The 54,794-nt window shown below is 69.2% G+C and carries 58 protein-coding genes (2 of these 58 cut by a window edge); 22 read left to right on the top strand and 36 right to left on the bottom strand.

Features of this window, described 5'->3' with window-relative positions; translation table 11 throughout:
- The 6 genes in view from RIN43_RS03940 to RIN43_RS03915 are tightly spaced (at most 42 nt apart) and all read right to left on the bottom strand, a layout consistent with a single transcriptional unit that may run on beyond the window.
- Window positions 1-562: the 5' portion of a class I SAM-dependent methyltransferase gene (locus tag RIN43_RS03940; RefSeq protein ID WP_309127578.1), read on the bottom strand. It extends 230 nt beyond the left edge of the window; only the first 562 of its 792 coding nucleotides appear in the window; it begins with the start codon at window positions 560-562; the stop codon falls past the left edge of the window.
- A gap of 36 nt (window positions 563-598) precedes the next feature.
- Window positions 599-1,729 (bottom strand): AMP-binding protein, encoded by a 1,131-nt coding sequence (locus RIN43_RS03935; protein WP_309127577.1) that lies wholly within the window; start codon window positions 1,727-1,729, stop codon window positions 599-601.
- 23 nt (window positions 1,730-1,752) lie between these two features.
- The gene (locus RIN43_RS03930; RefSeq protein ID WP_309127576.1) at window positions 1,753-2,664 is read right to left on the bottom strand and encodes a 1,4-dihydroxy-2-naphthoyl-CoA synthase; all 912 of its coding nucleotides are present in this window, start codon (window positions 2,662-2,664) and stop codon (window positions 1,753-1,755) included.
- A gap of 10 nt (window positions 2,665-2,674) precedes the next feature.
- Window positions 2,675-3,337, bottom strand: a complete 663-nt coding sequence (locus RIN43_RS03925; RefSeq protein ID WP_309127575.1) for a DNA alkylation repair protein — start codon at window positions 3,335-3,337, stop codon at window positions 2,675-2,677.
- Between the two features lie 42 nt (window positions 3,338-3,379).
- Complete coding sequence (locus RIN43_RS03920) at window positions 3,380-4,336, bottom strand: permease prefix domain 1-containing protein (RefSeq protein ID WP_309127574.1); 957 nt, start codon at window positions 4,334-4,336, stop codon at window positions 3,380-3,382.
- A 1-nt stretch (window position 4,337) separates the two neighbouring features.
- Window positions 4,338-4,673 (bottom strand): helix-turn-helix transcriptional regulator, encoded by a 336-nt coding sequence (locus RIN43_RS03915; protein ID WP_309127573.1) that lies wholly within the window; start codon window positions 4,671-4,673, stop codon window positions 4,338-4,340.
- Window positions 4,674-4,761: 88 nt separating this feature from the next.
- On the opposite strand from RIN43_RS03915, the gene RIN43_RS03910 reads away from it, so the two are divergent.
- Together RIN43_RS03910 and RIN43_RS03905 are read left to right on the top strand one after the other, a co-directional pair.
- Window positions 4,762-5,778 (top strand): GNAT family N-acetyltransferase, encoded by a 1,017-nt coding sequence (locus tag RIN43_RS03910; protein ID WP_309127572.1) that lies wholly within the window; start codon window positions 4,762-4,764, stop codon window positions 5,776-5,778.
- 119 nt (window positions 5,779-5,897) lie between these two features.
- The gene (locus tag RIN43_RS03905; RefSeq protein WP_309127571.1) at window positions 5,898-6,881 is read left to right on the top strand and encodes an o-succinylbenzoate synthase; all 984 of its coding nucleotides are present in this window, start codon (window positions 5,898-5,900) and stop codon (window positions 6,879-6,881) included.
- A gap of 92 nt (window positions 6,882-6,973) precedes the next feature.
- Here RIN43_RS03905 and RIN43_RS03900 read toward each other — a convergent pair whose 3' ends face one another.
- On the bottom strand, window positions 6,974-7,606 hold the full coding sequence (locus RIN43_RS03900) for a TetR/AcrR family transcriptional regulator (RefSeq protein WP_309127570.1): 633 nt from the start codon (window positions 7,604-7,606) through the stop codon (window positions 6,974-6,976).
- A 112-nt stretch (window positions 7,607-7,718) separates the two neighbouring features.
- On the opposite strand from RIN43_RS03900, the gene RIN43_RS03895 reads away from it, so the two are divergent.
- The 3 genes from RIN43_RS03895 (at window position 7,719) to RIN43_RS03885 (ending at window position 13,409) form a co-directional block, all read left to right on the top strand.
- Window positions 7,719-10,541: an MMPL family transporter gene (locus tag RIN43_RS03895; protein WP_309127569.1), complete on the top strand. Its 2,823-nt coding sequence runs from the start codon at window positions 7,719-7,721 to the stop codon at window positions 10,539-10,541.
- Complete coding sequence (locus RIN43_RS03890) at window positions 10,538-12,583, top strand: YhgE/Pip family protein (RefSeq protein WP_309127568.1); 2,046 nt, start codon at window positions 10,538-10,540, stop codon at window positions 12,581-12,583. The genes RIN43_RS03895 and RIN43_RS03890 overlap by 4 nt, the downstream gene beginning before the upstream one ends.
- A 223-nt stretch (window positions 12,584-12,806) precedes the next feature.
- Window positions 12,807-13,409 carry a 2'-5' RNA ligase family protein gene (locus RIN43_RS03885; RefSeq protein WP_309127567.1) on the top strand — a complete coding sequence of 201 codons (603 nt, stop codon included), beginning with the start codon at window positions 12,807-12,809 and terminating at the stop codon, window positions 13,407-13,409.
- Window positions 13,410-13,573: 164 nt separating this feature from the next.
- Here RIN43_RS03885 and ccsB read toward each other — a convergent pair whose 3' ends face one another.
- The 5 genes from ccsB to RIN43_RS03860 all read right to left on the bottom strand — a co-directional run bounded on the left by ccsB (window position 13,574) and on the right by RIN43_RS03860 (window position 18,255).
- Window positions 13,574-14,551 carry a c-type cytochrome biogenesis protein CcsB gene (gene ccsB / locus RIN43_RS03880; protein ID WP_309127566.1) on the bottom strand — a complete coding sequence of 326 codons (978 nt, stop codon included), beginning with the start codon at window positions 14,549-14,551 and terminating at the stop codon, window positions 13,574-13,576.
- Between the two features lies 1 nt (window position 14,552).
- Window positions 14,553-16,295 carry a cytochrome c biogenesis protein ResB gene (locus RIN43_RS03875; protein ID WP_309127565.1) on the bottom strand — a complete coding sequence of 581 codons (1,743 nt, stop codon included), beginning with the start codon at window positions 16,293-16,295 and terminating at the stop codon, window positions 14,553-14,555.
- A complete protein-coding gene (locus RIN43_RS03870; RefSeq protein ID WP_309127564.1) occupies window positions 16,276-17,058 on the bottom strand; it encodes a cytochrome c biogenesis CcdA family protein in 783 nt (260 codons plus the stop codon). Before RIN43_RS03870 ends, RIN43_RS03875 begins: the two co-directional genes overlap by 20 nt.
- Entirely contained in the window at window positions 17,055-17,705 is a 651-nt protein-coding gene (locus RIN43_RS03865; RefSeq protein ID WP_309127563.1) for a TlpA disulfide reductase family protein, read from the bottom strand. Before RIN43_RS03865 ends, RIN43_RS03870 begins: the two co-directional genes overlap by 4 nt.
- 85 nt (window positions 17,706-17,790) lie before the next feature.
- Window positions 17,791-18,255, bottom strand: coding sequence for a MerR family transcriptional regulator (locus RIN43_RS03860; RefSeq protein WP_309127562.1), 465 nt, complete (start codon window positions 18,253-18,255; stop codon window positions 17,791-17,793).
- A gap of 59 nt (window positions 18,256-18,314) precedes the next feature.
- On the opposite strand from RIN43_RS03860, the gene RIN43_RS03855 reads away from it, so the two are divergent.
- Window positions 18,315-19,205, top strand: coding sequence for an NAD(P)/FAD-dependent oxidoreductase (locus RIN43_RS03855; protein WP_309127561.1), 891 nt, complete (start codon window positions 18,315-18,317; stop codon window positions 19,203-19,205).
- A gap of 6 nt (window positions 19,206-19,211) precedes the next feature.
- On the opposite strand, the gene RIN43_RS03850 is transcribed toward RIN43_RS03855, so the two are convergent.
- Complete coding sequence (locus RIN43_RS03850; protein ID WP_309127560.1) at window positions 19,212-19,835, bottom strand: histidine phosphatase family protein; 624 nt, start codon at window positions 19,833-19,835, stop codon at window positions 19,212-19,214.
- Between the two features lie 84 nt (window positions 19,836-19,919).
- On the opposite strand from RIN43_RS03850, the gene aspS reads away from it, so the two are divergent.
- The gene (gene aspS, locus RIN43_RS03845) at window positions 19,920-21,701 is read left to right on the top strand and encodes an aspartate--tRNA ligase (protein WP_309127559.1); all 1,782 of its coding nucleotides are present in this window, start codon (window positions 19,920-19,922) and stop codon (window positions 21,699-21,701) included.
- A gap of 114 nt (window positions 21,702-21,815) precedes the next feature.
- Here aspS and RIN43_RS03840 read toward each other — a convergent pair whose 3' ends face one another.
- Window positions 21,816-22,634, bottom strand: a complete 819-nt coding sequence (locus RIN43_RS03840; RefSeq protein WP_309127558.1) for a TSUP family transporter — start codon at window positions 22,632-22,634, stop codon at window positions 21,816-21,818.
- A gap of 26 nt (window positions 22,635-22,660) precedes the next feature.
- On the opposite strand from RIN43_RS03840, the gene RIN43_RS03835 reads away from it, so the two are divergent.
- Window positions 22,661-23,176: a GNAT family N-acetyltransferase gene (locus tag RIN43_RS03835; protein WP_309127557.1), complete on the top strand. Its 516-nt coding sequence runs from the start codon at window positions 22,661-22,663 to the stop codon at window positions 23,174-23,176.
- A gap of 18 nt (window positions 23,177-23,194) precedes the next feature.
- Here RIN43_RS03835 and RIN43_RS03830 read toward each other — a convergent pair whose 3' ends face one another.
- From RIN43_RS03830 to RIN43_RS03790, 9 genes are all read right to left on the bottom strand, one after another.
- Window positions 23,195-23,950, bottom strand: a complete 756-nt coding sequence (locus RIN43_RS03830; RefSeq protein ID WP_309127556.1) for an amino acid ABC transporter ATP-binding protein — start codon at window positions 23,948-23,950, stop codon at window positions 23,195-23,197.
- Window positions 23,947-24,738, bottom strand: coding sequence for an amino acid ABC transporter permease (locus RIN43_RS03825; RefSeq protein ID WP_309127555.1), 792 nt, complete (start codon window positions 24,736-24,738; stop codon window positions 23,947-23,949). The genes RIN43_RS03830 and RIN43_RS03825 overlap by 4 nt, the downstream gene beginning before the upstream one ends.
- A gap of 21 nt (window positions 24,739-24,759) precedes the next feature.
- On the bottom strand, window positions 24,760-25,596 hold the full coding sequence (locus RIN43_RS03820) for a transporter substrate-binding domain-containing protein (RefSeq protein WP_309127554.1): 837 nt from the start codon (window positions 25,594-25,596) through the stop codon (window positions 24,760-24,762).
- Between the two features lie 123 nt (window positions 25,597-25,719).
- On the bottom strand, window positions 25,720-26,022 hold the full coding sequence (locus RIN43_RS03815) for a Dabb family protein (RefSeq protein WP_309127553.1): 303 nt from the start codon (window positions 26,020-26,022) through the stop codon (window positions 25,720-25,722).
- Window positions 26,019-26,282 (bottom strand): glutaredoxin family protein, encoded by a 264-nt coding sequence (locus RIN43_RS03810; protein ID WP_309127552.1) that lies wholly within the window; start codon window positions 26,280-26,282, stop codon window positions 26,019-26,021. The genes RIN43_RS03815 and RIN43_RS03810 overlap by 4 nt, the downstream gene beginning before the upstream one ends.
- The gene (locus RIN43_RS03805) at window positions 26,279-26,572 is read right to left on the bottom strand and encodes a rhodanese-like domain-containing protein (RefSeq protein ID WP_309127551.1); all 294 of its coding nucleotides are present in this window, start codon (window positions 26,570-26,572) and stop codon (window positions 26,279-26,281) included. Before RIN43_RS03805 ends, RIN43_RS03810 begins: the two co-directional genes overlap by 4 nt.
- 75 nt (window positions 26,573-26,647) lie before the next feature.
- Window positions 26,648-26,746 carry a 30S ribosomal protein bS22 gene (locus RIN43_RS03800; protein WP_003792170.1) on the bottom strand — a complete coding sequence of 33 codons (99 nt, stop codon included), beginning with the start codon at window positions 26,744-26,746 and terminating at the stop codon, window positions 26,648-26,650.
- Window positions 26,747-26,873: 127 nt separating this feature from the next.
- Window positions 26,874-27,065 carry a helix-turn-helix domain-containing protein gene (locus tag RIN43_RS03795; protein WP_309127550.1) on the bottom strand — a complete coding sequence of 64 codons (192 nt, stop codon included), beginning with the start codon at window positions 27,063-27,065 and terminating at the stop codon, window positions 26,874-26,876.
- Between the two features lie 123 nt (window positions 27,066-27,188).
- The gene (locus RIN43_RS03790) at window positions 27,189-28,118 is read right to left on the bottom strand and encodes a TetR/AcrR family transcriptional regulator (RefSeq protein WP_309127549.1); all 930 of its coding nucleotides are present in this window, start codon (window positions 28,116-28,118) and stop codon (window positions 27,189-27,191) included.
- Between the two features lie 103 nt (window positions 28,119-28,221).
- On the opposite strand from RIN43_RS03790, the gene RIN43_RS03785 reads away from it, so the two are divergent.
- Entirely contained in the window at window positions 28,222-29,139 is a 918-nt protein-coding gene (locus RIN43_RS03785; RefSeq protein WP_309127548.1) for an ATP-binding cassette domain-containing protein, read from the top strand.
- Entirely contained in the window at window positions 29,136-29,951 is an 816-nt protein-coding gene (locus RIN43_RS03780; protein WP_309127547.1) for an ABC transporter permease, read from the top strand. The genes RIN43_RS03785 and RIN43_RS03780 overlap by 4 nt, the downstream gene beginning before the upstream one ends.
- A gap of 3 nt (window positions 29,952-29,954) precedes the next feature.
- Here RIN43_RS03780 and RIN43_RS03775 read toward each other — a convergent pair whose 3' ends face one another.
- Window positions 29,955-30,365: a metalloregulator ArsR/SmtB family transcription factor gene (locus RIN43_RS03775; RefSeq protein ID WP_309127546.1), complete on the bottom strand. Its 411-nt coding sequence runs from the start codon at window positions 30,363-30,365 to the stop codon at window positions 29,955-29,957.
- 95 nt (window positions 30,366-30,460) lie between these two features.
- On the opposite strand from RIN43_RS03775, the gene RIN43_RS03770 reads away from it, so the two are divergent.
- Together RIN43_RS03770 and RIN43_RS03765 are read left to right on the top strand one after the other, a co-directional pair.
- Window positions 30,461-31,879: a TrkH family potassium uptake protein gene (locus RIN43_RS03770; RefSeq protein WP_375163704.1), complete on the top strand. Its 1,419-nt coding sequence runs from the start codon at window positions 30,461-30,463 to the stop codon at window positions 31,877-31,879.
- A gap of 1 nt (window position 31,880) precedes the next feature.
- Window positions 31,881-32,543, top strand: a complete 663-nt coding sequence (locus tag RIN43_RS03765; RefSeq protein ID WP_375163703.1) for a potassium channel family protein — start codon at window positions 31,881-31,883, stop codon at window positions 32,541-32,543.
- 2 nt (window positions 32,544-32,545) lie between these two features.
- Here RIN43_RS03765 and proC read toward each other — a convergent pair whose 3' ends face one another.
- Window positions 32,546-33,415: a pyrroline-5-carboxylate reductase gene (proC, locus tag RIN43_RS03760; RefSeq protein ID WP_309127543.1), complete on the bottom strand. Its 870-nt coding sequence runs from the start codon at window positions 33,413-33,415 to the stop codon at window positions 32,546-32,548.
- 98 nt (window positions 33,416-33,513) lie between these two features.
- Between proC and RIN43_RS03755 the strand changes: the two genes are divergently transcribed.
- A complete protein-coding gene (locus tag RIN43_RS03755; RefSeq protein WP_309127542.1) occupies window positions 33,514-33,849 on the top strand; it encodes a hypothetical protein in 336 nt (111 codons plus the stop codon).
- A 41-nt stretch (window positions 33,850-33,890) separates the two neighbouring features.
- On the opposite strand, the gene tadA is transcribed toward RIN43_RS03755, so the two are convergent.
- A complete protein-coding gene (gene tadA / locus RIN43_RS03750) occupies window positions 33,891-34,346 on the bottom strand; it encodes a tRNA adenosine(34) deaminase TadA (protein WP_309127541.1) in 456 nt (151 codons plus the stop codon).
- Window positions 34,347-34,413: 67 nt separating this feature from the next.
- Here tadA and upp point away from each other — a divergent pair, with 67 nt between their 5' ends.
- Window positions 34,414-35,046: a uracil phosphoribosyltransferase gene (upp, locus tag RIN43_RS03745; RefSeq protein ID WP_309127540.1), complete on the top strand. Its 633-nt coding sequence runs from the start codon at window positions 34,414-34,416 to the stop codon at window positions 35,044-35,046.
- Between the two features lie 55 nt (window positions 35,047-35,101).
- Here the strand turns inward: upp and RIN43_RS03740 are convergent, their stop codons facing one another.
- The 3 genes from RIN43_RS03740 to nadE all read right to left on the bottom strand — a co-directional run bounded on the left by RIN43_RS03740 (window position 35,102) and on the right by nadE (window position 40,368).
- Window positions 35,102-35,869 carry a hypothetical protein gene (locus RIN43_RS03740; protein WP_309127539.1) on the bottom strand — a complete coding sequence of 256 codons (768 nt, stop codon included), beginning with the start codon at window positions 35,867-35,869 and terminating at the stop codon, window positions 35,102-35,104.
- 33 nt (window positions 35,870-35,902) lie between these two features.
- Entirely contained in the window at window positions 35,903-39,418 is a 3,516-nt protein-coding gene (locus tag RIN43_RS03735; RefSeq protein WP_309127538.1) for a TM0106 family RecB-like putative nuclease, read from the bottom strand.
- Window positions 39,419-39,549: 131 nt separating this feature from the next.
- Complete coding sequence (nadE, locus tag RIN43_RS03730; protein WP_309127537.1) at window positions 39,550-40,368, bottom strand: ammonia-dependent NAD(+) synthetase; 819 nt, start codon at window positions 40,366-40,368, stop codon at window positions 39,550-39,552.
- Between the two features lie 64 nt (window positions 40,369-40,432).
- Between nadE and RIN43_RS03725 the strand changes: the two genes are divergently transcribed.
- The gene (locus RIN43_RS03725) at window positions 40,433-40,990 is read left to right on the top strand and encodes a nucleoside phosphorylase (protein ID WP_309127536.1); all 558 of its coding nucleotides are present in this window, start codon (window positions 40,433-40,435) and stop codon (window positions 40,988-40,990) included.
- On the opposite strand, the gene RIN43_RS03720 is transcribed toward RIN43_RS03725, so the two are convergent.
- From RIN43_RS03720 to RIN43_RS03710, 3 genes are all read right to left on the bottom strand, one after another.
- A complete protein-coding gene (locus RIN43_RS03720) occupies window positions 40,991-44,020 on the bottom strand; it encodes an SMC family ATPase (protein WP_309127535.1) in 3,030 nt (1,009 codons plus the stop codon).
- Complete coding sequence (locus RIN43_RS03715; protein ID WP_309127534.1) at window positions 44,020-45,189, bottom strand: exonuclease SbcCD subunit D; 1,170 nt, start codon at window positions 45,187-45,189, stop codon at window positions 44,020-44,022. Before RIN43_RS03715 ends, RIN43_RS03720 begins: the two co-directional genes overlap by 1 nt.
- Before the next feature lie 68 nt (window positions 45,190-45,257).
- Window positions 45,258-45,569, bottom strand: coding sequence for an N-acetyltransferase (locus tag RIN43_RS03710; RefSeq protein WP_309127533.1), 312 nt, complete (start codon window positions 45,567-45,569; stop codon window positions 45,258-45,260).
- A 338-nt stretch (window positions 45,570-45,907) separates the two neighbouring features.
- Here RIN43_RS03710 and RIN43_RS03705 point away from each other — a divergent pair, with 338 nt between their 5' ends.
- The 3 genes from RIN43_RS03705 (at window position 45,908) to RIN43_RS03695 (ending at window position 48,244) form a co-directional block, all read left to right on the top strand.
- Entirely contained in the window at window positions 45,908-46,594 is a 687-nt protein-coding gene (locus tag RIN43_RS03705; protein WP_309127532.1) for a winged helix-turn-helix domain-containing protein, read from the top strand.
- Between the two features lie 215 nt (window positions 46,595-46,809).
- A complete protein-coding gene (locus tag RIN43_RS03700) occupies window positions 46,810-47,760 on the top strand; it encodes a DNA-3-methyladenine glycosylase 2 family protein (RefSeq protein ID WP_309127531.1) in 951 nt (316 codons plus the stop codon).
- Window positions 47,761-47,863: 103 nt separating this feature from the next.
- Complete coding sequence (locus tag RIN43_RS03695) at window positions 47,864-48,244, top strand: YciI family protein (protein ID WP_309127530.1); 381 nt, start codon at window positions 47,864-47,866, stop codon at window positions 48,242-48,244.
- 28 nt (window positions 48,245-48,272) lie between these two features.
- On the opposite strand, the gene RIN43_RS03690 is transcribed toward RIN43_RS03695, so the two are convergent.
- From RIN43_RS03690 to RIN43_RS03675, 4 genes are all read right to left on the bottom strand, one after another.
- Window positions 48,273-49,028 (bottom strand): ATP-binding cassette domain-containing protein, encoded by a 756-nt coding sequence (locus RIN43_RS03690; protein ID WP_309127529.1) that lies wholly within the window; start codon window positions 49,026-49,028, stop codon window positions 48,273-48,275.
- Window positions 49,025-50,056 (bottom strand): iron chelate uptake ABC transporter family permease subunit, encoded by a 1,032-nt coding sequence (locus tag RIN43_RS03685; protein ID WP_309127528.1) that lies wholly within the window; start codon window positions 50,054-50,056, stop codon window positions 49,025-49,027. The genes RIN43_RS03690 and RIN43_RS03685 overlap by 4 nt, the downstream gene beginning before the upstream one ends.
- Window positions 50,057-50,066: 10 nt before the next feature.
- Complete coding sequence (locus RIN43_RS03680; RefSeq protein WP_309127527.1) at window positions 50,067-51,056, bottom strand: iron chelate uptake ABC transporter family permease subunit; 990 nt, start codon at window positions 51,054-51,056, stop codon at window positions 50,067-50,069.
- A 64-nt stretch (window positions 51,057-51,120) separates the two neighbouring features.
- A complete protein-coding gene (locus RIN43_RS03675; RefSeq protein WP_309127526.1) occupies window positions 51,121-52,104 on the bottom strand; it encodes an ABC transporter substrate-binding protein in 984 nt (327 codons plus the stop codon).
- A gap of 99 nt (window positions 52,105-52,203) precedes the next feature.
- On the opposite strand from RIN43_RS03675, the gene RIN43_RS03670 reads away from it, so the two are divergent.
- The 4 genes from RIN43_RS03670 to erm form a co-directional block, all read left to right on the top strand.
- A complete protein-coding gene (locus tag RIN43_RS03670) occupies window positions 52,204-52,971 on the top strand; it encodes a siderophore-interacting protein (RefSeq protein WP_309127525.1) in 768 nt (255 codons plus the stop codon).
- Between the two features lie 156 nt (window positions 52,972-53,127).
- The gene (locus tag RIN43_RS03665; RefSeq protein ID WP_309127524.1) at window positions 53,128-53,544 is read left to right on the top strand and encodes a VOC family protein; all 417 of its coding nucleotides are present in this window, start codon (window positions 53,128-53,130) and stop codon (window positions 53,542-53,544) included.
- Window positions 53,541-54,362, top strand: coding sequence for an alpha/beta fold hydrolase (locus RIN43_RS03660; RefSeq protein WP_309127523.1), 822 nt, complete (start codon window positions 53,541-53,543; stop codon window positions 54,360-54,362). The genes RIN43_RS03665 and RIN43_RS03660 overlap by 4 nt, the downstream gene beginning before the upstream one ends.
- Before the next feature lie 224 nt (window positions 54,363-54,586).
- Window positions 54,587-54,794, top strand: partial view of a 23S ribosomal RNA methyltransferase Erm gene (gene erm / locus RIN43_RS03655; protein WP_309127522.1) — the 5' end (the start) only. 560 nt of this gene lie beyond the right edge of the window; 208 of the gene's 768 nt are visible here — the first part of the coding sequence; the start codon lies at window positions 54,587-54,589; its stop codon lies beyond the right edge, outside the window.

Genomic DNA, 54,794 nt, shown 5'->3' with positions numbered 1-54,794 from the left:
TCTCGGTGAAGCCCGCCGCTCTCGCCCATGACAGCAGCCGCCGCCCGGCATCGGGCTCTCCGCCGTTCGCGCGCGCCGCAGCCCGGTACAGCCCCAGCCACTCGTCGAGCTCGGGCAGCAGCGGGAACCAGATGAACCCCGCGTAGTCGGCGTCGCGGGCAGCGACGATGCCGCCGGGTCTCGCGACGCGGCGCATCTCGCGCAGTGCCTGGACCGGGTCGCCGACATGCTGCAGCACCTGATGTGCGTGCACGACGTCGAAACTGTCGTCGGTGAAGCTCAGCGCGTGCACGTCCTCGACGGAGAAGTCGATGTTCTCGGCGGCCCGTTCGGCGGCGAGCGCGCGCGAGAGGCTCAGTGCCGCTTCGTCGATCTCGGTCGCGGTGACGCGAGCCACGCGGGTCGCGAAGTCGGCGGTGATGGTCCCGGGGCCGGCACCGATGTCGAGCAGGTGCATGCCGGCGGTGAGATGTCCGGCGAGGTAGTCCGCCGAGTTCGACACGGTGCGGACGTTGTGGGAGCGAAGCACCGAGTCGTGGTGCCCGTGCGTGTAGACGGCCATCGCGCCAGTATCTCAGCCGCGACCGGCCGGACAGGATCAGGCGGGAGGAGGCACGTCGTGGATCATCCGTCGCAGCAGCTCGCGATCCGGCTTCCCGGATGCCAGCATCGGCAACTCGGGAGCGACCTCCAGCTGCACCGGACGAGCGTGCCGGCCGATCTCGGCGGCGACGCGGGACCGCGCCTCTTCGAGCATGTCCTCGGGTTCCCCACGCGTCCGTGCGACGAAGATGATCGACGCCTCACCCCAGCGCTCGTCCGGCATGCCCAGCACGACGGCCTGCTCGAGGCCGGGAACACCGCGCACGATGCGCTCCACGCGATCGAGCGAGATGTTGATCCCTCCCGACACGATGACGTTGTCGAGCCGCCCGTGCACCTCGACGACGCCGTCGAGGATGAATCCGCGGTCGCCCGTGCGATACCACCGCGTGCCGCGCGCGTCGGTCTCGAAGACGCGCGCGGTCAGCGCCGGATCGTCGAGGTAGCCGTCGGCGAGCATGGGTCCGCTGATCCGCAGCTCGTCGTCGACCTGCCCGACCCGCACGCCGTCCAGCGGGATGCCGTCGTACACGCAACCGCCGCTCGTCTCGCTGGAGCCGTACGTGTGCACCAGCGGGATCCGCAGGTCGGCGGCGCGCATCCGGATGCCGTCGGAGAGCGCCTGCCCGCCCACCAGGATCGCCCTGTGCGCTCGCAGCGCCGCGAGCACCTGCGCGTCGTCGGCCGCATCGATGAGCGTCGCCAGCTGTGCGGGAACGAGCGAGATGTACACGTCGTCGACGCCGGCACGCCTGGTCGCCTCGACGAAGGCGTCGGCACTGAACCGTCCCCCGAGCAGGATCGGCTCTGTTCCTGCCACGAGCGAGCGAACGAGGACCTGCAGGCCGGCCACGTAGCCGGCAGGCAGAGCCAGCATCCATCGTCCCGACCCGATACGGGCCGCAGTCGCCTCGGCGCTCGCGCTCAACGCAGCCGCGCTCAGCACGACGCGTTTCGGCACGCCGCTCGAGCCGGAGGTGGCGATGACCACGGCGGTGCCCTCGGGCACTTCGACGTCGGTGTCGGGGGCGAAGCCCAGCGCGAGCGGGTGCGTGCCCGCCAACGCCGCCGGCAGGGCGTCGCGAACGGCGCGCGGGTCGCCGCCGTCGACCGGATGCAGTCGCATCGCGCTCCCTCCCGCTGAGCCGTTCAGAAGTGGTACGGGAACGGCGACCAGTCGGGTTCGCGCTTCTCGAGGAAGGAGTCGCGGCCCTCCACGGCCTCATCCGTCCCGTACGCCAGGCGGGTCGCCTCACCGGCGAAGACCTGCTGGCCCACCATCCCGTCGTCGACGGCGTTGAAGGCGAACTTCAGCATCCGGATCGCGGTCGGCGACTTCGTCAGCACCGTGCGCGCCATGCGCAGGGCCTCACGCTCGAGCTCGGCGTGCAGCACGACCCGGTTGACGGCGCCCATCTCGTAGGCCCGTTGCGCCGAGTACTCCTCGGCGAGGAAGAACACCTCGCGAGCGAACTTCTGTCCGGTCTGGCGCGCCATGTACGCCGAGCCGTAGCCGGCGTCGAAGCTGCCCACATCAGCATCCGTCTGCTTGAAGCGTCCGTGCTCGGCGCTGGCGATCGTGAGGTCGCAGACGACGTGAAGCGAATGACCGCCGCCGGCCGCCCACCCCGGGACGACGGCGATGACGACCTTGGGCATGAATCTGATGAGGCGCTGCACCTCGAGGATGTGCAGGCGACCCGCGCGCGCCGGATCCTGCACGGACGTCGCGTCGTCGGAGTACTTGTAGCCGTCGCGGCCCCGGATGCGCTGGTCGCCGCCGGAGCAGAACGCCCAGCCGCCGTCCTTCGGGCTGGGTCCGTTGCCGGTGAGCAGCACCGCTCCGATCCGCGGGTCCTGACGGGCGACATCGAGCGCCCGGTACAGCTCGTCGACCGTGTGCGGCCGGAACGCGTTGCGAACCTCGGGCCGGTCGAAGGCGATGCGTGCGACGCCGCCGTCGCGGGAGACGTGCGCGGTGATGTCGGTGTAGGACTCGGCGCCTAACGCGAGGGTCCATTCCGCAGAGTCGAAGAGGTCGGAGATGAAGTCGTCGGTCACGGCACCCAGCCTATTCCGGCAGCTTCGCCCTCGCCTCACGCCGGACGGATGGCGCCAGCCGATCACCCATCCTGTCCAAGAAGCCGCGCACGGCGTCAGGCGCCGCGGCTCCGGCGTGTTTGAGCGCAATGCCGACCGGCTTCGCGACGAGAGGGTCGCGATCGTCGGCGAGAAGCTCGGCCAGCCGCAGCAGATCGGCGATGCCATCGGCGTGCGGTGGACGGGTGTACGCCAGCGGTGCCGTCATCGCCGTGCGGCGGCGCAGCGGGTCGTATGCGGCGGCGAGTTCGAAGAGCGGCTGCCGGGAGCGGTCGCGCAGGAACATGCCCACCACTCGCGGAGCGGAGCGGTCGACCATGTCCCAGGAGTCGATGCTGTCGTGTCGTCGCAGGTACAGCTCGTACCGCTCCTCGCGCTCCGCATCCGTCACCCGCGGAGGGCGCACCTGGAAGTCCAGCACGCAGAACGCCGCCAGGCGCGGCTCGTAGTCGTGCTCGTCGAGCAGCCGCTCCACCTCGTCGAGCGGCATCCGGCTGTGCGTCTTCGCGATGTCGAAGACCGTTCCCATCCGCACCCCGAGCACTCCCCCGTCACCGCCGTAGTGCCGATTCGGGTGTGCGCCGGGATCGGCGACGGAACGCAGATCGGCGAGGACGGCGGCCGCGGTGCTCATCGCACCAACGTACCGCCGTCCCTGTGCGTTCTGGTGGCTCGTTCAGCCGCGCAGCCGTGCGCGACGGGCTTTCAGGAAGCCGTCGATCGCATCCCAGGCGCAGACTCCTGCGATTCCGATCCCGGTGAGCGCGACCAGCACGGCGCCGGCATCACTGTTGACTCCGTTGCCGGTTATGGCGACGTCGACGAACTCGGGGTTGAACAGCACGCCGCGGCCCAGCGCAGTGAGACCGAGGCTCAACACGCACACCGCGACGGCGGCGTTGATCCAGGCGAGCGCGCTCGTCCATCGGCCACGGGCGTGCACCGCCATCGCGACCGCCGCTTCGGCGGCCATCAGCACGAACAGCGCACCGATCCCCCATGGCCACAGGCCGGGGTTGATCATCGAGATCGGTTCGCCTTCCGTCGGCACGAATCCGCGGAAACGGTCCCAGAGCAGCGCTCCCGCGAAGATCGCGAGCATCACCAGCGACGCGATGAGGTCCGCGCGCCCTGTGCCGGGCTGCTGCTGCTCGGGCAGCTGGTCGACGCTCCACCGCACACCGGTGTCGGCGCCGGTCCGCTCCAGCACGAAGAACACCAGCGTCGTCCAGAAGGCGATGTGCACGACGACGGAGAGGGCGACGGCGATGCCCTGCCCGATGATCTGTCCGACGCCCGCCCCGCCTATCGCCTGCGCGATCGCGACGCCTGCGAACGCGCAGGCGGGCACGATCGCGATCAGCAGCTTGAGCAGTCGCCACCAGGTGAGGAAGTACTTCGGGCCGATCAGGTGCAGCGGGCGATCGGCGTAGCCCGCGGCGAGGATGCCGGGGTCGCCGAGGTCGGTCAGCACGGCCCGTTCGGCTGCTTCCTGCGGCTCCCCCTGGTGTGTGCGGGCCTCGACGGCATCCGCGATCGACGCCTGCAACTCGTCGCGCACCTCCGGCTGCAGCTCAGGCGGAAGGCTCTTGACGGTCGCGGCGATGTAGCGGTCGGTCAGGGTGGCGGTCATGTCAGTTCTCCTCTTCACGGAGTGCGGCGGTCGCGGCGGCGATGGCCGCGACCTCCTGGGTCATGGTGGCGGCGAGGCGGATCCCTGCCTCGGAGGTGCGGTAGAACTTGCGCGGGCGCGCCTCTTCCGTGTTCCATTCGCTGTCGAGGTAGCCCTGCTTCTCGAGCCTGCGCAGCAGCGGGTACAGCGTGTTCGCGTCGGTCGGGAAGCCCGCGGACGCCAGCTGCTCGAGCAGGCTGTATCCGTAGCCGGGAACGCGCAGCAGCTGCAGGCTGGCGAGCACGATGGTGCCACGCCGCAGTTCCTGCAGGTGGCCATCGAAATCGGTCTCGTTCATGCACGAAACTATATTGTGTCTCGCACACTATAGTCAAGCGCACATCGTTGTTCAGCGCGAGCCCTCTCGCCCAGTGCAGGATGAGAGCATGACCGCCCCTGAGATCGCGCGCATCGACCCGGCCGACTCCCGCGAGTTCGACGCTTGGTGGGACGCCTACGCCGCCGCCCGACGAGACGACATGGGCGAGAACGCGCTGATCTGGTCACGCGAGGAGGCACGAGCAGAGCTGCAGCAGGCCTCCGCGACGATGGAGCGGCGCGCCTACCTCGCGCGGAGAGACGGTGTCGTCGTCGGCTCGGCTTCGCTGGCGCTTCCGCAGAAGGACAATCGCCATTCCGCGTCGATCGGAGTCACAGTGCCCCGAGCGCATCGGCGTGGGGGCGTCGGGTCGGCCCTGCTCGCGCACGTCGAGGCCGCGGCGGCGGATGCCGGTCGGCGCACACTTCGGGCCGAGACGTCCTGGCCGGCGTCCGCGACCCCCGACGGCGCCGGCGCACCAGGCCGCGAGTTCGCCCGCCGCCACGGCTACGACCTCGCCCTGGGCGATCTGCAGAACCGGCTCCGGCTTCCCGTCGCCGGCGAGATCATCGACGAGTTGCTGGCCGAGGCGCCGGCAGCCGGCTACACCCTTCGCAGCTGGGTCGGCCCGGTGCCCGAGGAGTTCGTCGCGGAGTGGGCTGCGCTGGACGCGCTGCTCGACACCGAGGCGCCGACCGGCCGGCTCGACATCGAAACCGCATCCGCCGAGGTCGACGACTTCCGCGCCGATGAGGCGCTGCAGGGTCGCCAGGGGCGCACGTCGTTCGGCACGATCGCCCTGGCTCCCGACGGACGCATCGCCGCCTACACCCAGGTCGTCGTCTCGAGCGAGGACGGCAACGCGTATCAGTGGGGAACGCTCGTGCGCCGCGAGCATCGCGGTCATCGGCTCGGACTGCGAGTGAAGCTCGAGAACCTGCGGATGCTGCAACGGCACTCCCCTGAGGCGCCTGCGATCCACACGTACAACGCCGAGTCGAACGAGCACATGCTGGCCGTCAACGCCCGCCTGGGCTTCGAGGTGACCGGCCGGCTGGGCGAGTTGCAGAAGCGACTGGCCTGACGGCCGGACTCTGAAGGACGATCGCACGTCTGAAGGACGATCCGGCCCGGACCATCCTTCAGAAACGCATCCGTCCTGCATTGCTCTGCGGCGAGCGACCGCCGGGGCATGATGGACGCATGCTCCCCGCGCTCGCAGACCTGATCGCCACCGCTCGCGTCGTCTCGCTGCCGATGCACACGCGCTTCCGAGGGGTGGACGTGCGCGAGGCCCTGCTGTTGCAGGGACCGCAGGGGTGGGCCGAGTTCTCCCCCTTCACGGAGTACGCGGATGCCGAGGCCGCGACCTGGCTGCAGGCCGCGATCGACTTCGCCTGGAACGAGCAGCCCGCGCCCCTGCGCGATCGGATCCCCGTGAACGCGACCGTGCCCGCCGTCGCCGCGGCCAGGGTGCCCGACGTGCTGGCCCGGTTCGACGGATGCCGCACCGCCAAGGTCAAGGTGGCCGAACGCGGTCAGGTGCTGGCCGATGACGTCGCCCGCGTGCGCGCTGTGCGCGAGGCCATGGGCCCGGAAGGCCGCATCCGCATCGACGCGAACGGCGGCTGGAACGTCGATGAGGCCGAGCACGCGATCCACGCGATGGGCGAGTTCGACCTGGAGTACGCGGAGCAGCCGTGCGCGAGCGTCCCGGAGCTCGCCGAACTGCGGTACCGGGTCAAGCACAAGGGCATTCCGATCGCCGCCGACGAGAGCGTGCGCAAGGCGGACGACCCCCTCGCCGTCGCGCGCGCGGGTGCGGCGGACCTGCTCGTGATCAAGGCGCAGCCGCTCGGCGGTATCAGCAGGGCCCTGGCGATCGTCGCGGAAGCCGGGCTGCCCGCCGTGATCTCGAGCGCTCTCGACACCGCGATCGGGCTGTCGCAGGGCGCGGCGCTCGCAGCCGCCCTTCCAGAGCTCGAGTACGACTGCGGTCTCGGCACGGCGTCACTCTTCGCCGACGACGTCGCGGAGGCGCGGCCCGCGGGCGGATATCTCTCCGCGGAGCGGGTGACCCCCGACACCACAGCGCTGGATCGACTGTCGGCGCCCGCTGATCGCCGCGACTGGTGGACGGCTCGTCTCGAGCGCTGTCACGCGCTGCTGGCGGCATCCGAGGTCTGAGCGACGATCGCGGCATCCGAGGCCTGAGCGACGATGGCGGCATCCGAGGCCTGAGCGACGATCGCGGCCGCCAGGCCGATACGGCTGGTCGATCAGCTGTCAGCCGGTGCGATGATGAGCTGGACCAGCTGGCCGAGCGCCTCGGCTCCGGCCCGATGCAGCCTCTCCCCGTCATAGCCGGAGACTGCGGCTCGCGCCATGCAGCCCTCCCACTGGACCATCAGCATCTGAGCAGCCTGAGGCACGCCGATGCGCAGGGCGAAGAGCCCGGAGTCGACGATGCCCTGGATGATCTCCTCGATGCTGGCGATCATCGCCTGATCCTGGGCGCGGTAGGCCGCGCCGAAGCTCTCGTCGCGCAGCGCGTGGATGCGGATCTCGCTCATCATCAGCACGCCGAGGCGATCGTCGATGCCGGAGTCCATGATCCGCTGCACGAGTTCGATCGGATCGGCGTCTCCAGTGAGCACCCCGGAGGCGACGAACTCGTCGATGCGACCGCGCACCGTCGCCAGGCGCTGCTCGGCGACGGCCGAAGCGAGCTGCAGGAACAGTTCGTCCTTGCTCTCGAAGTTGGAGTAGAACGCCCCGCGGGTGAACCCCGCGCGTTCGCAGATGGCCTCGACGCTGGCGCCCTCGAGGCCCACTTCGGCGAACAGCTGGGACGCGGCTTCCAGCAGACGAGCACGGGTGTTCTCGCGCCGCTTCGTCACGGGGATCGTCATGCCCTCACCTTCACACGCGGCGCACAGGTTCGTTTCGCCGACTCACCGTAGGATACACATATGTATCGGATACACTTCTGTATCCATTCTCAGCCGTCGCCTCGGAGGTCGTGTGTCCACTTTCCTGTCGTCGCTCGGGCGCTGGTCGTTCCGACACCCGTGGCGTGTGCTCGTCAGCTGGCTCATCGTCCTCGGCATCGCCGGAGCCGGCGCACTCGTGCTCGGCTCTGGAACCGACAACACGTTCTCGATCCCCGGCACCGAGTCGCAGGCCGGTCTCGAGCAGCTCGAGCGCACCTTCCCGCAGGTGAGCGGCACGAACGCGCAGTTCATCGTGGTGGCCGCGGAGGGCGATGACATCGCCGAAGCCGCCTACCGCGACGAGATCGAGGACGTCGTCGACGAGCTCGGCGGTCTCGACGACGTGCTCGCGGCCACCTCGCCGTACGACGAGAACATCGACGGCATGATCAACGACGAGCACGCGGCGGCGATCGTGCGCCTGCAGTTCGACGGCCAGTCCACCGACGTGTCGGATGAGACCAAGAGCCGACTGCAGGGCATCGTCGACGAGCTCGAAGGCGCGTTGCCCGACGGCTCGCAGACAGCGCTCGGCGGCGATCTCTTCGCCATGTCGATCCCGACCGTCACGCTCACCGAGGCGGTCGGCCTGCTCATCGCCCTGCTCGTGCTGATCGTCACCTTCCGCTCGTTCGTCGTCGCGGGGCTGCCGCTTCTGACAGCAGTGCTCGGCGTCGGCATCTCGATGGCCGGCATCTTCGCCGCCACGGCTTTCGCCACGGTGTCGTCGACGACCCCTCTGCTGGCGCTGATGCTGGGCCTGGCGGTCGGCATCGACTACGCGCTGTTCATCATGGCCCGCCATCAGGACCAGGTACGCGCCGGGGTCGATCCCGAGGAGTCCGCCGCACGATCCGTCGGCACGGCCGGGTCGGCGGTGGTCTTCGCCGGTGTCACGGTTCTCATCGCCCTTATCGGGCTGGGGTTCGCCGGCATCCCGTTCCTGACGACCATGGGCATCGCCGCGTCGGTCGCCGTCGCCATCGCGGTCGCCATCTCGATCACCCTCACCTCCGCCTTCCTCGGCTTCATGAAGGGGCGTGTGGCGGGCAGGCCGCGCAAGACGCGGAAGAAGGCGGATGCCGCGCATCGGCCGGGCTTCGCGGCGCGCTGGGTCTCCGGTGTGACGCGCCGGCCCGCGCTCGTGACCATCGCGATCGTGCTGGGGCTCGGGATCGTCGCAGTGCCCGCCCTCAGCCTGAACCTCGCGCTGCCGAACGCCGGGGTGCTGCCGAAGCACTCCGAGGCGCGGCACAGCTACGATCTCACCGCCGAGGAGTTCGGCCCCGGGTTCAACGGCCCGCTGATCCTCACCGGCACGATCGTCACCTCGACCGACCCACTGAACCTCATGCAGGAACTCGGCGAGGAGGTCGAGCAGTTGCCAGGCGTACGGGAGGTGGCGCTGGCCACCCCCAATGAGACCGCCGACACCGGCATCGTGCAGATCATCCCGGAGACCGCGCCTGACGACCCGGCCACCTCGGAGCTCGTGCGCGAACTGAGAGAGCACCACGACGAGTGGCTCGACGAGTACGGGATCGATCTCAAGGTCACCGGTTTCACCGCCGTCGCGATCGACATCTCCGACCAGTTGGGTGCCGCGCTCCTGCCCTTCGGCGTGTTCGTGATCGGCCTGTCGCTGATCCTGCTGGCCGTCGTCTTCCGCTCGATCTGGGTGCCGATCACCGCCGCCGCCGGGTACCTGCTGTCGATCGTGGCCGCCTTCGGAGTCGTGGCGGCGGTGTTCGAGTGGGGCTGGTTCGCCGACGCGCTGCACGTGGCCAGAACCGGGCCGATCATCAGCTTCATGCCGATCGTGCTGATGGGCGTGCTGTTCGGGCTCGCCATGGACTACCAGGTCTTCCTCGTGTCGCGCATGCGTGAGGACTACGTGCACGACGCCGACCGGCACGACCCGGCGACGCGCCGAAAGGCTGCGATCCGCGCGGTGCGCACGGGCTTCTCCGGCACGGCGAGGGTCGTGACCGCCGCGGCGCTGATCATGTTCGCGGTCTTCGTGGCGTTCGTGCCGGAGGGAGACTCCTCGCTCAAGCCGATCGCGCTGGGCCTCGCAGCGGGCATCGCCATTGACGCGTTCCTCGTGCGGATGACGCTGATCCCGGCCGTCATGGCCATCCTCGGCGACCGCGCCTGGCGCATCCCGCGCTGGCTCGAGCGCGTCCTGCCGCACGTGGACATCGAGGGCGAGGCTGTAGAGCGCGAACGCGCCCTGGCCGGATGGCCGGGCGATGACAGCGTGGTCGCCGCCGACGATCTCTCCCTGGATGCGGCGGGCATCGCGGGCGCGCACCTGAGGCTCGCACCCGGCGGGACGCTCATCGTCACCGGTGCCCGCCAGCGCACGCTTCGCACTCTCGCGCTGATGATCGCCGGCCGGGTGAAGCCGGACGCCGGGATGCTGCGCGTCGCAGGTCATCTGCTTCCCGGTCGCGCGGCGTGGGTGCGCGCCCACGTCGGCATCGCCCTGCTGGGGGACACCGCTGACGGTGAGCAGATCGCCGAGGCGCTGCGTGGCCGCTCCAGCCTCGTCGTGCTGGACGGCGTGGACCGGCTGACGCAGGCCGAGCGCGATCAGCTCGCCGCTCGGCTGCGCGACACCGGCGAGCAGACCGCCGTGCTCGCCACCGCCGTCGACGCCGCGTCCGCTCGCGCGCTCCTGGTCGATGCCGGCCGGCGTGCGGCATCCGTCATCGACCTGCGCGACCGCGCCGACTCCCCCGCCTCCCGTCCGGACCCCGCGACGGCGACGCCCGCAGCACGGGATGCCGACGACAGCGCGGGCTCTCAGCACTCGAACGAAAGCTCCGACAGCTCCGAGGTGAACGCATGACCCTTCCCATCGAACGCGCCCGCTCGCGCCGGCCCATCACGTGGCTGACGATCATCGGCGTGCTGCTGCTGCCGGCGGTGATCGGCGGCATCCTCGTCGCGGCGCTGCAGAACCCGACCGAGCGATTGGACTCGATGACGGCGGCGGTCGTCAACCTCGACAAGCCGGTGACCATCGACGATCAGTACACGCCACTCGGCCGCCAGCTCGCGGCGGGCCTCGTCGACGGCTCCGACGAGTTCGACTCCAACCTCACCTGGGTGATCTCGAACGAGGACGACGCCGCCCAGGGGCTGGCCGACGGCACCTACCAGGCGATCGTCACGATCCCGAAGTCGTTCTCCGCGGATGCCACGTCGTCGGGCACCGCGCTGCAGGACGGCGATGCCTCCGCCGAGCAGGCCGAGATCACCGTCACCACGCCGCCCGACGGACGCGTCGCGGACGATCTCATCACCCAGCAGATCGCGTCAGTGGCGGCATCGACCATGGGCACCATGCTCAGCGAGGCGACCGTGGGCAACGTACTCGTCGGCTTCGCCACGATCGGCGACCAGATCGGCGACGCCGCCGACGGCGCGTCGCAACTGGCGGACGGCGCCAAGGACGCCGCCGCCGGTGCGGGCGCGATCCCCGACGGGGCGAGCAGACTCGCCGACGGAGCGGGCGAACTCTCCAACGGCGCCTCGCAGCTCGCCGGCGGCCTCGACACCATCGCCGCGAAGTCGCGCGAGGCCGGCACCGGCGCATCGCAGCTCGGACAGGGACTCACCGCGGGAGCCGCTGCCCTCGAGCGCGACGGGATCGTGCCGAGTCAGCTGATCGAGGCGGCGAACGGCGCCGAGCAGGCGACGGCCGGAGTCCAGCAGGCCGCTGACGGAGCCAAGCTGGCCACCGCAGGAGTGCAGCAGGGAGTCGGCGGGCTCGCAGAGCAGCTGGCCGCCCTCAAAGCTGACTGCGACCGCGCCGCCACTCCCGGCTTCTGCACGCAGCTCGATCAGGCGGCGGCGACCGCGAGCGGACTGGTCGAGCCGTCGACCCAGGCGGCGCAGGCGGCCGCAGCGGCAGCTCAGTACGCGGCGCCGGCGGCGCAGGCGGCCTCCGGCACGGCAGACGGACTCGCTCAGCTGAGCGCCGCAGCACCGAAGGCCATCGCCGGCCAGATGCGCACTGCCGGCTCTGCGGCGACGCAGCTCGGCTCGGGGCTGGGCCGACTCGCGGACGGCGTCGGCCAGTCGGCCGTCGGCGCCAGAGGACTCGCCGCCGGGGCGACCCAGCTCGGCGACGGCGCGACGGCTCTCGCTGACGGCGCGGGCGAGCTCGCCACCGGCCTGGACACCCTCGCCAGCGGCACCGGCGACCTCGCCGACGGGCTCGAGACCGCATCCACATCGCTGCCGTCATTCGACGACGAGCAGTCGACCTCATTGGCGTCGGTCATCGCCGACCCGGTGAAGGCCGCGGGAGCGGGATCGAGCATGTTCGGGCCGACCGCCATCCCGCTGCTCTCGGCGGTCGTGCTGTGGTTCGGCGCACTGGCGTCGTTCATCGCGCTGCGGGCGGTGCCGGGCAGCACCCTGACCTCGCGCCGTTCGTCGATCGGCATGGTGCTGCGCGGGTTCTGGCCGGCTGCCGCTATGGGCGCCGGGCAGGGCATTCTGGTCTCGCTCATCGTGCAGATCGTCGCGGGCTATGACGCGTCGACGTGGTGGGGCTTCGCCGGACTCGCCGTGCTCGCTGGGATCGCGTTCGCCGCCGTCAACCAGGCGCTGGTGGCCGTACTCGGCGGCATCGGGCGCTGGATCAGCGCGCTGATCGGCGTCGTCGCCGTCGCGACCGGCCTCATCTCGACGATTCCGGGGTGGCTCGCCGGCCTCGGCGCCGCGATGCCCACCTCCCCCGCCCTCAGCGGCCTGATCGAGCCGAGCGGCACAGCGGTCACAGGGCTCGTCGTATGGGCGGTGCTGTCGCTCAGCGCGGCGACGCTCGCGGTCGCCACCCGCCGCACGACCAGTGCGAGGGCGGTGCTCGCCGCCGCGTAGCATCCGGTCCGCGGGGTCGGCTCGCGCTGCCCTTCTCAACGACGTCTCGGTTCGCGTTGCTTATATCTGCTCGCGCGGCGCGGATTCACGCAGCGCGAGCAGGAAAGGCCAGCGTGACCGGTGCGAGACACAGCGCGAGCTGGTCACCCCGTTGCGCCGGCGTTCGCGGTGCGTGTCCGTCACGGACGGTACGGGATGCCGCGGCATCCGGTACCGTCGTCGGATGCCGCGCGACTTCATGACCGACCCAGGGCAGCTGCGAGACCTCGAAGGGCAGCAGTACCTCGTACTGCGTCCGACGGGCGCGGTGATGCACGAGTTCGATCGGGTGCAGGATGCCGCACGGCGGCGCCTCGGCGACACGGCGCGCTATCCGGGAGCCGCGCACGTGACGCTGCGCGGCCTCTACGAACCGCAGCGCGTCGACGAGGTGCGCGCGGTGGTGCGCGAGTGGGCCGCGGCGCAGCATCCGATCGACATCGTGTTCGAGGCTGTCGACTCGTTCCCCGCACCGTGGCAGATCGTCATCGCCCGACTGAAGCGCACGCCGTCGCTCGTAGGCGCCTACGCCACGCTGACCGAGGCCCTCGACCGCACCGATCTGCGGCGCATCGGCGAGCTGCCGCTCGACGACTGGACCTTCCACCTCTCAACGGTCTACGCCAAGCGGCTCGCGCCCGCAGAGTGGGAGGAGCTCGCCCGCGAGGTGAGCCGGGAGTACCCCGCCCCGCCCGCCGAGACAGTGGCCGAGGCGGAGTTCGTCACATATCACGACGGCACCGAGCACCGCGAGGTGTTCCCGCTCGGCGCTGCGGCATCCCTCTGATCAGCTGAACGCCGTTGCGCGTCCGGCCCGCGGCGCGCGTGAACAGGAGATTCGGCGAGAACAGGACAACGGCCGCACAGCGGACCTGTTTCACGCGAATCTCCTGTTCTCGATGCATGCCGTGGCGTGCGCGGGCCACACGCGCCGGCGAGCGAGACCCGCGCTCAGCTCAGCCCGGAATACGCGTGCAGACCCTTGAAGAACACGTTCACGATCGCGAAGTTGAAGATCACGGCCGCGAAACCGGTGATCGACAGCCACGCCGACGGCGTGCCCCGCCAGCCGCGGGTCGCGCGGGCGTGGATGTAGCCGGCGTAGAGCACCCAGATGATGAACGTCCAGGTCTCCTTCACGTCGAAGCCCCAGTAGCGGCCCCAGGCATCCTGCGCCCAGATCGCACCGGCGATCAGCGTGAAGGTCCAGAAGATGAAGCCGACCACGGCGAAGCGGTACGCGAGGTTCTCCAGTCGGGAGGCGTCAGGCAGTGTCGCAAGGAACCGCGGGCCCGGCTTGGCGGCCCCCTCGGCGACCCGGCGCTCCCGCCGCGTCTGCAGCAGCTGCATCACCGACAGCGCGAAGGCCAGGGCCAGCAGCGCCGTCGACAGCGAGGCGACGAACACGTGGATGATCAGCCACACCGACTTCAGCGGGTCGACCAGCGGCGTGACGATCACGTAGAAGTTGGCGGCGGCGGCGCCGAGCAGCACGACGACGAGGCCGGTGATGAACGTACCGAGGTAGCGCAGATCGATCCGGGTCAGCACCACCAGGTAGACCAGCACGATCAGCAGCGTGCCGATCATGGCGAACTCGTACAGGTTCGCCCACGGCACTCGCCCGGCGGCGAAGCCGCGCGTCAGCGTGGCGCCCAGGTGGAAGAGCCAGCCCAGCACGGTCAGCGCTGTGCCGATGCGGGCGAGCACGAAGCGCGGCTTCGCAGGCGTCTCGGATGCCGGGACCGGTGTCGCATCCGCATCCGCTCCCGCCGAGCCGGCAGCCACGAGCACCTTGGCCCCGGCGGTCACCTCCTCCACTGCCGAAGAGCGGCGCGCGAGGTCGAAGGCGTACGCGATGAACGCGCCGGCGTAGATCGCGATGGCGGTCCACAGCAGCAGGATCGACAGGTCATCGAGCGAGGTCATGTCAGGCTCCCTTCACGGGGTTCTCGCGACGCGGCGCGGCGTCGTCGAGCAGTCTTTCGTGGCCGCGGACGAGATCGTCCACAGCGGCGGCGAGGGTCGGGTCCTCGCCTCGGGCGAGTCCGGCGTACTCAAGCCGGATGCCGTCGTCGGATGCCGTCGCCTTGACCCACATGCGACGACGGGGCACGAACAGCGCGAGGCCGAGGCCCGCCAGCGCGAGAAGCGCGAAGGCGAGCACCCACGGCGCGGACTCGTCGTGGTGGATCTGCAGCGATACGTAGCGCTTGACCGACTCGGTGAAATCGGTGGCGCCCGCGGGCGACTCGTCTTCGAACGTCACCGTACCCAGGCCGTTCGGCAGGTCTGCCGTCTCGCCCGGCTGCAGCTGGATCGATTCGACGTCGGTTCCACGGCCCGCGAGCTTGGTCATGTCCTCGGTGTCGAGCACGTACACCGAGCGCGGCGTGCCGTCATCGATGCCCAGGTCGCCCTGGTAGACGTCGAGCGTCAGCAGCGGGATGTTGACGGCGCCGTGCGCGGAGGCGAAGGCACCGGTGTCGAGCTTGACCGCCGTCGGGTAGAAGAAGCCGATCAGGCCCAGCTGCTCGGGCATGCCGTCGGGGATCTTCACGACGCCGAGCGAGCTCATGCTGCTGTCCTGTGGCAGGAACTCGACGGGCTGACTGAGCAGCACCGTGCCCTCGGCGTTGCGCACGGTGATGGTGGGCGCGTAGCCGTTGCCGAGCAGGTAGACCTTGTCGCCGCCGACGCTGAGCGGGTGGTTCACCTCGACCGAGCCCTTGCGCGTCGAGCCGTCCGTCTCGCGCACGTCGAGGTTCGCCTTGAAGTTGCCGGCCTGGCCCGCGCCGGGCTTGCCGAACTCCTCGTAAGTGATGTCGAACGAGTCGAGCGTGAGCGCGTACGGCTGCAACGCGTCGTCGGGCACGAAGCGCCCGCGGTTGATCGAGTTGTAATCGAGCAGTGTGTTGACGAACGACTTGCCCTCGATCACGACCTTCTGCCCGGTGTAGGCGAAGCCTCCGCCCACGCCCACGGTCACGAGCACGCCGACCAGGGCGATGTGGAACAGCAGGTTGCCGGTTTCACGCCAGTAGCCTCGCTCGGCCGACACCGACCAGACACGACCCCTGCCCCGGCTCTCGGCGGAGTCGTAGCGGGCGACTCGGTAGCCGAGCGCCTTGAGCTGCTTCTCGGCGACGTCGATCGCCTGGGCCGCATCCTGCTCGGATCCCTCGCGCTCGACCGTCCGGTGGTCGTCCAGGCGGGCGAGGCGGGCGGGCGTGCGCGGCGGCTGAGCGCGCAGCGCCTTGAGGTGGTGCTTGATGCGCGGGATGATGCAGCCGATCAGCGACACGAACAGCAGCAGGTAGATGGCCGAGAACCATGGCGACAGGTAGACGTCGAACATGCTCAGGCTGTCGAGGATCGGGAACAGGTCGGGGTTGTCGGTCCTGTACTGGACCACGCCGTTGGGATCGGCCATGCGCTGCGGGAAGATCGAACCCGGGATGGCGGCGATCGCGAGGATCAGCAGCAGCACCAGCGCCACGCGCATGGAGGTCAGCTGACGCCAGCCCCAGCGCAGCCAGCCGACGAGACCGAGCCTGGGCTGGTTGATCTCGTCGTCGATGGAGTCGATGTGGTCCGACGGGCGCAGCGGATCGGATGCCGCCGAAGCGCCTTCGTTCTGCGGCTCGGGCCGCTCAGATCGGGAGGATGACACTGCTCATCACCGCCGTCAGTCTCGACATGATCTGGGTCCAGACACCGGTCAGCATCAGCACACCGAGCAGGATCAGCAGCGCGCCGCCAGCGATGTTGATGGCGCGGATGTGCCGCCGCAGGAATCCGACCGCCCGTGTCGCCCAGCCGAAGCCCAGCGCGAGCAGCAGGAACGGGATGCCGAGGCCGAGCGAGTAGGCGACGCCCAGGAGCGCAGCCCTGCCCGGGGCGCCGGCGTTGAACGAGAGCGCCACGATCGCCGTGAGCGTCGGGCCCATGCAGGGGGCCCAGCCAAGACCCAGGGCGACGCCGAGCAGGGGCGCGCCGACCAGTCCGGTCGTGGAGTTCACGTTCAGGCGCATCTCGCGCTGCGCGAAGCCGAAGAAGCCAAGGAAGACGAAGCCCATCGCGATGATCACGACGCCCAGGATGCGTGTGATCAGCTCGGACCACTCCAGCACGAAGGCCCCGACGGTGCCGCTGAGCGCTGTGATGCCGACGAAGACGACCGTGAATCCGGCGATGAACAGCAGCACGCCGAGCAGCATCCGACGCTTCGCGGCGACGTGCGTGAGCGTCGCGCCGCCGCTCGTCGACGTCGTGGATGCGGCGGTGCTCACGCCCGCCGCTCCCCCGATGAATCCGAGGTACCCCGGGACGAGCGGGAGGATGCACGGCGAGACGAACGACACCAGGCCGGCCAGCATCGCGAGCGGTATCGCGGCCCACAGGGCGCCGGCGCCGATGACCGCCTCGGGGTTCACGCCTTCTCCGCGAGTGCGGTCTGGACGAGAGTGGAGAGGATCGACGTGCCGTCGATCGGGCCGATGACGCGCGCGGCGACACGGCCCTGCCTGTCGAGCACGAGCGTCGTGGGCGGCGCCTGAATGGGCGTGACTTTCGCGAAGGCGAGCTTGGCCTCTCCCGTGTCGGCGTCGAGCAGGCTCGGGTAGGTGATGCCGTAGGTGTCGGCGAACGCCTTCGCCGTGTCGGCCTGGTCGTAGATGTTCACACCGATGAACTGCACGTCGTCGGGCTGATGCTTCTGCCAGACCGCTTCGAGGTCCTTCGCCTCCACGCGGCACGGCCCGCAGCCGGCGTACCAGAAGTTGACCACCGCGACCCGACCACGAAGATCGTCGCTCGAGAACTGCTCGCCGTGCTCGGTCACTCCGCCGAAGACGACGGGCTCGCCGCGCTTCTCGGCCGGGATCTCGACGACCCGGAAGTCCTCTGCCGTGTACGCCTTCTCATCGCCGTTCAGGAAGGCCTCGGTGGCGGGGTCGGGGGCGCAGGCACTCAGGCCGACGGCGAGCACCGCGGCGAGCGCGGCTCCGGCGGCACGCGAAGAACGGATGCTGCGGGAAGGGCGCCCGCTGCGGACAGACCGAGTCGTCGACGCGAGAGGCACGATGTCAGTGTATGCACGGGTTCCTATGGGTGAGCCGGAAGGGGTCGCGCCACTCCCCGCTCCCCTCGGAACGCCCACGCGGATGTCAGCTCATGCGCAGCGCGTTCGCCGGGACGCGCCCATGCGAGTGCTCGACGTCGGGCGCGGGGAAGCCGTCGAGCACGTCGATCACCTCCGCGCGAAAGCGCGGGCAGGTCGAGATGTCGTGCGCCGAGCATCGCAGGGCGTGCTCGGTCATCGCCTTCGAGTGCTGCATCTCGGCCATGCGCCGATCGAGATCGTCGAGGTGCGCCTGCAGCACCTCGTGCCGGCCTGACATGTCGCGCTCGAGCAGGTGCGCGATCTGGTCGAGGCTCATCCCCGACGCCTTGCTGCGCAGGATCACGGCGACCCGTACCACGTCGTCTTCACCGTAGCGTCGGCGTCCGGCGGCATCGCGCTGCGGGAACAGCAGCCCGACGGACTCCCAGTGCCGCAGCACGTTGGTGGGAAGCCCGAAGCGGCCAGCGACATCTCCGACGGACCAACGACTCGAAGGACTTGACTTCATGTTGACATGAAGTCACAGACTGATGCGAAACGCAAGCCCTACGCCTCCAGGAGGACAGAATGCTCGACCTCATCATCATCGGTGCCGGCCCCGCAGGACTGCAGGCCGCCCTGACCATCGGCCGGATGCATCGCAGCGCAGTCGTCATCGACTCCGGCGAGTATCGCAACGGTCCGGTGCAGCACATGCACAACGTGATCGCCAACGACGGCACGGCTCCTTCGGCCTTCCGGGAAGTCGCCCGCGGGCAGCTCGAACAGTACGACACTGTCGAGTACCGCCGGGGTTCGGTCGTGCGCGTCTCGCCCTCGGCCGACGGCTTCGAGGTCCGACTCGCTGACGGGTCCGTCGTGGCATCCAGCCGATTGCTGCTGGCCACAGGGATGGCCGACGATCTGCCGGCTGTTCCCGGACTTGCCGATCTCTGGGGGCTCCGCGCGTTCAGCTGCCCCTTCTGCGACGGCCACGAGTTCGCCGGGCGCCGCATCGGGCTGATCGCCGACAGCGCCCGCGCCGAACACGTGGTGCGGTTGCTGAAGCCGATCGTGAGCGGCGTCACCGTGTTCGATGACGGACGGCTGAACGACGACGAACGTGCCAGGCTCGAGGCGCTCGGCGCGGACGTGCACTCCACGCCCGTCGCGTCGGTATCGGCCGCCGACGACGGCGTCCGGGTCGACGCGGGGTCGCCGGTGGACGTCGCCGGACTGTTCGTCGCATCGGGCTCGGCACGTCAGCGTGCGCCGTTCGCCGAGCAGCTGGGTCTGCGGATGCTGCCGAGCGGCGCGATCGAAATCGACGATTTCGGCCGCACGTCGCTCCCCGGCGTCTGGGCGGCGGGCGATCTGGCGCACCGCGCGAGCATGCCCGGCGTGATGGCATCGGTCACGGTGGCGGCCTCAGCAGGCATGGTGGCCGGCGCCATGATCGTGCAGGAACTGTCGAGCTGAGTGCGCTCAGACCGCTCCGAGGTCGATTCCGGCCGAGGCCGGTTCGGCGTAGTCCACCTCGCGCCACACATCGCCCACGCGCTCGAACGACGTCACGCTCGACAGCGAGCAGCGGCGGGTGCGTGGATCGTGCCGAAGCGGCAGGCCTGCGACCGACAGATGGGTGATCCAGATGGGCGCCTGATGCGAGACGAAGACGATGTCGCCGTCAGCCGCCGCATCCCACCGCTCGTCCATCGCGGAGCGGATGCGCTCCGCGACCGCGACGTACGGCTCGCCCCAGCTCGGCAGCGACGGCCGGCGCAGGTGTCGCCAGTTGCGCGGGTCGCGCAGCGCGCGCCGCATCCGGGTGCCCTCGAAGACGTTGGTCGGCTCGATGACGCGCTCATCGAGCACGGCGGTGAGGCCGAACAGCTCGGTGAATGGCTCGGCCGATTCCTGCGTGCGCTCCAGAGGCGAACAGCGCAGCTCGGTCACGGGCCGGCCGAGGGAGAGGACGTGTCGCGCCGCGGCTTGCGCCATCCCCCTTCCGGCATCGCTGAGGTGATAGTCGGGCAGCCGACCGTAGAGCACCTGATGCGGGTTGTGCACTTCACCGTGGCGCACGAGATGCAGGCGGGACGCGGGCATGCGAGCGAGTCTAGCCAGAGTGGCGACGCGGGCCCGGCCCGTAGACTGGCTGGGTTCACCGTTCCCGATCAGAAGGAATCCTCCGTGCTTCGCACACACACGGCAGGCTCGCTGCGAGCCGAGCACATCGGTCAGACCGTCACCCTCTCGGGCTGGGTCGATCGTCGCCGCGATCACGGAGGCGTCGCGTTCATCGATCTTCGCGATGCTTCGGGCATCGCCCAGGTCGTCATCCGCGACGAAGAGGTGGCCCACCCGCTGCGCAGCGAGTTCGTGCTGCAGGTGAGCGGCGAGGTCTCGCGCCGGCCTGCCGGCAACGAGAACCCGAACCTGCCGACCGGCGAGGTCGAGCTGATCGCGACCGATGTCGTGGTGCTCAACGAGTCGGCGCCGCTGCCCTTCCAGGTCTCCAGCGGACTGGCAGAGAGCGACCCGATCGGCGAGGAGGTGCGCCTGAAGCACCGCTACCTCGACCTGCGTCGGCCCGCGCCCGCCGCTGCGATGCGCTTGCGCTCCGACGTGTACAAGGCGATCCGCGACGAGCTGCACGACCGCGACTTCGTCGAGGTCGAGACGCCGACTCTGACCCGCTCGACGCCTGAGGGCGCCCGCGACTTCCTGGTGCCCGCCCGCCTGCACCCCGGCAGCTGGTATGCGCTGCCGCAGTCACCGCAGCTGTTCAAGCAGCTGCTCATGGTCGGCGGCGTGGAGAAGTACTTCCAGATCGCGCGCTGCTACCGCGACGAGGACTTCCGTGCCGACCGTCAGCCGGAGTTCACGCAGCTCGACATCGAGATGAGCTTCGTCGACCAGGAGGACGTCATCGAGATGATGGAGTCGCTCATCGTCGCGATGTGGAAGACGATCGACGTCGATGTGCAGACTCCGCTGCCGCGGATGACGTACGCCGACGCGATGGCGAGGTACGGCTCCGACAAGCCGGACCTGCGCTTCGGCCTGGAGCTCGTCGAGGCGACCGACTACTTCTCCGAGACTCCGTTCCGCGTGTTCCAGTCGGAGTACGTCGGCGCGGTGCTGATGCCGGGCGGCGCGTCACAGCCCCGCAAGACGCTGGATGCCTGGCAGGACTGGGCCAAGCAGCGCGGCGCACGCGGCCTCGCGTACGTGCTCTTCAACGAGGACGGCACGCTGGGCGGGCCCGTCGCGAAGAACCTGTCGGAGGCAGAGCAGGCCGGCCTCGCCCAGCTCGTGGGAGCGAAGCCGGGCGACTGCGCCTTCTTCGCCGCCGGTGAGACGAAGGCCAGCCGGGCCCTTCTCGGTGCCGCGCGCGTCGAGATCGGCCGCCGCCTCGAGCTGCTCGACCCGAACGTCTTCGCGTTCACCTGGGTCGTGGACGCGCCGATGTTCGAGCCGGCGTCGGATGCCGTGGCATCGGGCGACGTGGCCGTCGGCGCCGGCGCCTGGACCGCCGTGCATCACGCCTTCACCGGGCCGAAGCCCGAGTTCGAGGACACCTTCGACACCGACCCGGCATCCGCCCTCGCCTACGCGTACGACATCGTCTGCAACGGCTCGGAGCTGGGGGGCGGCTCGATCCGCATCCACCGCGAGGACGTTCAGAAGCGCGTCTTCAACGTGATGGGGATCACCGACGAGCAGGCCGACGAGAAGTTCGGCTTCCTCCTCGAGGCGTTCAAGTTCGGCGCTCCCCCGCACGGCGGCATCGCGCTGGGCATGGACCGGGTGATGCAGCACCTGACGAAGACCGACTCGATCCGCGAGGTCATCGCGTTCCCGAAGTCCGGCAACGGCTTCGACCCGCTCACCGAGGCGCCGGGCACCATCTCGCCCGAACAGCGCGCCGAAGCGGGCGTGGACTTCGTCCCGGAGGACGTCGAGGCGTAACCCGCATCGCGCGCCCTCGGTTCTCGTCGACACCCCCTGCCGTGGACATCCCACAGCAGGGGGTGTCGGCGGTGAGGCGGGTGCCGGCCGCGGGCGGTGCGGGCGCGGGCCCGGTCAGCCCAGCAGTGGTGCGAGGTTCTCGTTCCAGACGTCGATGCCGAGCTTGCCGATCAACACCGTCACGACGACGAGGAACACCACGCGGATGAACGACGCGCCGCGGGAGATCGCCATACGAGAGCCCAGATAGCTGCCGGCGACGTTCGCCACTGCGAGGATGCCGCCCAGCAGCCAGAGCACGGATCCGTGCGGGATGAACAGCAGAAGCGCACCGGCGTTCGTGGCGAAGTTCACGATCTTCGCCTTGGCGCTGGACTGCAGGAAGTCGTAGCCGAGCAACGCCACCAGAGTGATCACCAGGAAGGTGCCGGTGCCAGGTCCGATGAGACCGTCGTAGAAACCGATCACAAGGCCTGCGGACCCGGCCGCGATGTGATGCCGATGTCCGTCGAATCGCAGTCTCGTCACGGTTCCCATCGCCGGCCGGAAGACCGTGAAGAACGCGACCGCGACAAGCGCCACGACGATGATCGGCTTGAAGACGGCGGCGGGCAGCAGCGTCGCCACCGCGGCGCCGGCGAACGAGCCGGCGAGAGCGACCAACGCCATCGGCAGCGCCGTCCGCAGGTCGGGCTTCGCGCGGCGATAGTAGGTCACGCTGCTCGTCGCCGTGCCGAACACCGAGGCGAGCTTGTTGGTCGCGAGCGCCTGCACGGGTGCGATTCCGGGGATGAGCAGCAGGGCGGGCAGCTGCAGCAGCCCGCCGCCACCCACCACGGCGTCGATCCAGCCTGCGCCGAACGCGGCGATGATGATGAGGACGAGCGTGCCCCAGGTGAGCTGCTCGAGGCCGACGAGAGCTCCGATGTCCATTCCCTCCAGGATGCCAGACTGAGAACATGCTCGACTCACTGCCCCTGCCGCATCCGCTTCCCGTGCGCGATGGCGACGGGCGTCTGCGGCGCGCTGCGGCAGACGATGCCGACGCGATCATCGCCCTGCTCGCAGACGACCTGATCAGCGCGTCGCGCGGCGACAGCGTCTCCGTCGATGACCGCCCGGCCTATGCCGCGGCGCTCGGAGAGGTCATCGGAGATCCCTCGAACGATCTGCTCGTCGTCGAGAGTGCGGGCGCCATCGTCGGCACCTTCCAGCTGACTCTGATTCCCGGTATGTCCCGCCGTGGCTCACGCCGTCTGCTGGTCGAGGCGGTGCGGGTGCGCGCAGATCAGCGTTCGGCGGGGCTGGGTTCGGCGATGATGCGCTGGGTGACCGATGTCGCGGCCCCCGGACTGGGGGCCTCCATCGTGCAGCTGACATCGGATGCGGCGCGCACCGACGCGCACCGGTTCTACGAGCGCCTCGGATTCACCGGTTCGCATCGGGGCTTCAAGTTCACCGTCGCGCCGCGCTGACCCGCTGCGGACCGCACGTCAGAGCACGCGCGACAGGAAGTCCTGTGTACGCGGATGCTGCGGGTTCGACAGCACCTCGCGCGGATCGCCCTGCTCGAGGATGTGCCCGCCGTCCATGAAGATCAGGCGAGACCCGACCTCGCGAGCGAAGCCCATCTCGTGCGTGACCACGAGCATGGTCATGCCCTCGTCGGCCAGTTCGCGCATCACCTGCAGCACTTCGCCGACGAGTTCGGGGTCGAGAGCGGAGGTGGGCTCGTCGAACAGCATCATGTCCGGGTTCATGCACAGCGCCCGCGCGATCGCGACGCGCTGCTGCTGACCGCCCGAGAGGTGGCTCGGGTAGGCATCGGCCTTCTCGGCGAGGCCCACCCGGTCGAGCATCTCGCGCGCGATGCGCTCGGCCTCATCCTTCGATCGCTTCTTCACACGCCGCTGGGCGATCGTGAGGTTGCCCAGCGCCGTCATGTGCGGGAACAGGTTGAAGCTCTGGAACACCATCCCGATGCGCTGTCGCACCCGGTCGATGTCGGTCTCCTCGTCGGTGATGTCGATGCCCTCGATGAGGATGCGGCCTCCGGTGGGCTCCTCAAGGAGATTCACCGATCGCAGCAGCGTCGACTTGCCCGAGCCCGACGGCCCGATGACGCACACCACCTCCCCCGCGGTGACGGTCAGGTCGATGCCCTGGAGCACCACGTTGTCGCCGAAGCTCTTGACCAGTCCCTGCACGTCGATGGCAGGAGCGTGCACGTCGATCATCTCGGTGGTCATCGTTCCCTCGCCATCCGTCGCTCCAGCCACGCGGTGAATCGCGTGAGCGGGATCGTCACAACCAGGTACAGCAGCGCCGCCATGATCAGCGGCGTCGCGTTCGCGTTCTGCGTCGAACCGTCGCGCGCGAAGGTCGTCAGCTCCTTCGACCAGATGAAGGACCCGGCGATGAACAGCAGCGACGTGTCCTTGAGCAGCAGCACGAACTCGTTGGTCAGCGGCGGGATCACGATGCGGAAGCCCTGGGGCAGCACGATCCAGAACATGGTCTTCATCGGTGACATGCCCAGCGAACGCGACGCCTCGGTCTGTCCCTTGGGCACGGCCTGGATCCCGGCGCGGATCACCTCCGCCATGTACGCGGACGCGACCAGGATCAGGCCGAGCAGCCCCGCGCCGACCGGGCCGCCCGGAACCTTGACACCCAGCGCGATCGGCAGGATGAAGGCCATCGCGAAGATGGTGAGCAGCGCCGGAAGGCCGCGGAACAACTCGATCCACGCGGTCGCGAACCACCGGAAGGGCGCGATGATCGACAGCTTCATGAGCGCGAACAGGATGCCGAGCAGCAGACCGCCGGCGAACGCGATCAGGGTGAACAGGATCGTGTTGCGGAGGGCGACGAGGATGATGTCAGGGAACATCTTCGCCGCGACCTCGGCGTTGAAGAACTGCCGCCCGATCGTCGGCCAATCAGCGGCCAGGGCCATCGCGACGACGGCCGCGATGAAGAGGGCGTACATACTGAACCGGTAGATGCGGCTCCGGGTGCGTCTGCGCAGCGCCATGGCGCCTCCTTGCCCTGCCGTTTACTCGGCGGTGAAGTAGGTGTCGTAGATCTCCTGGTACTCGCCGGAGTCGCGCAGCTCGGCGAGGGCATCGTTCACGGCCTCACGCAGAGCATCCTTCTCGCCCTTCGCGAAGGCGAAGCCGTACTGCTCGTCGGTCTCATACGTCTCGACGATCTTGTACGCGTCATCGGCCTTCTCGTGCTCGAGGTTCACCGGCTGGTCCTGCAGGATCGCCTCGATCTGGCCGGCCTGGATGGCCGGCCACAGCTCGCCGTCGGAAGGCAGCTGCAGCAGGTTCGCACCCGGCGCGTTCTCCTGCGCATAGGCCTCGCCCGTTGTTCCCTGCTGCACGCCCACATTCTTGCCGTCGAGGTCGTCGATGCTCTCGATCCCCGAGTCGACGCGCACCAGCAGCGACTGCAGCGAGTCGTAGTACGGGTCGGAGAAGTCGATGTTCGCCTTGCGCTCCTCGGTGATGGTCATCGCAGAGGCACCGAGGTCGCAGTCACCCGTGAGCAGCACGGTGCCAGACTGCAGCGCATCGAAGTTCACGTCCTGCACGGCGATCTCGAGGTCGAGCTTCTCGGCGATCGCAGCGAGCAGTTCGATGTCGAACCCGGTGTACCCGGTGCCGTTGTCGCCGCCTTCGAACTCGAAGGGAGGATAGGGGATGTCGGAGCAGGCGGTCAGCGTGCCCTCGTTCACCAGCCCGTAGTCGGCACCGGCATCGCCGCCGCCACCAGCCTGGCCGCCGTCACCACCGGCATCGTTGCCCCCACCGGCGCAGCCGGTGAGCGCGAGAACGGCGGTCGCCGCGATCGCGGCGCCGAAGAGAAGAGGACGACGGTTGTTCATGGTCACTCCTGCGGGACTGGGCTTTCAGCCGGGTACGGGTTGGGAATCATCTTGACACGACGCGGCAGGATGCGATGCACCGCCGGCCTTCGCACGGGTCACGGTTGGGTTGCAAGTCGCAGGTCAGAACTCGACGTCGACCGCCGCCCGAGCGGCCGCGACCGAGCGCACGTACGCCACGACCTCCTCATGAGCGGGGTGCACCTGGTACGCCTCGAGATCCACGACGGAATCGAACTCCGCGACCAGCACCGCATCCCAGTTCACGTCGGGATAGACCGCCTCGGCACCGACCGAGATCGACCGGAGCGTCGGCACCACGCCGTCGAGGGCGTTCAGGCGGCGGGCGACCTCTGCGGCCTGCGCGGCACGCTCTGCGGCGTCCGCTCCATTCATCTTCCACATCACCACGTGACGGATGCTCATCGGGTCGCCTCCTCGAGGGCGGAGCGCAGTCGCTCGGGTGAGACGCGCCAGTGCGCGTGCAGACGGTCGTCGATCAACACGACCGGGATCTTCTCCCACCACAGCTCGTACAGTGCGGGATCGTCGGCGATCGAGCGCTCCACGACCTCGATGCCATCGGCCGCGGCGTCGGGCAGCTCGGCGATGACCGCGTCGACGACCTCGGACGCGACGTCGCAGAGGTGGCAGTCGGGCTTGCCGATCAGCGTGAGAGTGGTCACTGCGCCACCGGGCGGCCCTGGGCGATCCATTCGCCGGTGCCTCCCTCGACGTTCGTCGCGTCGAAGCCGCGGGCCTCGAGCGCCTGCACGGCACGCGCGGAGCGACCGCCGACCTGGCAGATCACGTCGAAGGCCTCGGCGGGCAGCTCGCCCAGCCGTGCGCCGAGTTCGGACAGCGGCAGGTTCACGGCCCCCGGAACGTGCCCGGCAGCGAACTCGTCCCGTTCACGTACGTCGATGAGCGGCACGCCTGAGCGTCCGGCGAGCTGTTCGACGGTGATCGACTTCATGGTTTCCTCCTCGGCGTCGCGGCGCGCGCAGACACAAAGCGCCCGTCCGGAGACAGGCGCTCGGTGTCGTGCCGCTTACTTCTTGTTGCGGCGCTGGTGGCGAGTCTTGCGAAGCAGCTTGCGGTGCTTCTTCTTCGCCATGCGCTTGCGGCGCTTCTTGATGACAGAACCCACGGAAACCTCACTAAGTCAGGGGCTGGATGCCACGCGGTCGGACACCCGGGTACGGGCACGGAAAATGCCTCGGATGATTCTAGCAAACCCGCGGACCGTACCCGGACCACCGCTGCGCGAGGGCGCGTCAGCCGACGTCTGCGATCGGGCGTCGCAGGGCCTCGGTGACGGCCGACTCGGGCACGCGGTAACTGCGGCCGAACCGAATGGCCGGCAGCTCGCCGGAATGCACGAGCCGGTACACGGTCATCTTCGATACGCGCATCAGCTCGGCGACCTCCGCCACCGTCAGGAATCGAACGTCTTGGACATCGGGCATCCCCCGTACCCCTTTCTGCTGATGCACACTCTATGGGGTAGCTGGGACGCGTGTAAACCGCTGTGACCTGTGTGAGTGCTGAGGCGCACGCCGGCGTGGGCGCGGCGGCGCCGGGCAGGCACCTCAGGAATCGCGGCGGCCGCGCGCCGCGCGGTCCAGCGCGTCCTTGCGGGCCTGGCGCTCGATCTTGCGCGCATCACGCAGAGCCTTCTCGGCGTCCCGCACCGCCTTCTGCGCCTCGCGGTACTTCTTGTCGCCGGTGAGCTCTGCGGGGTCGAGGTCGACCCATCCCGGGGCCGCCGCGTGCGCGTCGCCCCGTTCGAGGGCGTCGATGTACATGCCGACGCCGTCGAGCAGACGCTCCATGGCGAAGCGGAACGGATCGTCGGCCGCGGTAAACACGCCCGCATCGATGGCTCTGCGGAGATGGGGGAACTCCTCCGCGACGATGACCCGATCGAAGAGCGCCGCTTCTTCGGCCGAGACCTCGTCCGCACTCAGCCCCTTCGTGCGCGCCTGGTCCGCGTATCCCGCCAGCACCATGCCGTACCAGCGCGCGTGACCGGTCATGGCCAGGGCGGTCGCCAGGCGCTCCGTCTCCGAGAGCGGCGTCGCGGCGAGCGCCTCGAGGCCAGCGTCGATCCAAGCCGAGCTGTTGGGGGTGATCGGCGATCCGGTGATGGGCAGCGACAGGATCCACGGATGGCGCAGGTAGATGAGCACCTGCGCCTCGAACAGCGCGCGCAGCCTGTCGCGCCAGCCCTCGTGCTCACGATGCTCCTCGGGCGGCAGACCTGTCGCCTGCTCCTGCATGAGCAGCAGAAGGTCGTCCTTCGCGCTGACGTAACGGTACAGAGACATCGGCGTGAAGCCCAGCTTTGCGGCGACTGCGGCCATCGAGACGGCACCGAGTCCGTCGGCATCGGCCAGTTCGACGGCGGCGTCGACGATCCGCTCCACGCTCATCTCGCGCTTCGGCCCGCGCTGCGGGTTCGCGGCGACACCCCACGCCAGTGCGATGCCCCTGGGGAGCTCGGGAAGTTCCTCGGCCATGCCGACATCCTACTTCTGTTTATTTGATAAACCGTGTGCTATGGTCATACACAATTGTATCTGGCATACACAGTTTATGACCTCCACAGAAAGGACAAGACCCATGACCGCAGTCGCGATCGACGTCAGGGACCTCCGCAAGCGCTTCGGCGATCACACCGTCATCGACGGGATCGACCTCACGGTCGCCCGCGGAGAGGTCTTCGCTCTGCTCGGCCCCAACGGGGCGGGCAAGACGACGACCATCAACATCCTCACCACGCTCACGCGAGCGGACTCGGGCTCGGTGCACGTCGCCGGATTCGACGTGCGCACCCATCCCGTCGCCGTCCAGCAGCGGATCAGCCTCACCGGCCAATCGGCTGCCGTGGACGACGCGCTGACCGCCACCGAGAACGTCGTGATGTTCGCAAGGCTCTCCGGCCTGACTCCACGAGCCGCGAAGCGTCGCTCAGCAGAGCTCATCGAGCGATTCGGGCTCACCGAAGCCGCCTCCCGCCTGGTGCGCACCTACTCCGGAGGCATGCGGCGCAGACTCGATCTTGCGCTCAGCTTCGTCGTGACCCCCGAGGTGCTGTACCTCGACGAGCCCACGACAGGCCTCGACACAAGAAGCCGCCGCGACCTGTGGCAGATCATCCGCTCTCTGGCGGATGCCGGCACCACGGTGTTCCTCACCACGCAGTACCTCGAAGAGGCCGATCAGCTGGCAGACCGTATCGCCGTGCTGCACGACGGGCGCATCGCCGCGCTCGGCACCGCGACCGAGCTGAAGGCCCGCGTCGGCGGAGACACGGTCGAGGTCCATGACGAAGCCGGTGAGTTGCTGCGACGGATCCCGACCGACGGAACGCTGTCCGATCTGCGCCGAGCCCTCGATCAGCTCGACGAACAGGGCGCGAAGGGAACCGTGACGCTGCACCGCCCGACCCTCGACGACGTGTTCCTCGCACTGACCGAATCCGACCGTTCCCGCGCCGACCGTCTCGTCGGCGCCGCATCCGCCAAGGAGTCCGCATGACCGCCATCACCACCGCGCCGACGGCGCCCTCCGTCCCCGCAGCCCGCCCGCGGCTGCGCGGCGCCACCGCCGAGCTCGTCTTCGTCGGCCGCAGCCTGCGCCACTCGATCCGCGACGGCGAATCGCTGCTCATGGCGATCATGCTGCCCGTGATGCTCATGCTCATGTTCACCTGGGTCTTCGGCGGGGCGATCGACCCCTCCGGCGCCTACGTCGACTACGTCGTGCCCGGCATCATCCTCACCTGCGCCGGATTCGGCGCGGCCTCCACGGCCGTCTATGTCGCCAACGACATGCGCACCGGCATCATCGACCGCTTCCGCACCATGCCGCTGCGTGCAGGTGCCGTGCTCACCGGCCACGTCGTGGCGAGCCTCATCCGGAACCTCGTGGCGACCGCGATCGTGATCGGCGTCGGCGTGCTCGTCGGCTTCCGGCCCACCGCGACTCCGGGCGAGTGGGTACTGACGGCCGCGCTGATCGCCCTCTACATCCTGGCGATCACGTATCTCTTCGCCGCCATCGGTCTCGCCGCGGGCTCGCCCGAGGGCGCGAACGGCTACGGCTTCGTCCTGCTGTTCCTGCCCTACCTCTCGAGCGCCTTCGTGCCCGTCGAGAGCATGCCGGACTGGCTGCGCCCGGTCGCCGAGCATCAGCCGATCACTCCCATCGTCGAAAGCATCCGTTCGCTTCTGATGGGGTCGACGGTCGACTCGGAGCCGGTCTGGGCCGTGATCTGGTGCGTGCTCATCCTCGCCATCGCCGTGGCGTGGGGCGCGTGGCTCTTCCGCCGCAAGGCGGGAAGACGGTGACGTTCAGCGACGCTTGAACGCGTTCGCCATCACGTGCTTTGCGGATGCCGCGGCGCGGCCGACCACCTCGGCCGCGTGCGCGGCTCCGTCGGGCAGCGGTGCGAACGGGATGTCGATGTCGGGCGCCTGATCGCCGTACGCATCCACGAGGAACGGCACCAGCCAGTCGTCGACCGTCTCGAGCGGAGCCACCGACAGGCTGTAGAACCGACGCTGGCCGTCTTCGCGCACCGTCACCAGCTCTGCATCGCGCAGCACCTTCAGATGCTTCGACACCGTCGGCTGGCTGATGCCGAGTTCGCTGACGATCTCGGTCACGCTCGTGCCGGCATCGCTCTCCGTCGAGCGGCCCAGCAGGAGCTGCAGGATGTCCCGCCTCGTGCCGTCCGCGATCACGTCGAAGATGTCGGTCATGCCATCAGGGTAGTCGGCGCGCGGGCGGAGTACCATGACGGAGGTTCGGTGAAAGGTCGTCGGCGGTTGACTGAGGGAGGACGATGTCGGGCATGATGTCGGCGTCCGCCCCCGGCGGCGGGTTCGGGCGGCTGGGGCACTCGGTCCGGCACGTGGTGACATCGTCGCCCTCGCGCTTCGTGATCGTCATCTTCGCCGCGCTGATCCTGCTGTTCACCGCACTGCTCTCCCTGCCCATCTCCTCGGCTTCGGGCACGGTCACGCCGCTGAGCGACGCGCTCTTCACCGCGATGTCGACCATCTGCGTCACCGGACTCTCCACGGTCGACATGAGCAGCCACTGGTCGCCGTTCGGCAACGTGCTGATCTTCATCGGCGTGAACATCGGCGGTATGGGCGTGCTGACCCTCGCCTCGCTGATGGGCCTGGTCATCTCCAAGCGGCTGGGTCTGCGCGCGAAGCTCCTCGCCGCCGGTGACACCAACCCGATGCGCGCCCACGGCGGCCCGGTCAACGAGAGCCAGACCGTGCGATTGGGAGAGGTCGGCCAGCTGCTGACCACCGTCGCGCTGTCGACGCTGGTGATCGAGGGCGTGGTCGCCGTGCTGCTGTACCCCGCGCTCATCTGGACCGGCATCGACCCGTTCGCCGCTCTGTGGGAGGCGCCGTACTACGCCGCGATGTCGTTCACGAACACCGGCTTCACGCCGAACGCCGGCGGAGTGACCGTCTTCGCCGATGACTACCTCGTGCTGACCATCCTGATGATCAGCGTCTTCCTGGGCAGCATCGGCTTCCCCGTCATCTACACGCTCGCCAAGCACGCCTGGCACGTGAAGCGCTGGTCGCTGCACACCAAACTCACGCTCATCACGACGGCTCTGCTGTTCGTGGCCGGCGCCGGGGTCTTCCTCCTGCTGGAGTTCGACAATCCCGTCACGTTCGGCTCGATGGACGCCGGCGAGACGACGATGAACGCGCTCTTCCTCTCGGCGATGACCCGTTCGGGCGGCTTCAACGTGATCGACATGGCCGACCTGAACGGCTCCTCGATGCTGGTCGCCTGCATGCTCATGTTCGTGGGCGGCGGTTCCGCATCCACCGCCGGCGGCATCAAGGTGACGACGCTCGCGGTGCTGGCCATCGCCGTCTGGTCGGAGGCGAAGGGGCGCCAGTCGGTCGAGGCCTTCGGCCGCCGCATCCCCTCCGATGTGCAGCGCGTCGCGCTCTCGGTCGTCGCGTGGGGCGCAACGATCGTCGCCGTGTCGACCGTGATCATCGCCCAGATCACGAAGGCCGACATCATCGACGTGCTGTTCGACGTGATCTCCGCCTTCGGCACCGTCGGGCTCACCTCCGGCCTGACCGCCGAGCTGCCCGACTCCGCCAGCTACGTGATGGCCGTGACCATCTTCATGGGCCGCGTTGGTACAGTGACTCTCGCCGCGGCGGTCGCCGCGACCTCCCGTTCGCAGCTGTACTCGCTGCCCGTCGAAAGGCCGATCGTTGGTTGAGATGGTGCGGGGCGACGCCCCGGTGCTCGTCATCGGACTCGGACGCTTCGGCGCGGCGTGCGCCGGGGAGCTCGACCGGCTCGACCGCGAGGTGCTCGCGATCGACGAGGACCTCGGCCTGGTGCAGAAGTGGTCAGAGCGGGTCACCCACACCGTGCAGGCCGATGCGCGCAACATCGACGCCCTGAGGCAGATCGGCGCCCAGGACTTCCAGGTCGCGGTCGTCGCCGTCGGTTCACTGATCGAGGCGTCCGTGCTGATCACCGCGAACCTCGTCGACCTCAAGGTGCCGCAGATCTGGGCGAAGGCCGTCTCGCAGTCGCACGGCAAGATCCTCGCCCGCGTCGGCGCCAACCACGTCATCTATCCCGAGCGCGAGGCCGGCGAGCGCGTCGCGCACCTCGTCAGCGGGCGGATGCTCGACTTCATCCGCTTCGACGACGACTTCGTGCTGGCCAAGATGTACCCGCCGAAGTTCATCCGCGGCATCGGGTTGAACGAGTCCGGTGTGCGCACCAAGTACAACGTGACCGTGGTGGGTGTGAAGAGTCCGGGCAAGCCCTTCCGCTATGCCGAGGCCACCACCGTGGTCACCAACCACGATCTGATCATTGTGTCGGGCACGAACAGCGACATCGAGCGCTTCGCCGGCCTCGACCGCTGAGCTCAGCCGCCGGCGGCGAGCTCCCTGGCGCGGGCGAGCGCCGCTGCGGTCGCGCGCGCGAACACGTCGTCGAGCCGCGCCTCCTGCAGCACGGCCACGGCACGCTCGGTGGTGCCCTTGGGGCTCGTCACGCGACGGCGCAGCTCTGCCGGATCCTCACCGGATGCGGCGAGCAGAGCGGATGCCCCGATGAACGTCTGCTCTGCCATGAGGCGCGCATCGCCCTCCGAGAATCCCATGCCGACGGCGGCCTTGGTCAGTTCCTCGATGAGCAGGAACACGTAGGCGGGGCCCGATCCGGAGACGGTGGACAGCGGGTCGATCTGCGATTCGGGCAACTCGATGACGGCGCCCACGGTCTCGAACAGTGCGCGGACGAGCGCGACATCCTCTGCGGACGCGGCGGGTCCCGCCGCGATGCCGGTGACCGCTTTGCCGACGGTGGCTGGAGTATTCGGCATCGAGCGGATCGTGCTGGCCCGCTCCCCCAGCGCGTCGGCGAAAGTGGCGAGCGTCACACCGGCGGCCAGGCTCACGACGATCGCATCATCGCGCAGGACGGGGGCGATCTCGCGCAGCAGGTCGGGAACCATCGCCGGCTTCACGCCCACGAGCACGATGCGCGCCGATGCGGCGGCATCCGTGTTCCCCGCCGGATCGTCGGCGAGCGCGATGCTGCGCACGCCGTCGACACCCGCGAGCGTCTGCGCCTTCTCGGCCGAGCGATTGGTCGCGACGATGCCGCCATGCCGGATGCCGGACGCGACCACGCCCTGAAGGATCGCGCCTCCCATCGACCCCGCACCGAGGAACGCCAACGCCGGCAGTGTGGTGGAGGTCGGAACCGAGGAACGAGCGAGTGAATCGGCCATCCCTCCATCCTAGGAACTCGCTCCGCCGCATCCTAGGAAGTCGCTCGGCGTCAGGGGGTCGCGGCTCCTCTCGGGCCGTGGCCGCGTAGACTCGCGGCATGAGCGCATCGGGTGACAGCAATCAGACACCTTCGGCGTCGGAAGACGACTACGGGCTGATCGTCGACGCCATCATCGGCTGCGACGGCGTGCAGAAGATCATCCAGCTCCGCACGCTTCAGCTCGACTCCGACGATCTGCTCATCGCCGCCAAGGTCGCCCTCGTCGACGACGTCACGGTGCGCGCCGCAGCCGACCAGATCGACGTGATCAAGACGCGCATCCGCGCCGCGGTGCCTGCGGCATCCTCGATCTACATCGAGCCCGATGTCTACCGGCCCGGCATCGACCCCGCTCCCCCCACGGACGTCTTCGTCCTGAAGTCGGCCGACTGAGCCGATCCGCGGCCGGTGCAAGCCGGGTGGAAGTCGGAACGTCAGCGACGGGATTCGAAGAAGTCACGCAGCAGGGTTGCTGCTGCATCCGCCTGCACCCCGCCGACGACCTCGGCGCGGTAGGGAAGCCGCCTGTCGCGCAGCACGTCGTACATGGACCCGGCCGCCCCGGCCTTGTCGTCCCAGCCGCCGAAGACCACCCGGCCGATCCGCGACTGCAGGACGGCCCCCGCGCACATGACGCACGGTTCGAGGGTGACGACGAGCGTGTGCCCTTCCAGGTTCCACGAGCCGAGCGACGCCGCCGCGGCGCGCAACGCCACGATCTCGGCGTGCCCCGTCGGGTCATGGCTCTGCTCGCGCAGGTTCCGCCCCTCACCGACGATCCTCCCGGTCGGATCGAGCACGACCGCGCCGACCGGCACGTCGCCCTCCGCGCCGGCCTCGGCGGCGAGCTCCAGTGCTCGACCCATCGCCCTGCCGTCTGCCGCGTTCATGGAACCTCCCGACGGTCGAGCCTAGCCCGCTGTACGAGATGCGTCCCGAGCCAAGTAGCCTGTATCCATGCGCGTTCATGTGGCCGACCACCCTCTCATCACCCACAAGCTCACGGTGCTGCGTGATGAGAAGACACCGTCGCCCGTGTTCCGTCAGCTCACCGAGGAGCTCGTGACGCTTCTCGCCTATGAGGCGACCCGCGGCGTGAAGGTGGCGCCCGTCGAGATCCAGACGCCCGTCACCAAGACCATGGGGGTGAAGATCGCCGAGCCTCGCCCGATCGTCGTGCCGATCCTGCGCGCGGGACTCGGGATGCTGGAGGGCCTGGTCAAGCTGATCCCCACGGCCGAGGTCGGCTTCCTCGGCATGGTGCGCGATGAGGAGACGTTCGAGCCGACCACCTATGCCGAGCGACTGCCAGATGACCTCAGCGACCGCCAGTGCTTCGCGATCGACCCGATGCTGGCAACCGGCGGTTCGCTCGGCGCTGCGATCCAGTTCCTCTTCGACCGCGGCGCCAAGGATGTCACAGCGATCTGCCTGCTGGGCACGCCGGAGGGCGTCGCAGCGATCGAGGAGCTCGTCGGCGACCAGGACGTCACTCTCGTGCTGGGCGCTCTCGACGAGGGCCTGAACGAGAAGGGCTATATCGTCCCCGGTCTCGGCGACGCCGGCGACCGGCTCTACGGCACCGTCTGATCGGAGCCTGGGCGGCATCGATGGATGCTGCGGACGCTGCGACTCCGGTGAGCGCTCAGACGATCAACGTGTAGCCGCGCTCGTCTCCGAGGTGTTCGAACCCGGCGCGCTGCAGGATCGGCGCGGACGTCGTGACCCGGCCCTTCACGAGCGCGGTCCTGGCGCCGAGCGCCGCGCCGATGCGCAGCCGTTCGGCGAGCACCGCGCGATAGGCGCCCTTCCCTCGCGCCTCCGGCAGCGTGGCCGCGCCCCAGAGCCGCACGAAGCCGTCCGCCATCGTGCAGCCGCCGGTGCTGACGGCGGCACCGTCGATCCGGGCGATTACGCGCGCCCCCTGCCCCTCGATCAGTCCGGTCGTCACCTCGGCGTGCTCGTCGCGCAGGCCGTCCTCGTCGAGCGGCTCCTGCTCCCACACCGGGACGTTGATCGCGTCGACCTCGCGGACCTGGTCCACGGTGCGTACGATCTCGGCCGACACTCCCGCAGGGACGTCGATCGGATCTCCTGCGACGGGGCGGGCGAGCACCGCCACCGTGTCGATGTGCTCGGCACCGCGGCGGCGGAGCTCGGCCTCAAGATCGGGCCGGTCGGATGCGTTGGTCCAGAAGGTCAGCCGCGACTCGCCCCAAGAACGGGTCTGCTCGATCGCATGGTCGAGAACCGCCGCAGCATCCAGCGCCGAGTCGACCTGAGAGGCTTTGACGCCTCCACCGAAGCGCGCCGGGTAGCGGACCAGCTGCAGCTCCGCTCTGTGCTGTTCGCATCCACGCGGGAACCAGACCCAGGCCGCCGAGGCGCGGAGGACGTCATCGAGCGAGTGCATGCTAGCAACGTAGCACCGTGATGGGGCGTGTCGTCAAACCCTGTCCGCACCGACCAGTCGCGCGAAGGCGCTGAGCCGCGCGACGCCCTCGGGAGTCCAGGGCAGGTCGTCCAGCAGCGCCGGCGAGTGGATGAGGTAGGCCACGCTCTTCGCACGGGAGATGGCCACGTTCAGCCGGTTCTGCAGCAGCAGGAACTCGGGGCCGCGCGGTGCGTCGCGCCCGCTGGATGCCGCAAGCGACGTGATCGACACGACCGCCTCCTTGCCCTGGAAGTTGTCGACGGTGCCGACCGCCACACCCCCGAAACCGGCGGCCTCGAGCTCGTCGTGGATGAGCTGCTTCTGCGCGTTGTACGGTGCGACCACGATGATGTCTCCCTCGCCGAGGGGGCGAGGGACGGCGTCCCCGTCGCGGTACGTCCGGCCGAGCAGGTCACGGACGATGCGGACGACCTCTGCAGCCTCTTCGGGAGACTGCGTGGCATTGCCGCGGTGCCGCACCGGCAGCACGTGCAGCCCGGGCTCGATGCCCTCGACGATCCGCTCCTCGGTGCAGGGCTCGGAGGAGAGCTGTCCGGCGTAGGACAGGGTCGAGACCGGTGCTGCGACGGCGGGGTGCATGCGCCATGAACGGTCGAGGAAGTAGCCGTGTGCGGGGTCGATCACGGCTGCGCCCGCCATGACCCAGCCGAGGGCGGAGGTGTCCACCGGCTCGGGATGCGTTCCCTGACTCACCTGCGGCAGCTGCTGCGGATCACCGAGCAGCAGCAGTCGCTTGGCGCCGGCCGCGACGGCGATCGTCGAGGCGAGCGAGAACTGGCCGGCTTCGTCGATGACGAGCAGGTCGAGGCCCTGACGGTCTACGCGCCGCGTGTTGCTGAAATCCCAGGCCGTGCCGCCGACGACGGCGCCCTCGCCTTCGTGCTCGGAGAGGAAGGCGGCCATGCCGTCCTTCCGCAGCGAAGTGTAGGAGCGCTCGGCGTCGTCGCCGTTCTTCGGCGCCTTGGCGACCTGTGACGCGGGCACACCGTCGGCGACGACCCGATCGAGCAGGTTCTCGACGATGGCGTGCGACTGTGCAACGACGCCGACGGTGAAGCCATGCTCGCGCACGAGCCGTGCGATCACCTGCGACCCGGTGTAGGTCTTGCCCGTGCCGGGAGGCCCCTGCACCGCGACGTAGCTGCGATCGAGGTCGAGGACGCCGCGCACGATCGCGTCGATCTTGTCGTCGCCCGCCGGCGGCAGCGGTGCGCCGGAAAGGGTGCGTGGTACGGAGCGACGCAGGATGTCGGATGCGGCGTCTTCAGGGAACCCGGGCGCAGCCTGATGCACGGTGGCCGCCCACTCCTCGATGGCTCCCTGCTGCGAGGCGACGTTGGGCGGGGCGGCCGGCGCCAGGGCCACGGGCAGCTCGTCCCAGATCTGGCCCTGCACCGTGCGTTCGCGCACGAGGTAGCCGTCATCGAGGACCCCGACGATCTCGACCTCGTGCGGCACGTGGATCACCCGCGACGGCGTATTCGCGTCGAAGGGCGCGGGAACGCCGTACAGCGCGAACGGTCGACCGCCCACTCCGAGCGTGCTGCCAGGGGCCACCTCTCCGCGCAGGCGCAGGATGCGTGTCTGCGTCCGCTGCCCCTCAGCGATGCCCCAGTCCTCATCGACGCCGCTGACTGCGGGATCGATGCGCAGCACGTCCCTCGTCGATTCCCAGATGGACGCGGGTTCGCGCAGTCGCTGGAAATGACCCTGCCAGAAACTCTTGGCCTCGCGCGGGAAGTAGTCGATCGCCGCGGCCGCGACCCGGAAGACCTCCCCGTCGCGACCCACGCGCTCGGCGTGCTGCGCCTCAGCCTGCAGAGCCAGGCTCAGCGGTGACGGCTCGTACGCGCGGGTCTCCGGGTCGTCGGGCGGCGCCGGCAGCACCCCCTCCTGGCGGGCCAGCCCGATGAGCCAGTCGCGCAGCCTCCGCGTCGAGACGCAGTCGTAACGGTTGTAGTCGGCGAGATCGTCGAGGACGCTGCGCGCCTCGGCATCCGCCCCCGCTGCGAGGAGCGTGCGCGCCTGCACGTACTTGACGATCGAGTCGTCGCCCTTCTGCACGTCGCTCGTACGCACCTCGTCGCCCATGTACAGCGGCTCGAGCTTCTTGATCGAGTAGGAACGCGACCCGACCCGCACCGAGCGCAGGACGATCGGGTACAGGTCAACGAAGACGCCCTCGCGCAGCAGCCGGTCGACATCCGCCTCGCCCACTCCATGCCGTGCTGCCATAGCCGAGAGGTGCGTCACCTCGTACGGCGCGTAATGGTAGATATGCATGTCGGGATGCGTCTGGCGGCGCAGCTTGACGAAGGCAAGGAAGTCCAGCAGCGCCTGCTTCTCGTCGGCGAAGCTGTGCGCCCACAGGGCGGTGTACTGTTCGGCGTTGTCGATCCAGCCGAACAGGTAGTCGATGCCCCAGCTCGGGCTTTCACCCGAGCCTCCGACGGGTTCGGTGTACAGCGGATCACCCTCGAAGTCGAAGAAGATGTCGCCGCGGCTGGGGCGAGGCATCAGTCCGATCGCATTGGGCGAGACGAGCTCGAACGGCGGAGCGTCATGCGCATCGGCGGGCGCCCCCAGCTGAAGCCGCGCCTGGGCGCGCAGCGCGGAGAAGGTGTCGGGGTTCATCCCCTCCGGCGCCTGGGGCGCGGCTGCGAGGTCGTCGATGGTGAGCACGCCGTCGGCGCGCAACCTCTGACGCTGCACGGGTCGCATGCGAGCGACGAGCAGCAGATCTCGGTGCGCTGTGACCTGCTCGTCGCAGGTGGCGCACCTGCCGCACGCGTTGATCTGCAGATCGCCGCGGTCGTCGCCCCAGGCGAGCGGGGCGCCGGACGCTCCGGCGTCGATGTCACGGTCGGCGATGAGCGCACGCAAGCGCGAGCGCCGCACGTGGAAGAGCGGCAGAAGGTCGGAGACTTGGTGCGTGCTGACGCTCCCGTCGCCGAGGATCAGGTCCACCTCGTCGGCCCTCGGGATGCCGAGACGATCCAGCTGGTCGACATAGGCCGCCAACTGCATCAGGGCGGTGACGCGCGCGGTGCGGGCGAGCTTCGTGTCCTGCACCCGCCAGCGGCCGTCGGTCTCGCCTGGCAGCAGTTCGTCACGCAGGAGAAAGTCGGCGAACCCGACGAACTCGTCGGTCGCGAAGGCGGCCTGGAAGACGACGGATGCTGCGGAGCGCAGCGCTCTCTCGGTCTCGGCCACGGCCTCGCCGAGCGCATCGGCGTCCGCCGAAGACACCTTGGGCAGCTCGACGACACCGTGCCCTCCGTCGACCGCGCGGCCGAGGTCGGCGATGTACTGGGCGAGCACAGCGCGTTCGTGCACGTCGCCCAGTTCGGCGGCGCGGGCCAGCGTGGCGTCTTCGGGCTCTTCGACAGCGGGGACCCTGCCGAGTTTCGCGTCGAGCGCTCGCGCCCAGGCGAACTCGCATTCGGCCGCCAGTTTCAGGTCGCTGGCGCTCCACACCACACGATTCTCGGCTGCGATGACCCGCACGGCGCCCCTCTCTCTTGCCCTGCATCGACACTATCCGCGGGCACGGACATCCCCGACCGGGCGCCCGGTCAATCCGCGAAGGGTCTCGACGCCTGGAGACCTCTGCGAAAGAGCGGCGTGCCGCGAGGGGCTCAGCGCCACCAGCTGTCGGCCGGGGTGACCGGCAGGTGCCTCTTGTGCCTGGTGGCCAGATACCTCGACTCGATGCGGGCGGCCACGTCGGCGGCGACCTCTTCACCCTCGAGGTAGTCGTCGATCTGCTCGTAGGTCAGACCCAGCTCATCCTCGTCCGCACGGCCGGGCTGACCGTCGAGCAGGTCGGCGGTCGGCACCTTCAGATAGAGCCGCTCGGGCGCGCCCAGATGCTTCAGCATCGCGCGTCCCTGCCGCTTGGTGAGTCCGGCGAGCGGCAGGATGTCGGCCGCTCCGTCGCCGAACTTCGTGTAGAAGCCGGTCACCGCCTCGGCGGCATGATCGGTGCCGATCACGAGCAGCCCCTCGTGCCCGCCCAGGGCGTACTGCGTGACCATGCGCAGACGGGCCTTGATGTTGCCGCGGTTGAAGTCACTGATGTCCCCCACGCCTGCCTGTTCGATGTCGGTCTCGATCCCGTCGACGCCATGCTGGATGTTGACCTCGATCGACCGGTCACCGGCGATGAAGTCGAGGGCCGCCTCCGCGTCGGCGGCATCCGCCTGGACACGGTACGGCAGACGCACGCCGACGAAGGTCGCCTCCGCCCCTTCGGCGCGCACCCGTTCGACGGCGAGCTGCGCGAGCCTGGCGGCGAGGGTGGAGTCCTGGCCGCCGGAGACTCCGAGCACGAAGCCCTTCGCACCTGAGACGCGCAGATAGTCGACGAGGAAGCCGATCCTCGCTTCGATCTCCGCCGCGGGATCGATGTCGGCACGAACGCCCAGGTCGTCGGCGATCTGCTGCTGCATACTCATGGTGTCTCCTTCGTCGGCGCGTCCTGAGGATGGGCTTCCAGTCTCCACCTGTCAGGATGGATGCGTGAAACTTCTCGTCGCCGCCCTTGAATCCGAGCTCCAGGCCTTTCCCGCCGAACTCCCCGGATTCGACCGCCTCGTGACGGGGCCGGGCAAGCTGAAGGCCGCCTACGGACTCACCCGTGCACTTGATGCCGCCGCTTACGACGAGGTGCTCGTAGTCGGAACCGCCGGCGCGGTGGACGACGACCTGGAGTCCGGCGTCTACGAGGTCAGCGCCGCCCTCCAGCACGACGTGCAGGACCTCGACGGCGTCGTCGGACAGCACGTCTCACTTCCCTCCCACGTGCAGACCGGCCGCGACGGACACACCATCGCCACCGGTGACATCTTCGTCGACGATGCGAATGCCGTGGCCCGCATCCGCGGTCTCGGAGGGGTGCTGGTCGACATGGAGACCTTCGCGTACATCTGGGTATCGCAGCAGTTCGGCGTACCGATCCGGGTGCTGCGAGCCGTTTCCGACCGCGCGCAGGACGGCGCCACCCAGATCTGGGACGAGGTGGTCGCGGCCTGCAGCGCACAGCTGTGGCAGCGGGTGCGCGACGAGTACTCGCTCTGATCAGCGGCGCGGCGCGCGCGGCTGATCGATCACGCTGGGTCCGTCTGGAAGAGCGCGCACGGTGAGCTGAGCGGGGATCTGCTCCTGCATGGCCTCCACGTGACTGATCACTCCCACCGTACGGCCGCCCTGGCGCAGCTCGTCGAGCGTGCGCATCGCGGTGTCCAGGGTGTCGGCGTCGAGCGAACCGAAGCCTTCATCGATGAACAGGGTGTCGAGGCGGATTCCGCCGGCCCTCGCCGTCACCACTTCGGCCAGCCCGAGCGCGAGCGCCAGCGAAGAGAGGAACGTCTCTCCGCCGGAGAGGGACTTCGCAGGGCGGGTCTGCCCCGTGAAGGCGTCGAACACGACGATGCCCAGCCCCGAGGCCGCACCCCGAGCGGCGAGCGCGTCGGAGTGGCGCAGCTCGTAGCGGCCGGCGGACATATCGCGAAGCCGCACATTGGCCGATGCGACGATCTCTTCAAGCTCGGCTGCGAGTACGAACGTCTCCAGGTTCATCTTGTGCGTGTTGCCTGCACGCCCCGCGAGCGCGTCGGCGAGGCCGCGTATCACCTCGAACTCCGCAGCGTCGTCCGCTGAGGACGCATGTTCGGAGGCCGCTGCGTCGACGGTCGCCACGATGCTCGCTCGCACGTTCTGAGCACGGGTGTCGGCGCCGACCGCGTCGAGCCACGCGGTCCGCGCGTCGGCTGCCGCCGACTCCGTCGGACCGATGTCGATGGGCTCCTCGGGGAGTGTTCGCAGCTCGAGGTCGAACAGCAGGGAGCGCTCCTTCTCGCGCTGTACGGAGTGGGCGTGGATGCGCTCATCGAGCGCCGTGAGCTCGGCCGCTGACAGCAGCGCGGTGTGAACCTCCGCGGAGTCGTCGAAGGCTGAGGAGGCGAGCGCGGCGTCGCGTTCGGCTGCGGTCTCGTTCGCGGCCACCGCCTTGGCGTATGCGTCGTCGATGGCATCGGCCGCGGTGTGGGCGGCGGCGATCCTGTCCTTCGCCTCGGCCAGGCGCTCGGCCACGGTGGTGTGCTCACCGCGAGCCGAGCGGATCGCCTCCTCGGCGTCCGCGCAGCGCTGCTCGCACAGGCTCAGTGCGGTGCGCGCCGCGCCCAGGGTCTCGGATGCCGCGGCATGGCGGTCGTCGAGATCGCCTGCACGCTGCACGACCTCCTGCAGTTCTTCCTCCAGCTCCGCTGCGAGCTCGGCTGCAGCGACGGCCGCGACATGCGCCTGCCGCGCGTCTTCGAGTTCCTCGGTGGCCTGGGCGAGGGTGCGTCCGCCTGCGCGTGCGAGGGCTGCGGCATGCTCGGCGGTCACCGCGCTCAACGTCCGCGACGCGGCCCGCTCCGTCTTCGCTGCGGCATCCCTCGCCGCCTCGGCGGCGGCGATGTCAGCAGCTGAGACAGGGTCGGCGTGCTCGGCCGGCGCCGGGTGATCCGTCGCTCCGCACACTGCGCAGGGTTCGCCTGCGACGAGGGCTGTCGCGAGCTCTCCAGCCCACCCCGCATCCCGTCGCCTGCGGAGCACGGTCAGTGCGGTCTGAGCATCGGTGTGGGCGCTCGTGGCCTCGGTCTCCGCACGTGCGGCGGCGGCGGACTCTTCGGCCAGCCGCTCGACGTCGGCGGCCCCGGCGCGGCGCTCCTCCGCACCGGTGACGGCACGCGCGGCGTCGTCGACGCGGTCTGCTTCGCGACGTGCGGCCTCGCGTCGAGCGGTCAGCTCGCCGAGCTGCTTCGGCAGGCTGTCGCGCTCGGCGTCCACCGCGGCGAGAACGGCGAGAGCGGTCTCCACGGCCTCGCGCGCAGCGCCCAGCTGAGCCTCGCGCTGTGACATCTCGCTCTCCAGCTCGAGGGCGCGCTGCCATTCACCGCTCTCGCGGGTGTGCTCGGATGCCCAATCGCGCAGCTGCGACGACTGCGACTCCGGCGGCGCTCCCTCCGCATCCGCCTCCGGGCGCGCGAGAAGCGGGACGCCCGCCTGAACGGCGGCGGAGACAGCGTCGGATTCGGCCTGACGGGCGCGTTCGAGGGCGGTCGCAGCCCGCTCGGCCGCGGCGATCACCCCACGCAGCCCCTCGGCGGCGCGCGCCCGATCGCGGCGCAAGGAGTCGGCCGCGATCGCCGGAGCCTCCGCCTCGAGCGCGGCCAGTGCCGCGCGCGCGCGATCCCGCTCGGCTTGCGCCTGCCTTCGCTCCTTGATGTCGACGAGCGCGGCATCTGCTTCGGCCAGGCGCTTCTCGGCGGCGGCGCGTTCGGTGCCGAATCGCTCGACCTGGTAATCGGCGCGCACTATCGCACGACGCAGGCGCGCGAGACGGGCATCGGCGGAGTCGGGACCCGCCTCGGCGTCGTCACCCCACAACCCGGCCTCGGACGTCAGCCTCTCGGCCTCGTCGAGTCGCGCATCGACCATGGCCCTGCGACCGCTCAGCGCCTGTTCGGCGGCGCGGCGCCGTTCATCGAAGCGCACCTGATAATCGGAGAATCGCTCGGTGCCGAACAATCGCCGCAGCAGCGCCTGGCGCTCCTTGCTGTCGGCGAGGAGAAAGTCGGCGAATCTGTTCTGCGCCAGCAGGATGACCTGCAGGAACTGCTCCTGGCTGAGCTGCAGGATCTCATCGAGTTCGTGCGCGACGTCGACCACTCTCGCGGCCCTGCCCACCCAGCCGGCGTCGGTCAGCTCGTCGAGGGCGGCGGAAGGTGCCTGTGTGGTCATGCCGCCGCCCCGTTTGGCCGGCCTCTCGTAGGCGGGTGAGCGGGTCACCCGGAAGCGGCCGGCGACGGTGCTGAACTCGACGCTCACAGAGGTCGGCTCGTCGGGGTGGCAGTGATCGCTGCGCAACCTCTTCTCGCCCCCGTCGTACCGGGGCACTCCCCCGTAGAGCCCGAAGCAGACGGCGTCCAGGATGCTCGACTTTCCCGCACCGGTGCGCCCGGCGATGAGGAAGATGCCGTCATCGGCGAAGGCATCGAAATCCACGACCTGGCGTTCGCGGAAGGGGCCGAAGCCCTCGACCTCGAGCCGGTGCAGCTGCATCAGACGAGGGCCTCGGCACGCACGCGGTCATCGAGCACGTCGTGGATCAGCTCGGCCTCGCGCTCGGACGCCCCCTGCCCGGCGCGCACGTGCACGAGGAACGCCTCGATGCGCTCGGCGTCGGTCACTGCGGTGCGCAGTCTCTGAGAATAGGAGCGGTCGTCGGCAGCGTCGGCGAGCTCGGGCTGATGCTGCACCAGCGCGCAGAACGGGAACCTGGCCCGCAGCCGCCGCATCGGCTCATGCTGCGGCAGAGGGTCGGTGTACACCGCGCACACCCAGCTGTCGGCGTGCAGGGCGACGTTCTCGTCGCCGAGGATCTCGTCGAGCGTTCCCGTCAGCGTGACCAGCCGCCTCGGCACCGGCAGCGCCAGCCACTCCGTCGAGGCGAGGCCGTCGGCGTCGAGCTCGACCAGCCAGGAGCCACGCTCCTTGTGCTGCTCGCCGAAGCTGTAGTGCAGCGGAGCGCCGGAGTAGTGCACCCGCTCACTGAGCTGCTGGCGACCGTGGATGTGACCGAGCGCGACGTAGTCGGGTCCATCGAACGAAGCGAGCGGAACAACGTCGAGCCCGCCCTGGCGCACCTCGCGCTCCAGGCCCAAGGTCGCATCGACGCCGGCGGCGAAGCAGTGCGCCAACGCGACGGAGCGCCCCTGATGGGCTGCGATTCCCTCGCGCACCAGACTCATGGCGTGGTGCATGGTCTGCGCCTGAGTGCGCAGCGCGGGTCCCTCGCCCGCCGCATCCGTCCAATGACGACGCACGATCGCCGGCTCGAGGTAGGGGATGCCGAAGAAGTGGACCGGTCCGTGCTCGTCGTGCAGGGTGATCGGCGCGGAGATCGCGAGAGGGTCGGTGAGCACGCGGATGCCGTCGCGCAGCAGCCGGGAGTGGAAGCCGAGCCTGGCGGCGGAGTCGTGGTTGCCGCTGGTCATGATGACCGTGGCGCCCGTCTCGTGCAGTGCGAGCAGTGCGTCGTCGAGCAGCGTGTAGGCCGCAGCGGCAGGGGTGGCGGAGTCGAACACGTCGCCTGCGACGAGCACCACGTCGATACTGTTCTCGCGCACCTGCCGCACCAGCGCCTCGAGCACCTCGGCCAGTGCCGCGAGCGTGGAATGCCCGTGGAACGTGCGACCGATGTGCCAGTCGGAGGTGTGCAGGATTCGCATACTCACACCGTACGGACGGCCGCCGACATCGCAGCCGAGGCGTGCCGCACCGACGTGGATGCGACAGGTTATGAACGTCTTCTGAGCAGCCCGGCGTGCTCGGGATGCGCGTCGAACCAGTCGGCCACGTACCAGCAGACGGCGTCCACCTCGCGGTCTCCGCGCGCGGCGATGTCGGCCACCGCTCCGGCCACGACCCGTGCGGCGTACCCGTTGCCGCGGAACGTGGGAATGGTGAACGCGCGGGTCAGCACGATCGTGCGGCCGTCATCCCTGTAGTCGAGCACGCTGACCACCGCACCGTCGCGTGTGAGCGTGTATCTGGAGGCATCCTTCTCATCCGACAACACGAACTCGGGGTCTTCGGCAGGCGATGTCACGATCTCAACGTTACGTCGTGTGACGCATCAGGGAATGACACGTTTTGACATGGCGGGTCACGATGGGAAATAATCGCCCCCATGACCACCAACGCACGCCCCATGTCCGCCCAGGAGGCGAACGGGACTGCCGGCATGATGATGGCCGGCCGCGTTGGCATGTGTTGCCGAATGTGTTGCTAAGGCGCAACCGCCCCTCCTGACCCGCATCTCCCCTCATCTTCAGGGGACGGGTCTGTGAGCACCCACCCTCCGTGCTCATCCCCCACCGGCTCATCCCGGTCATCCGTGCAACGCATTCAGAGCCCCGAGGCTCGCATCCCCTCAAGGACATCATCATGTCGAACACTGCACTTCTCGAGCGTCCCGTGACCGCCCCCGTCCGCGTGGTCTCCCGCGCAGACGCCGCAGCAGACCAGCCGTCCATCCGCTCTCCGCGCGGCTTCGCCCTCTACGTCGGCATCGACGAGATCAAGGCCGCAGAGGCCGGCGTCAGCCTTCCGCTGCTCGTCGACGCGCTGCGGCGCACCCTCGCCGAGCTCGCCCCTGGCGCCGAGACCCACGCCACCGTCGCGCTCGCACCGCAGTCTGCCGGCGGGCGCGACCTCGACGTGGTGCGACTCGCGCTGCACGAACCCGGCGCCATCGCCCGTGCGAAGGCCGCCGTCGAGGAGGAGAAGGACGAGGAGTCCGGTGTCGTCGTCGACATCTCCCGCAAGCGCGTGCTGCTCGACGGCGAGTCCGCCGCGTTCACCTACAAGGAGTTCGAGCTGCTGCAGTACCTGGTGCTGCGCGAGGGCCGCACCATCGAGCGCAGCGAGCTGGTCTCGGCCCTGTGGCAGGCGACCGACGACGAGGTTCCCGGAGAGCGCACCATCGACGTGCACGTGCGCCGTCTGCGCGCCAAGCTCGGCCGCCACGAGGACATCGTGCGCACGGTGCGAGGCGTCGGCTACCGGTTCGATCGTCACGCGGACGTCGTGATCCGCTACGGCCACGGCACCCCGTCGCCCGACCGCTTCTGACGGGCGGCATCCGCACCGGCATCCGCGTCGAGCATCCCCGTCGAGCATCTGATGCGCGTATCCGGGCCGCGTTTCCGTTCGCGCTGCGCATTCCCGCTCGCGCGGCGGGAATCATCGCCGCGCGAACAGAGAAGAGCAGCGCGAAGCGACACGGGGTGAGAACGACAGCGCGAACCTCCACGACGGGTGTCGGCGACGACACGTAGGGTTCTTGCATGACGTTGACCACGGATGCTGCGCAGCGCGCCGATGCGCGCGCGTGCGAGTCCGTGTACCGGCCGCGGCATCCACTGGATCTGATGCGCACGGTCGGGATGCTGCGCCGCGGCGGCACCGACCCGACGATGGTGATCGAACGGGGGCGCATCTGGATGGCGATGCTGACGCCTGATGGCGCAGCGACGCTGTGCATGCGTGGCACGACCGACGGTGTGCACGCCTCGGCGTGGGGGCCAGGCGCCGCCGCCGCGCTCGACCGGGTGCCGCGCCTGTGCGGCGCCGACGACGACCCGTCCGGATTCGACGTGTCCTCGCACTCCCGGCTGGCCGAGGTCGCCCGCCGTAATCCAGGCATCCGGCTGACGCGCACCGACCGTGTCTTCGACGCGCTGGCGTGCGCGATCCTGGAGCAGAAGGTCACCTCGATGCAGGCGTTCGGCGCCTGGCGCTACATCGTGAGCCGCTTCGGCATCCGCGCTCCCGGGCCGACGCCACGGCCGCTGTTCGCCGCTCCCCCGCCCGAGGTGTGGCGCTCCGTTCCGTCATGGGTCTGGCATCGTGCGGGCGTCGAGCCGCCGCAGTCGCGGACGCTCGTCCGCGCGGCCGGGCGCGGCGTCAGCATCCAGCGAGCCGTCCTTGCGGCATCCGACGGCGAGGCGCGCGATCGCGTGCTCACGAGCCTGCCGGGAATCGGCCCGTGGACATCGGCTGAGACCCGCATCCGGGCGCTCGGGGATCCGGATGCGGTGAGCGTCGGCGACTTCCACCTGGCGCACGAGGTCGGGTACGCGCTCACCGGCAGCCGCACGGACGACGACGGGATGCTCGAACTGCTCGCCCCGTGGACGGGGCATCGTCAGCGCATCATCCGGCTGATCTTCGCCTCGGGATCGCTCGAACCTCGCCGCGGGGCGCGGCTGGCGCCGGAGGATCATCGCAGCCGCTGACCGACGGTGCACCTTTCTCGGCCGCCATGTCGATCTCACCCTTCCCCGTTCGACGAAGGAGTGAGAAGGTCGCGGAGCGCGACCCGCGACGAAAGGATCCATCATGACGCAGTACTTCCTGACCGTGCCTCACGACACGGCGACCGAGCCGACCATGGAATCGATGCAGGCGTTCGACCCTGCGCAGTTCGCCGCGGTGATCGCAGCCGTGGACGAGTTCAACACCGCATTGAAGCAAGCCGGCGCCCTGGTCTTCGCCGCCGGCCTGAATCCTCCCTCCACGGCGAAGACGGTGGATGTCAGCGACGGAACGACGCGGGTGCTCGATGAGCCCTTCGTCGAGGCCGAGTCCTACGTCGGCGGCTTCTGGGTGATCGAGGCCGACGGCGAGGACGCCGCGATCGAGTGGGCCGTCAAAGCGTCGAAGGCGCTGCAGGGCCGCATCGAGGTCCGTGCCGTGCAGGAGCAGCCCGAAACGGCGTGATGCGGAGCGCAGCGGAGGTCGAGCCGGGTCAGTAGTACACGGCGAGCGGCCCGTGCGGACCCGCGACCACCTGCACCGGTGTCTCGAAGACCCGGGTGAGGACCTCATCGGTCATGATCTCCTCCGGTGAGCCGTATTCGACCACCTGTCCGTTCTTCATCGCGCAGATGCGGTCGGCGTAGTGCCCGGCGAAGTTGATGTCGTGCAGGACGATGACGATGGTGCGGCCGAGCTCGTCGGCGGCGCGCCGCAACTGTGCCATCATCGACACCGCATGCTTCATGTCGAGGTTGTTCAGCGGCTCGTCGAGCAGCACGACGTCGGTGTCCTGCGCGAGCACCATCGCGACGTAGGCGCGCTGGCGCTGGCCGCCCGACAGCTCGTCGAGGTAGCGCCCCTCGAGCTCCTCGAGGTCGAGGAAGTCGATCGCACGGCTGATGATCTCCTCGTCGTTCCTGTTCAGCCGCCCCTTCGTGTAGGGGAATCGGCCGAACCCGACCAGCTGGCGCACGGTGAGCCTGGTGACGAAGTGGTTCTCCTGGCGCAGGATCGACACGATCTTGGCGAGGTCGCCCGATTTCGTCTTCACGATGTCGTACCCGGCGATCTCGATGGACCCGGCGTCCATGCCCATGAGGCGCCCGACCATCGTCAGCAGGGTCGATTTGCCTGCCCCGTTCGGGCCGATCAGCGCGGTGATGCCGCCCGCGGGGATGACGAGGTCCACCGGGCCGATCGCGACCTCGCTGCTGTACTCCCGGCGCACGTTCTCGATGGTGATCACAGCCGCCCCTTTCTGAGGATGACGATGAGGAAGACGACGCCGCCGACGAGCTCGATGATGATCGAGACGACGCCCTGCGCGTAGAAGACGTTGCGCATCACGAAGTAGGCGCCGGCGATGATCGTGAACGCGGTGAGCACGGCCAGAGGGAAGACCAGTCGGTGATCGTGCGAATCGGCGAACTGATACGCGAGCGTCGCCACGAGGAAGCCGAGGAAGGTCATCGGCCCGACCAGTGCCGTCGACGTCGCCATCAGCACCGCGACGAGGAACAGCACGATCATCAGCTCGCGACGATGGTTGAGTCCGAGCGAAGTGGCGGTGTCGGGACCGAGCGCCATGACGTCGAGGCGGCGCGCCCGCATCCACAGCAGAGCGGATGCCGCGACGCACACCGGCACCGCCAGGGGCAGGTACGAAGGGTCGGCGTTGGAGATGTTGCCGAACAGCCGGGCGGCGAGTACGTCGAACTCGCTGGGGGTGAGCAGACGCTGCATGAACGTGGCGATCGCGCCGAGTCCGCCTCCGATGATGATGCCGATGAGCAGCATGATCTGCAGGTTGGCGTACCGTCCGCGCAGCAGCCAGCCGTAGAGCAGCATCGCGAGCCCCACCATGACGGCGATCTGCAGTGCGAACGCCCACAGCCCTTGCATCGCGACGATCCCTGCCACTCCGAACAGGTACACCGACGTGGTCTGGACGGCGCGGTACAGCGACTCGAACCCCATGATGGAGGGTGTGATAATGCGGTTCGTCGTCACCGTCTGGAAGCTGACGGTCGCCACGGCCTGGCAGACCGCGACGAGCGCCATGACCGCGACATCGGTGAACCGCAGGTCGACGATGCGCCAGAACCCGGCCGATCCGAACGGCATCGGGTTCTCCCACGCCAGCAGGCCGGCGGCGAACGCGGCCGAGAGCACGATCAGCACGCCGAGCACGATCAGATAGCGGCGGCGGGCGCGCGCATCGGCGAAAGCGCCGGAGACCCGGCCACCTGTGACGGCCCTCCGCTCGGACGGCACCGCAGCACGCCTATGCACGGCGACGCTGCCTGAGCAGGAGGGCGATGAACACGACGGCGCCGACGACGCCGAGGATGAGTGACACCGGCACCTCGAACGGCATGATGATGGTGCGTCCGATCAGGTCGCAGACGGTGACGATGGCGATGCCCAGCAGGCACATCCAGGGCAGGTTGCTGCGCAGATCGTCGCCCCGCAGCATCGACACGATGTTCGGCACGATCAGCCCGAGGAACGGGAGGTTGCCGACCACGACCGTCACAACCCCCGTCACGACGGCGATCAGCACGGTGCCGAGCAGGATGACCCGGTTGTAGTTCAGGCCGACGTTGGTGGCGATCTCCTCGCCGAGCCCCGCGACCGTCAGCCTGTCGGCGACGACGAAGACGATGACGCCGACGACCGCGACGATCCAGAGCATCTCGTACTGGCCGCGAAGCACCGAGGTGAAGCTGCCCGCGAACCACACGCCGAGGCTCTGCAGCGTGTTCGTGACGAGGGCGACATAGGTCGACACCGCTCCCACGACGGCGCCCAGCATGATGCCGACGATGGGCACGATCAGCGACGAACGCAGCGACACCCGCCGCAGGAAGAGGAAGAACACCATCGTGCCGATGAATGCGGCGACGACCGCTCCGGCCATCCGCAGCGGGATGGAGGGGTGCGGCACGAGGATCATCACCGTGAGCAGCCCGAGCCCCGCCCATTCCGTGGTGCCTGTGGTGGTCGGCTCGACGAAGCGGTTCTGCGTGAGCAGCTGCATGACCAGGCCAGCCATCGCCATCGAAGCGCCCGCCAGAACGAGTGCGACGGTGCGGGGGATGCGCGTGATCTGGAACATCTCGGCGCCGTCGGCGGCACCGGTCACGTCGTACACGCCGGTGAAGAGCGACGCGACGAGGAGCGCGGCGACGACGAGGATGCCGATCAGCAGCTTCACGTCGAAGAGCCGACCGGTGGTGGTGCGCGGCGGGGCGGTGGCGATGGTGGAGGACATGTCGGCCTTCACCGGTCGTCGAGCGAGCGCGAGCGAGACCACCCCCGCTCGACGACCGGAGGTGTCACTTCTCGAGAGCGTCCGCGAACTCGTTGAGGAACGTCGTGTACGTCTGGATGCCCTCGTTGAGGTAGGTGTCGGTGGGCATGTAGACGATCTGCGCTTCCTTCACCGCGGTGACGGAGGCCAGCGCCTCGGAGCCCTCCAGGATCTCCGCCGCCTGGACGTAGTCGGGCGTCTCGTCCGCGAACACGGCGTCGCGGTCCATGACCAGGATCCAGCTCGGGTTCGAGTCGGCGATCGCCTCGACCGAGATGTCGTCGCCCTGGTGGTCGTCGGTGGCTTCGGGCACCTCGAGTGCCGGGGTCAGGCCGAGGATGTCGAAGATCGGGCCGAGGGTGCGGCCCACCGTCGGGGCGATGTAGCCGATCTCGCCGCCCGAGGTGGTGACGGCCATCACGGTCTCGGCGTCGTCGTATGCCGCCTTGGCGCGCTCCACGGCGGCATCGAAGTCGTCGACCAGTTTCTTGGCCTCGTCCTGCTTGCCGAAGACCTCGCCGAGCACGGTGACCTGACGCTTGAGTTCGGCGTCGAAGGGCTCTCCCTCACGCGGGTCCAGTTCGAGGATGGTCGCATCCGGCACCAGCTGCGCCATGGCGTCATGGTGCTGCGCGAAACGCTGGCCGTTGATGATCAGGTCGGGGTCGGCGGCGACGACCGACTCGAGGTCTGGCTCGTTGTGGGTGCCGAGGTCGATGATGCCCTCGTCCTTCACGTAGCCGACGGTCTCGGGCATGAGCGAGACGGCCGCGGCGGTGAGCTCGATCCCCCAGTCGCTGAGCGTCTGGAACGTGCGGTTGTCGGTGGCGACGACGGATGCCGGCGACGTGGAGATCTCGTGCGTGCCGTTGTTGTCCTCGACGGTGACCGTCTTCGCTGCGGGCGCTTCGGTCTCGGGTTCGGCGGCCGCCTGGCCGCCGCAGCCGGCGAGCGCGAGGATGCCGACGAGGCCGAGGCCGACGGCGGAGAGAGTTCTGGGCACGGACATGGAGAGACTCCTGTTCTGCGGTGAAGGAAGCGCGAGCGGCGCATGATGCGAGCCGGGTGAGGCACCCTGACTCGCTGCGAATTAGGTTAGCCTTACTTTATGGACGAAGTGAAATCCGGCTTCACGATCGAGCGCCGCGGCCTCGATCTGCGTTTCCGCTCCGCGACTCTCACCGCTCGCGAGTGGCTCGCCCCGAACTATGTGCGCGTACGCCTGAGCGGAGCGGAGCTCGAGGGCTTCGACTCCCCCGGGGCAGACGACCACATGCGGTTGTTCTTCCCTGCTGGCCCGACGTCGTCCGTCGAAGAGCTGCGTGCGGCGCCCAGCCGCGAGTACACGCCCCTCGCCTGGGGCGACGACTGGCTCGACGTGGAGTTCGCCGTTCACGGAGATGAGGGGATCGCGGCGCCCTGGGCGGCATCCGCCCCACTCGGCTCGTTCGTGGGCGTCGGCGGTCCGCGCGGGTCCGCGGTGCTGGCCGGCGCGCCCGGAGCATGGCTGCTCGCGGGAGACGAGACCGCGATTCCCGCGATCCGGCGCTTCGCCGCCCAGATGTCCGCCGATGCCAAGGCGCGGATCGTGGTCGAGGTCGCCTCGCCCGCCGACGAGGTCGCGATCGAGGCACCGGTCGAGGTCGAATGGCTGCACCGCAGCGACGCGGCAGCGGGTTCGGCGCTGATCGCATTCCTGGACGGTCTCGGCGCGGCGGATGCCCCCGGCGACGACCCGTTCTGCTTCATCGCCGCCGAGCAGGCCGTCGTCAAGCCGGGTCGCGCGCTCCTGTCGCGCTGGAATGTCGACATCTCCAAGGCCGTCGTGAAGGGCTACTGGAAGCGCGGCGAGGCCGAGTACCACGCCCCGCACTGAGCGCGCGCCGCGTTCGCGCGAGACATCACCTCCTGCGCGAGACGTCACTTCCGACATGAGACACCGCGTGAGCGTGCGTGTCTCATGCTCGAAGTGATGTCTCGGCGATCGGGCGACGTGCGGTGCGGGTGCCGCCGCATCCGCAAGACTGGGGTCATGGCGCTTCTCGATCACCTCGGCATCTCGGTTATCGACATCGAACGCGGCAGGCAGCAGTTCCACCCCGTGCTGGAGGCCCTCGGCTACACGCTGGGCACCGACGCTCCCCATGGCATCTCGTGGGACAACGGCGACGAGACCGAGCTGATCATCTTCGAGCGTCGCGCAGACGCCGATGACATGCCGCACCGGCACGGTGACCCGGGCTGGCAGCATCTGGCGTTCGCGGTCGGGTCGAGAGACGAAGTCGACCGCCTGCACGCCATCGCGGTGTCGGCGGGGTGGACGCCGGTGCGCGATCCGAAGGCGTATCCGCGGTTCAACGAGCGCTATTACGCGTCCTTCGTCGAGGACGACAGCGGCATCCGCATCGAGTTCATGCACAACCCGCCGCGGGAGAGCGCCGGAGGATGACGCCTTTCTCCTCCGTCGACGCCGTGGACCGGCACGACGCCTTCCCTTCGACACCGAACGGAACCGCGGCACTGCTGCTGGCGGGTTCGAGCGGGCGCATCGAGGTCGAGCGGGCAGAGCTGCTGGCGTCGCACGGCGCGAGGGTGCGCGCGATCCGGTGGTTCGGCGGGAGCGGGCAGCGCCCCGCACCGCACGAGGTGCCACTCGAGCTCTTCTCCCACCAGCTCGATGAGCTGCGCGGGGACGCCGATCGGATCGTCGTCTTCGGAACCTCCTTCGGAGCCGAGGCGGCTCTTGCGACGGCAGCGATGACGCCGGTAGACGCCGTGATCGCGGTGGCGCCGAGCTCGGTCGTCTGGGCCGGCACGCTCGACGGCGCCTGGTCGTCGCACTGGACCCTCCGCAGCGAGGCGATCCCGTTCGTTCCGTTCCTCAGGGGCTGGAGTCCCGAGACCGATCCGCCCGCGTTCCGGAGCCTTTACGAGCGGAGCCTCCATGCGGATGCGGAAGCCGCCGCAGCCGCGCGGATTCCGGTGGAGCGGATCACGGCCGAGGTACTGCTCGTCTTCGGCGGCGACGACCAGGTGTGGCCGAGCGACGTGTTCGCCGCAGACATCGTCCGGACACGCGAGAAGCACTCGCTCGCCACGGTCGTCGTGTCGCATCCCACGGCAGGGCACCGGATGCTTCTACCGGGAGAGACGCCCAGCACTGCCGGGGTGCGGATGGCACGCGGAGGCAGCCCCGACGCGGATGCCGAGCTCGGTCGCCTCGCGTGGACGCAGATCAGCCGTCTGCTCCGGTTGCACACGTCGTGACGCCTTCGATTAGCATGTCCTGCATGGGTTCATCCACGTGCGCGCAATACGGCGCGCCTGCCTACATGATTCGTCTGCGCCGCGCCTGACGGCGCGCTGACGCACGACCTTCGCGCGCCGTCTCCGGATGCCACCGCACCCGGAAGCGCGAGCTGCCGCATCCTCTCGCGACCGATCGATCGATCGCGCCATTCCGGGTGCTCCATCCTCTTCTGGAGCACACCATGCGAAATCGTTCCCTGCACGGCGGCCGACACGAGCTCGGCCAGAACTTCCTCATCCACCGACCGACGATCCGGCGCATCGGCGAGCTCGTCGCCGACACCGAGGGACCCATCCTCGAGATCGGCCCCGGCGACGGTGCACTGACCGTCGAGCTCGCCACGCTCGGCCGCAGCATCCGCGCCGTCGAGCTCGACGAGCGGCGTGCCC

This window comes from Microbacterium sp. (assembly GCF_031178445.1).
GTDB lineage: Bacteria > Actinomycetota > Actinomycetes > Actinomycetales > Microbacteriaceae > Microbacterium.
The sequence above is the reverse complement of the archived record's forward strand: the minus strand, read 5'-3'. Positions and strand labels throughout refer to the sequence as shown.

Excerpts from the sequence above, each read along its gene's own strand:
- RIN43_RS03790 (WP_309127549.1), bottom strand. The coding sequence starts at position 28,118 with ATGGCCGAGGAACTTCCCGAGCTCCCCAGGGGCATCGCACTGGCGTGG.
- RIN43_RS03915 (WP_309127573.1), bottom strand. The coding sequence starts at position 4,673 with ATGAACGAGACCGATTTCGATGGCCACCTGCAGGAACTGCGGCGTGGC.
- nadE (WP_309127537.1), bottom strand. The coding sequence starts at position 40,368 with ATGAGTATGCAGCAGCAGATCGCCGACGACCTGGGCGTTCGTGCCGAC.
- ccsB (WP_309127566.1), bottom strand. The coding sequence starts at position 14,551 with ATGACCTCGCTCGATGACCTGTCGATCCTGCTGCTGTGGACCGCCATC.
- RIN43_RS03695 (WP_309127530.1), top strand. The coding sequence starts at position 47,864 with ATGACGCAGTACTTCCTGACCGTGCCTCACGACACGGCGACCGAGCCG.
- RIN43_RS03795 (WP_309127550.1), bottom strand. The coding sequence starts at position 27,065 with ATGCCCGATGTCCAAGACGTTCGATTCCTGACGGTGGCGGAGGTCGCC.
- RIN43_RS03820 (WP_309127554.1), bottom strand. The coding sequence starts at position 25,596 with ATGAACAACCGTCGTCCTCTTCTCTTCGGCGCCGCGATCGCGGCGACC.
- RIN43_RS03785 (WP_309127548.1), top strand. The coding sequence starts at position 28,222 with ATGACCGCAGTCGCGATCGACGTCAGGGACCTCCGCAAGCGCTTCGGC.
- RIN43_RS03860 (WP_309127562.1), bottom strand. The coding sequence starts at position 18,255 with ATGAAGTCAAGTCCTTCGAGTCGTTGGTCCGTCGGAGATGTCGCTGGC.
- RIN43_RS03835 (WP_309127557.1), top strand. The coding sequence starts at position 22,661 with ATGCTCGACTCACTGCCCCTGCCGCATCCGCTTCCCGTGCGCGATGGC.
- RIN43_RS03665 (WP_309127524.1), top strand. The coding sequence starts at position 53,128 with ATGGCGCTTCTCGATCACCTCGGCATCTCGGTTATCGACATCGAACGC.
- RIN43_RS03670 (WP_309127525.1), top strand. The coding sequence starts at position 52,204 with ATGGACGAAGTGAAATCCGGCTTCACGATCGAGCGCCGCGGCCTCGAT.
- RIN43_RS03920 (WP_309127574.1), bottom strand. The coding sequence starts at position 4,336 with ATGACCGCCACCCTGACCGACCGCTACATCGCCGCGACCGTCAAGAGC.
- RIN43_RS03805 (WP_309127551.1), bottom strand. The coding sequence starts at position 26,572 with ATGAAGTCGATCACCGTCGAACAGCTCGCCGGACGCTCAGGCGTGCCG.
- RIN43_RS03910 (WP_309127572.1), top strand. The coding sequence starts at position 4,762 with ATGACCGCCCCTGAGATCGCGCGCATCGACCCGGCCGACTCCCGCGAG.
- RIN43_RS03885 (WP_309127567.1), top strand. The coding sequence starts at position 12,807 with ATGCCGCGCGACTTCATGACCGACCCAGGGCAGCTGCGAGACCTCGAA.
- RIN43_RS03740 (WP_309127539.1), bottom strand. The coding sequence starts at position 35,869 with ATGCACTCGCTCGATGACGTCCTCCGCGCCTCGGCGGCCTGGGTCTGG.
- proC (WP_309127543.1), bottom strand. The coding sequence starts at position 33,415 with ATGGCCGATTCACTCGCTCGTTCCTCGGTTCCGACCTCCACCACACTG.
- upp (WP_309127540.1), top strand. The coding sequence starts at position 34,414 with ATGCGCGTTCATGTGGCCGACCACCCTCTCATCACCCACAAGCTCACG.
- RIN43_RS03905 (WP_309127571.1), top strand. The coding sequence starts at position 5,898 with ATGCTCCCCGCGCTCGCAGACCTGATCGCCACCGCTCGCGTCGTCTCG.
- RIN43_RS03815 (WP_309127553.1), bottom strand. The coding sequence starts at position 26,022 with ATGAGCATCCGTCACGTGGTGATGTGGAAGATGAATGGAGCGGACGCC.
- RIN43_RS03935 (WP_309127577.1), bottom strand. The coding sequence starts at position 1,729 with ATGCGACTGCATCCGGTCGACGGCGGCGACCCGCGCGCCGTTCGCGAC.
- RIN43_RS03660 (WP_309127523.1), top strand. The coding sequence starts at position 53,541 with ATGACGCCTTTCTCCTCCGTCGACGCCGTGGACCGGCACGACGCCTTC.
- tadA (WP_309127541.1), bottom strand. The coding sequence starts at position 34,346 with ATGAACGCGGCAGACGGCAGGGCGATGGGTCGAGCACTGGAGCTCGCC.
- RIN43_RS03770 (WP_375163704.1), top strand. The coding sequence starts at position 30,461 with ATGTCGGCGTCCGCCCCCGGCGGCGGGTTCGGGCGGCTGGGGCACTCG.
- RIN43_RS03900 (WP_309127570.1), bottom strand. The coding sequence starts at position 7,606 with ATGACGATCCCCGTGACGAAGCGGCGCGAGAACACCCGTGCTCGTCTG.
- RIN43_RS03925 (WP_309127575.1), bottom strand. The coding sequence starts at position 3,337 with ATGAGCACCGCGGCCGCCGTCCTCGCCGATCTGCGTTCCGTCGCCGAT.
- RIN43_RS03855 (WP_309127561.1), top strand. The coding sequence starts at position 18,315 with ATGCTCGACCTCATCATCATCGGTGCCGGCCCCGCAGGACTGCAGGCC.
- RIN43_RS03850 (WP_309127560.1), bottom strand. The coding sequence starts at position 19,835 with ATGCCCGCGTCCCGCCTGCATCTCGTGCGCCACGGTGAAGTGCACAAC.
- RIN43_RS03780 (WP_309127547.1), top strand. The coding sequence starts at position 29,136 with ATGACCGCCATCACCACCGCGCCGACGGCGCCCTCCGTCCCCGCAGCC.
- RIN43_RS03680 (WP_309127527.1), bottom strand. The coding sequence starts at position 51,056 with ATGTCCTCCACCATCGCCACCGCCCCGCCGCGCACCACCACCGGTCGG.
- RIN43_RS03890 (WP_309127568.1), top strand. The coding sequence starts at position 10,538 with ATGACCCTTCCCATCGAACGCGCCCGCTCGCGCCGGCCCATCACGTGG.
- RIN43_RS03700 (WP_309127531.1), top strand. The coding sequence starts at position 46,810 with ATGACGTTGACCACGGATGCTGCGCAGCGCGCCGATGCGCGCGCGTGC.
- RIN43_RS03720 (WP_309127535.1), bottom strand. The coding sequence starts at position 44,020 with ATGCAGCTGCACCGGCTCGAGGTCGAGGGCTTCGGCCCCTTCCGCGAA.
- RIN43_RS03765 (WP_375163703.1), top strand. The coding sequence starts at position 31,881 with ATGGTGCGGGGCGACGCCCCGGTGCTCGTCATCGGACTCGGACGCTTC.
- RIN43_RS03715 (WP_309127534.1), bottom strand. The coding sequence starts at position 45,189 with ATGCGAATCCTGCACACCTCCGACTGGCACATCGGTCGCACGTTCCAC.
- RIN43_RS03755 (WP_309127542.1), top strand. The coding sequence starts at position 33,514 with ATGAGCGCATCGGGTGACAGCAATCAGACACCTTCGGCGTCGGAAGAC.
- RIN43_RS03825 (WP_309127555.1), bottom strand. The coding sequence starts at position 24,738 with ATGGCGCTGCGCAGACGCACCCGGAGCCGCATCTACCGGTTCAGTATG.
- RIN43_RS03705 (WP_309127532.1), top strand. The coding sequence starts at position 45,908 with ATGTCGAACACTGCACTTCTCGAGCGTCCCGTGACCGCCCCCGTCCGC.
- RIN43_RS03840 (WP_309127558.1), bottom strand. The coding sequence starts at position 22,634 with ATGGACATCGGAGCTCTCGTCGGCCTCGAGCAGCTCACCTGGGGCACG.
- RIN43_RS03675 (WP_309127526.1), bottom strand. The coding sequence starts at position 52,104 with ATGTCCGTGCCCAGAACTCTCTCCGCCGTCGGCCTCGGCCTCGTCGGC.
- RIN43_RS03830 (WP_309127556.1), bottom strand. The coding sequence starts at position 23,950 with ATGACCACCGAGATGATCGACGTGCACGCTCCTGCCATCGACGTGCAG.
- RIN43_RS03775 (WP_309127546.1), bottom strand. The coding sequence starts at position 30,365 with ATGACCGACATCTTCGACGTGATCGCGGACGGCACGAGGCGGGACATC.